At 73.2% G+C, this 57,671-nt stretch carries 42 protein-coding genes and 1 pseudogene (2 of these 43 cut by a window edge); 15 read left to right on the top strand and 28 right to left on the bottom strand.

The genetic code is table 11. The features are described 5' to 3' along the window. From ACGFMP_RS04090 to ACGFMP_RS04080, 3 genes are all read right to left on the bottom strand, one after another. Positions 1 to 3,909, bottom strand: partial view of a glycoside hydrolase family 3 C-terminal domain-containing protein gene (locus ACGFMP_RS04090; RefSeq protein WP_393670102.1) — the 5' portion only. It extends 129 nt beyond the left edge of the window; only the first 3,909 of its 4,038 coding nucleotides appear in the window; its start codon is at positions 3,907 to 3,909; the stop codon falls past the left edge of the window. A 497-nt stretch (positions 3,910 to 4,406) separates the two neighbouring features. After that, entirely contained in the window at positions 4,407 to 5,480 is a 1,074-nt protein-coding gene (locus ACGFMP_RS04085; RefSeq protein WP_393670101.1) for an alpha/beta hydrolase, read from the bottom strand. A gap of 176 nt (positions 5,481 to 5,656) precedes the next feature. Then, entirely contained in the window at positions 5,657 to 6,226 is a 570-nt protein-coding gene (locus ACGFMP_RS04080) for an EF-Tu/IF-2/RF-3 family GTPase (RefSeq protein WP_393670328.1), read from the bottom strand. A gap of 205 nt (positions 6,227 to 6,431) precedes the next feature. On the opposite strand from ACGFMP_RS04080, the gene ACGFMP_RS04075 reads away from it, so the two are divergent. Continuing rightward, positions 6,432 to 6,752, top strand: a complete 321-nt coding sequence (locus tag ACGFMP_RS04075; RefSeq protein ID WP_393670100.1) for a GYD domain-containing protein — start codon at positions 6,432 to 6,434, stop codon at positions 6,750 to 6,752. 39 nt (positions 6,753 to 6,791) lie between these two features. Here ACGFMP_RS04075 and ACGFMP_RS04070 read toward each other — a convergent pair whose 3' ends face one another. The 6 genes from ACGFMP_RS04070 to ACGFMP_RS04045 are packed head-to-tail and all read right to left on the bottom strand — an operon-like array spanning position 6,792 to position 10,993. After that, positions 6,792 to 7,445, bottom strand: a complete 654-nt coding sequence (locus tag ACGFMP_RS04070; protein ID WP_393670099.1) for a contact-dependent growth inhibition system immunity protein — start codon at positions 7,443 to 7,445, stop codon at positions 6,792 to 6,794. Between the two features lie 45 nt (positions 7,446 to 7,490). After that, complete coding sequence (locus tag ACGFMP_RS04065; protein ID WP_393670098.1) at positions 7,491 to 7,802, bottom strand: RNase A-like domain-containing protein; 312 nt, start codon at positions 7,800 to 7,802, stop codon at positions 7,491 to 7,493. 19 nt (positions 7,803 to 7,821) lie between these two features. Continuing rightward, positions 7,822 to 8,511: a hypothetical protein gene (locus ACGFMP_RS04060; protein WP_393670097.1), complete on the bottom strand. Its 690-nt coding sequence runs from the start codon at positions 8,509 to 8,511 to the stop codon at positions 7,822 to 7,824. Between the two features lie 22 nt (positions 8,512 to 8,533). Beyond that, positions 8,534 to 10,273, bottom strand: coding sequence for an RNase A-like domain-containing protein (locus ACGFMP_RS04055; protein WP_393670096.1), 1,740 nt, complete (start codon positions 10,271 to 10,273; stop codon positions 8,534 to 8,536). After that, positions 10,273 to 10,575: a WXG100 family type VII secretion target gene (locus tag ACGFMP_RS04050; RefSeq protein ID WP_393670095.1), complete on the bottom strand. Its 303-nt coding sequence runs from the start codon at positions 10,573 to 10,575 to the stop codon at positions 10,273 to 10,275. The genes ACGFMP_RS04055 and ACGFMP_RS04050 overlap by 1 nt, the downstream gene beginning before the upstream one ends. Before the next feature lie 40 nt (positions 10,576 to 10,615). Then, positions 10,616 to 10,993, bottom strand: a complete 378-nt coding sequence (locus ACGFMP_RS04045; RefSeq protein WP_393670094.1) for a WXG100 family type VII secretion target — start codon at positions 10,991 to 10,993, stop codon at positions 10,616 to 10,618. 272 nt (positions 10,994 to 11,265) lie between these two features. Between ACGFMP_RS04045 and ACGFMP_RS04040 the strand changes: the two genes are divergently transcribed. Next, positions 11,266 to 11,961: a hypothetical protein gene (locus ACGFMP_RS04040; RefSeq protein ID WP_393670093.1), complete on the top strand. Its 696-nt coding sequence runs from the start codon at positions 11,266 to 11,268 to the stop codon at positions 11,959 to 11,961. A 22-nt stretch (positions 11,962 to 11,983) separates the two neighbouring features. Here ACGFMP_RS04040 and ACGFMP_RS04035 read toward each other — a convergent pair whose 3' ends face one another. Further along, the gene (locus tag ACGFMP_RS04035; RefSeq protein ID WP_393670092.1) at positions 11,984 to 12,337 is read right to left on the bottom strand and encodes a VOC family protein; all 354 of its coding nucleotides are present in this window, start codon (positions 12,335 to 12,337) and stop codon (positions 11,984 to 11,986) included. A gap of 96 nt (positions 12,338 to 12,433) precedes the next feature. Next, positions 12,434 to 14,734 (bottom strand): discoidin domain-containing protein, encoded by a 2,301-nt coding sequence (locus tag ACGFMP_RS04030; protein WP_393670091.1) that lies wholly within the window; start codon positions 14,732 to 14,734, stop codon positions 12,434 to 12,436. Positions 14,735 to 15,420: 686 nt separating this feature from the next. Here ACGFMP_RS04030 and ACGFMP_RS04025 point away from each other — a divergent pair. Beyond that, positions 15,421 to 15,789: a CU044_2847 family protein gene (locus ACGFMP_RS04025; protein WP_393670090.1), complete on the top strand. Its 369-nt coding sequence runs from the start codon at positions 15,421 to 15,423 to the stop codon at positions 15,787 to 15,789. Positions 15,790 to 15,804: 15 nt separating this feature from the next. On the opposite strand, the gene ACGFMP_RS04020 is transcribed toward ACGFMP_RS04025, so the two are convergent. Continuing rightward, positions 15,805 to 17,361: a chloride channel protein gene (locus ACGFMP_RS04020; RefSeq protein ID WP_393670089.1), complete on the bottom strand. Its 1,557-nt coding sequence runs from the start codon at positions 17,359 to 17,361 to the stop codon at positions 15,805 to 15,807. Between the two features lie 308 nt (positions 17,362 to 17,669). Between ACGFMP_RS04020 and fxsA the strand changes: the two genes are divergently transcribed. Genes fxsA through ACGFMP_RS04005 form a run of 3 tightly spaced genes read left to right on the top strand, consistent with a single transcriptional unit; the run spans position 17,670 to position 20,979 of the window. Then, a complete protein-coding gene (fxsA, locus tag ACGFMP_RS04015) occupies positions 17,670 to 17,870 on the top strand; it encodes an FxSxx-COOH cyclophane-containing RiPP peptide (protein WP_393670088.1) in 201 nt (66 codons plus the stop codon). Then, positions 17,867 to 19,144, top strand: a complete 1,278-nt coding sequence (locus ACGFMP_RS04010; RefSeq protein WP_393670087.1) for an FxsB family cyclophane-forming radical SAM/SPASM peptide maturase — start codon at positions 17,867 to 17,869, stop codon at positions 19,142 to 19,144. The genes fxsA and ACGFMP_RS04010 overlap by 4 nt, the downstream gene beginning before the upstream one ends. Then, positions 19,141 to 20,979: an aKG-HExxH-type peptide beta-hydroxylase gene (locus ACGFMP_RS04005; protein WP_393670086.1), complete on the top strand. Its 1,839-nt coding sequence runs from the start codon at positions 19,141 to 19,143 to the stop codon at positions 20,977 to 20,979. Before ACGFMP_RS04010 ends, ACGFMP_RS04005 begins: the two co-directional genes overlap by 4 nt. Positions 20,980 to 20,999: 20 nt before the next feature. Here the strand turns inward: ACGFMP_RS04005 and fxsT are convergent, their stop codons facing one another. Genes fxsT through ACGFMP_RS03985 form a run of 4 tightly spaced genes read right to left on the bottom strand, consistent with a single transcriptional unit; the run spans position 21,000 to position 29,319 of the window. Then, positions 21,000 to 25,547 carry an FxSxx-COOH system tetratricopeptide repeat protein gene (fxsT, locus tag ACGFMP_RS04000; protein ID WP_393670085.1) on the bottom strand — a complete coding sequence of 1,516 codons (4,548 nt, stop codon included), beginning with the start codon at positions 25,545 to 25,547 and terminating at the stop codon, positions 21,000 to 21,002. Next, on the bottom strand, positions 25,544 to 26,617 hold the full coding sequence (locus ACGFMP_RS03995) for an AAA family ATPase (protein WP_393670084.1): 1,074 nt from the start codon (positions 26,615 to 26,617) through the stop codon (positions 25,544 to 25,546). Before ACGFMP_RS03995 ends, fxsT begins: the two co-directional genes overlap by 4 nt. Continuing rightward, on the bottom strand, positions 26,598 to 28,349 hold the full coding sequence (locus tag ACGFMP_RS03990) for a hypothetical protein (RefSeq protein ID WP_393670083.1): 1,752 nt from the start codon (positions 28,347 to 28,349) through the stop codon (positions 26,598 to 26,600). Before ACGFMP_RS03990 ends, ACGFMP_RS03995 begins: the two co-directional genes overlap by 20 nt. 1 nt (position 28,350) lies before the next feature. Next, positions 28,351 to 29,319 carry a trypsin-like peptidase domain-containing protein gene (locus ACGFMP_RS03985; protein WP_393670082.1) on the bottom strand — a complete coding sequence of 323 codons (969 nt, stop codon included), beginning with the start codon at positions 29,317 to 29,319 and terminating at the stop codon, positions 28,351 to 28,353. A gap of 300 nt (positions 29,320 to 29,619) precedes the next feature. On the opposite strand from ACGFMP_RS03985, the gene ACGFMP_RS03980 reads away from it, so the two are divergent. The 3 genes from ACGFMP_RS03980 to ACGFMP_RS03970 all read left to right on the top strand — a co-directional run bounded on the left by ACGFMP_RS03980 (position 29,620) and on the right by ACGFMP_RS03970 (position 32,777). Then, complete coding sequence (locus ACGFMP_RS03980) at positions 29,620 to 30,108, top strand: YbaK/EbsC family protein (RefSeq protein ID WP_393670081.1); 489 nt, start codon at positions 29,620 to 29,622, stop codon at positions 30,106 to 30,108. A 189-nt stretch (positions 30,109 to 30,297) separates the two neighbouring features. Then, positions 30,298 to 31,794 carry an MFS transporter gene (locus ACGFMP_RS03975; RefSeq protein WP_393670079.1) on the top strand — a complete coding sequence of 499 codons (1,497 nt, stop codon included), beginning with the start codon at positions 30,298 to 30,300 and terminating at the stop codon, positions 31,792 to 31,794. A gap of 80 nt (positions 31,795 to 31,874) precedes the next feature. Further along, entirely contained in the window at positions 31,875 to 32,777 is a 903-nt protein-coding gene (locus tag ACGFMP_RS03970; RefSeq protein ID WP_393670078.1) for a MarR family winged helix-turn-helix transcriptional regulator, read from the top strand. A gap of 27 nt (positions 32,778 to 32,804) precedes the next feature. Here ACGFMP_RS03970 and ACGFMP_RS03965 read toward each other — a convergent pair whose 3' ends face one another. Next, on the bottom strand, positions 32,805 to 34,175 hold the full coding sequence (locus ACGFMP_RS03965) for an FAD-binding oxidoreductase (protein ID WP_393670077.1): 1,371 nt from the start codon (positions 34,173 to 34,175) through the stop codon (positions 32,805 to 32,807). A 182-nt stretch (positions 34,176 to 34,357) separates the two neighbouring features. On the opposite strand from ACGFMP_RS03965, the gene ACGFMP_RS03960 reads away from it, so the two are divergent. Both ACGFMP_RS03960 and ACGFMP_RS03955 read left to right on the top strand, forming a co-directional pair. Continuing rightward, positions 34,358 to 35,389, top strand: a complete 1,032-nt coding sequence (locus ACGFMP_RS03960) for an ATP-binding cassette domain-containing protein (RefSeq protein ID WP_393670076.1) — start codon at positions 34,358 to 34,360, stop codon at positions 35,387 to 35,389. Continuing rightward, positions 35,386 to 36,183, top strand: coding sequence for an ABC transporter permease (locus ACGFMP_RS03955; protein WP_393670075.1), 798 nt, complete (start codon positions 35,386 to 35,388; stop codon positions 36,181 to 36,183). The genes ACGFMP_RS03960 and ACGFMP_RS03955 overlap by 4 nt, the downstream gene beginning before the upstream one ends. Here the strand turns inward: ACGFMP_RS03955 and ACGFMP_RS03950 are convergent. Together ACGFMP_RS03950 and ACGFMP_RS03945 are read right to left on the bottom strand one after the other, a co-directional pair. After that, positions 36,158 to 39,334, bottom strand: a complete 3,177-nt coding sequence (locus ACGFMP_RS03950; RefSeq protein ID WP_393670074.1) for an ATP-binding protein — start codon at positions 39,332 to 39,334, stop codon at positions 36,158 to 36,160. The genes ACGFMP_RS03955 and ACGFMP_RS03950 overlap by 26 nt on opposite strands. A 355-nt stretch (positions 39,335 to 39,689) precedes the next feature. After that, positions 39,690 to 41,522, bottom strand: coding sequence for an ABC transporter ATP-binding protein (locus tag ACGFMP_RS03945; protein WP_393670073.1), 1,833 nt, complete (start codon positions 41,520 to 41,522; stop codon positions 39,690 to 39,692). A gap of 334 nt (positions 41,523 to 41,856) precedes the next feature. On the opposite strand from ACGFMP_RS03945, the gene ACGFMP_RS03940 reads away from it, so the two are divergent. Both ACGFMP_RS03940 and ACGFMP_RS03935 read left to right on the top strand, forming a co-directional pair. After that, positions 41,857 to 42,606 (top strand): D-Ala-D-Ala carboxypeptidase family metallohydrolase, encoded by a 750-nt coding sequence (locus ACGFMP_RS03940; protein WP_393670072.1) that lies wholly within the window; start codon positions 41,857 to 41,859, stop codon positions 42,604 to 42,606. Between the two features lie 148 nt (positions 42,607 to 42,754). Next, the gene (locus ACGFMP_RS03935; protein ID WP_393670071.1) at positions 42,755 to 44,428 is read left to right on the top strand and encodes an esterase-like activity of phytase family protein; all 1,674 of its coding nucleotides are present in this window, start codon (positions 42,755 to 42,757) and stop codon (positions 44,426 to 44,428) included. Positions 44,429 to 44,581: 153 nt separating this feature from the next. Here ACGFMP_RS03935 and ACGFMP_RS03930 read toward each other — a convergent pair. Further along, positions 44,582 to 46,165 (bottom strand): annotated as a pseudogene (locus ACGFMP_RS03930) (FMN-binding glutamate synthase family protein). Between the two features lie 279 nt (positions 46,166 to 46,444). Here ACGFMP_RS03930 and ACGFMP_RS03925 point away from each other — a divergent pair. Beyond that, on the top strand, positions 46,445 to 49,507 hold the full coding sequence (locus ACGFMP_RS03925; RefSeq protein WP_393670070.1) for an FG-GAP repeat domain-containing protein: 3,063 nt from the start codon (positions 46,445 to 46,447) through the stop codon (positions 49,505 to 49,507). A 123-nt stretch (positions 49,508 to 49,630) separates the two neighbouring features. On the opposite strand, the gene ACGFMP_RS03920 is transcribed toward ACGFMP_RS03925, so the two are convergent. The 8 genes from ACGFMP_RS03920 to ACGFMP_RS03885 form a co-directional block, all read right to left on the bottom strand. Then, entirely contained in the window at positions 49,631 to 50,446 is an 816-nt protein-coding gene (locus ACGFMP_RS03920; protein WP_393670069.1) for a lysophospholipid acyltransferase family protein, read from the bottom strand. After that, complete coding sequence (locus ACGFMP_RS03915) at positions 50,443 to 51,180, bottom strand: GNAT family N-acetyltransferase (RefSeq protein WP_393670068.1); 738 nt, start codon at positions 51,178 to 51,180, stop codon at positions 50,443 to 50,445. Before ACGFMP_RS03915 ends, ACGFMP_RS03920 begins: the two co-directional genes overlap by 4 nt. A 245-nt stretch (positions 51,181 to 51,425) precedes the next feature. Next, the gene (locus ACGFMP_RS03910) at positions 51,426 to 52,271 is read right to left on the bottom strand and encodes a lysozyme (RefSeq protein ID WP_393670067.1); all 846 of its coding nucleotides are present in this window, start codon (positions 52,269 to 52,271) and stop codon (positions 51,426 to 51,428) included. Positions 52,272 to 52,663: 392 nt separating this feature from the next. Beyond that, positions 52,664 to 53,128, bottom strand: a complete 465-nt coding sequence (locus ACGFMP_RS03905; protein ID WP_393670327.1) for a DIP1984 family protein — start codon at positions 53,126 to 53,128, stop codon at positions 52,664 to 52,666. 121 nt (positions 53,129 to 53,249) lie between these two features. Continuing rightward, positions 53,250 to 54,005, bottom strand: a complete 756-nt coding sequence (locus tag ACGFMP_RS03900; protein WP_393670066.1) for a vWA domain-containing protein — start codon at positions 54,003 to 54,005, stop codon at positions 53,250 to 53,252. Between the two features lie 101 nt (positions 54,006 to 54,106). Continuing rightward, positions 54,107 to 54,472 (bottom strand): ArsR/SmtB family transcription factor, encoded by a 366-nt coding sequence (locus ACGFMP_RS03895; protein ID WP_393670065.1) that lies wholly within the window; start codon positions 54,470 to 54,472, stop codon positions 54,107 to 54,109. Positions 54,473 to 54,565: 93 nt separating this feature from the next. After that, the gene (locus tag ACGFMP_RS03890; RefSeq protein WP_393670064.1) at positions 54,566 to 55,741 is read right to left on the bottom strand and encodes an epoxide hydrolase family protein; all 1,176 of its coding nucleotides are present in this window, start codon (positions 55,739 to 55,741) and stop codon (positions 54,566 to 54,568) included. A gap of 10 nt (positions 55,742 to 55,751) precedes the next feature. Beyond that, the gene (locus ACGFMP_RS03885; RefSeq protein WP_393670063.1) at positions 55,752 to 57,005 is read right to left on the bottom strand and encodes an MFS transporter; all 1,254 of its coding nucleotides are present in this window, start codon (positions 57,003 to 57,005) and stop codon (positions 55,752 to 55,754) included. Positions 57,006 to 57,173: 168 nt separating this feature from the next. On the opposite strand from ACGFMP_RS03885, the gene ACGFMP_RS03880 reads away from it, so the two are divergent. After that, positions 57,174 to 57,671, top strand: partial view of a TetR/AcrR family transcriptional regulator gene (locus ACGFMP_RS03880; RefSeq protein ID WP_393670061.1) — the 5' portion only. It continues 114 nt past the right edge of the window; the window shows 498 of its 612 coding nt (coding positions 1–498); its start codon is at positions 57,174 to 57,176; the stop codon falls past the right edge of the window.

Raw genomic sequence — 57,671 nt, 5'->3', positions numbered from 1 at the left:
GAAGGAGAACACGGTGTTCGCGGTCGGCTGGACCGAGGTGAGGTCGCTCCACGGCAACGCCAGCTCGTAAAGGGTGGTGTGGGTCGCCCCGTCCCTGGTCACGTGGACGCTCGCGTTCGTGACCTGCCCGCTGCCCTCGGTGGGGGCGATCCAGCGGTAGAGCTGGGCTTCTGCGGGGGTGAGCGCGGCTCCGTACTCGTAGTGCCCGTTGACCGAGGCGGTGCTCGCCGCTGCCGAGGAGCCCGGTACTCCCGACGTGGCGGCGAACTGCAGGCAGTCGCCCTGCCAGATGTCGGCTCCGGTCGCGGGTTCGGAGAAGACGTCGTCGGTGAGGTCGGCGGTGATGTAGAGGTTCGCGGAATCCCAGTCGAGCCAGACCTTGCCCGACAGGTCGGAGGGACCGCCGTAGGGCTGCGAGCCGTCCAGGGACGACCAGGTCCCGTCGGCGGTGGTGGCCAGGTCCACCGAGGGGCCGTCCTTGACCTGGCCGAGGGTCCACGAGGTGCCGAGGCTCTTGTTGACCACGGGCAGGAAGGTGACGTGCCCGGAGAAGGGCTCGGAGGACAGGTCGCCGGAGATGACGCTCGTCACCGTGAACGGGTAGGCCTTGGCGAAGTCGATGCCGGTGACCGGCACGTCCACCGTCGCCGACCCCTGCGGGGCGATGGTCACGTCGACCGGCTGGGTGCCCGACTGGCTGCCGAGCTTCCATCTGACGCCGGTCACCGCGGTGGGGGTGTCGGACGGGTTGTCCACGACGACGTGGAGCGAGCCGGCCGGCGGGCTCGTCCCGGTGACCTCAGGGGTGACCTGTCCTGGGGTTGCACCGGAGGTCACGGTGAGCGGGCTGACCGCGGCTTCGCTGTAGGCGCCCGCCCCACCGGTGAACACCGCCGTGGCGGCCAGCTCAGCCTTGGTGCCGGGTTCGGCCGCGCCGGGCACGCCGACGCTCCAGGTGGCCGTCACCGTCCGGCCCGGGGCGACATGCGACAGCGACACCGGTGAGGTCGCCCGCACCGTCCAGCCGCTCGGCGCCCGCAGACTCAGCGACAGACCGCTGACCTCGTGCCCGCTGGTGTTGGCGAAGGTCGCGGTCGCGGTGATGGTGGTGTTCGGCTTGACGATGCCGGCCGCCCGCAGGCCGAAGGGGTCCTGCACGACGACGGGAGCAGTGCCGGTCACACCGTCGACGGTCACCTCGATCGTCGCTGCGCCGGGTGCGCGCATGGTGACCACGCCGGCGCGGCTGACCGTCGCGACCCGCGGGTCACTGGAGCGGTAGGTGACACGGGCGCGGGACAGGTCGGCGAACGACTGGTCGTTGTCCGCGGCTTCGATGATGTGGTCGGCCGGGGCGTGCTCCTGCTCCAGGGTGGGGTCGGTGTCCGGCGCGATCCACGGGTTGGCCGCGGTGAGGTCCAGGGTCTCGCCCGCGGTGAAGACCACCTGCGCGGGCTGGACGGTGACGGTCTGCACCCGGGGGGTGATGGCGCCGTGCACCCGCACCGTGCCGGAGCCCGCCGCGGTCGCGGAGTCGGGTCCGACGCGGAATTCGTAGGCACCGTCGTGGACGACCTGCTTGAGGGCGCTCTCGTCCCACTGGCTGAGGTCGGCGACCTTGACGGACAGCTCGACGTGCTGGGTGCGGCCCGGCGCGAGCACCGCCGTCTTGCGGAAGCCCGCGAGCTGCTCCTTCGGGAGCTCGGTCCCCGGCACGGTGAATCGCGGTGCCACGTAGAGCTGGGCGACGGTCGCGCCCGCGGTCTTGCCGGTGTTGGTGACGTCGAAGCCGACCTTCACCGTGCCGTCGGCGGAGACGGCTCCGGGGCCGACCCGCACGTGGGAGTAGCGGAAGTCCGAGTAGGACAGGCCGTATCCGAAGGGGTACGTCGGGGTGCCGGTGAAGTGCATGTAGGTGCGCCCGAGGCCGCCGGTCTGGGACGGGGTGAGCCCGTAGTCGTCCATCGCAGGGAGCTGCGAGCCGTCGGCGTACCAGGTGAAGTCGAGGTGGCCTGAGGGGTTCTGCTCGCCGAAGAGGACCTGGGCGAGCGCCGTGCCCTGACTCTCGCCGTTGTAGCCGCTGAACACGATCGCCGGGAAGTCCTTCGCGGCCTGCCGGATGTCGTACGGGCCGTCGGCCTGCATGACCAGTGCCGTACGGGGGTTGCCCGCGGCGGCGACCTGGCTGATCAGCGAGTCGTAGTTGCCGGGCAGGGCCAGCGCGGAGCGGTCGGTGCCCTCGTCGGCCACCGCGAGGTCCGAGCCGACGACGGCCAGCACCAGGTCCGCCGTCCTGGCCGCTGCCTGCGTCGCCTCCGAGCACGCGGCGGGCGTCGTCGCGGTCGTGGAGGTGCCGCAGGCGTCGAAGGTGACGGTCGCCGACGGGTTGGCCGCCTTGACCGCGGCGGTGATCCCCTGCACCGCGTCGACGGTGAGCGACGGCCTGCCGGAGTAACCGCCCAGCGTCGTGGTGTTCGCCAGGTTGCCGACGATGACGACGCTGTGCAGCGCGGCGGGATCGGCCGGCAGCAGCGGGGCCGAGGTACCGGACACCTTGTCGTTCTGCAGCAGCACCAGGTCCTGCGCCGCGACCTTCTCGGCCAGCGCCTGGTGGGCGGGCGACTCGATCTGCGCCTTGGTGATCCTGGTGTAGGCGACCTTGCCCGCCGGGTCGAACTCGCCGGTCTGCATCCTGACCGTGTACAGCTTGGTCAGCGCGCTGTCGATCACCCCTTGCGTCAACAGGCCGATGGAGATGGCCGCGTCGATGTTCTGCGTGGTCAACTCACCGCCGGCGCAGTTCAGCTGGGTGCCGGCCCGCAGGGCGAGGGCCTGGCCGCCCGCGGCGGCGGGGACCTGCTTGCCGCTCGCGGTGTTCGTCCACGTCGTGCCGTTGGTCGTCCACCCCGGCGGGGCCCAGTTGTGGCCGCCGGAGGCGTAGACGTCGCCGATCGCCCCGCAGTCGGAGGTGGTGTAGCCGCCGAACCCGTAGGTCGCCTGGAGGAGTTCGTCCACCGTGTAGGTGTCCGCAGGCGCGGGCGTGCCGTTCACGGCGTTGTAGGAGGTCATCACGCCGGAGACGTGCGCGTCCCGCACGAGGTGGGCGAACTGCTCGGTGTAGTAGTCCCTGATGTTCGCGTCGGTGGTGTTCGCGCTCTGGGTGTGCCGGCTGTTCTCGTCGTTGTTCAGGGCGTAGTGCTTGGCGGTCGCCGCGACCTTCAGGTACGGGGTCATCGGGCGGCCGGTCCTGGTCTGGCCCTGGTAGCCGTCGACGAACGCGTCGGCCATCGCGGATGCCAGGAAGGTGTCCTCGCCGAAGGACTCGTTGGTCCGCCCCCAGCGCGGATCGCGGTCCATGTTCACCGTCGGTGCCCAGAAGGTGAGGTCGCCGTAGTCCGACACGGACGGGCCGATGTTGTTCTGCCCTGTCCCCCACAGCGACTTGTCGAGGAAGCCGCGCACCTCGTCCGAGATCGCCGTGGTCTCCTGGTAGGTCAGCTCCGGGTCCCAGGACATCGTGGAGGCGAAGTTCACCGGGAAGCTCGTCGCCGTCACGTCGAGCTCGCCCTGGCTGCCGGCCGCGGTGTCGGCGCCGAGCCGGTTGATGCCGTGCTGGCCCTCGCTCCAGTAGGTGTACTGCTGGACCCCGAGCCGCGGGATGGCCGGGGCGTCGTTGGTCCGCAGCTGCGCCACCTTCTCGGCGGGCGTCATCCGCGAGACCAGGTCGGCCGCCCGCTCGGCGAAGGTGTGGTGCGTGTCCAGGTAGACCGGTACCTCCGAGGCGGCGGCGGACCGGGCCGAAGGTCCGGGGCTCGCCTGCGCCACGGCCGGCACCCCGGCCACCACGGCCGCCGCCACCGCGGCGGCGAGCACTCGTCCGGCTGAGCTTCTGATTCTTCGGGAGCGCATGGTTGTCTCCTTCACGTCACGCGCCACTGGGGCACAGGTTCATGGGAGTACGCCTTCACCGGTGACGGTGGCCTGCCCGGAGCGCACGATCACCGGGGAGCGAGCGGTTCGGGGGTCGCCCCGGGCCGATACCGGCGGGATCGGCGATCTGACATCGTTGTCTCCTCTCTCGCGCATGCGGCGCCGGCACGTGTCCTCCCGCCGGACCGGCGGGAACTCGCGCATTCACTGTTCAGCTTGGAATGAGCAGAAGTCAAGGCTTCCTGCAGCGCCTGCACAGAGGCCCACGAAGCGTCAGATAGCCCGTCCGGCAGGGCATTTCAGCTCCATGAGTACCCACAATCCGGGCACCAGCCGGCAGGCACGATATGCATGAAGGTGGCCTCCACCACCGGCCCGACCGCGCTTTTCCGCCGTGAACAGCGATCACGCCCCGATCTTTTGTCCGACTTCGACGAAAGACCCCTGCCGCGGGTCCGGGCCGTACCAGCCCTGGGTCAGCGGCGGGCGGCCCAGACCGCGAAGGCTTCTACGGCGTCGGTGACGGCGTGGAACCGCAGCGAGTGGAAGAAGTCGAAGGCGTGCTGCGTGCCGGGCAGTTCGGCGACGGCCACCGGCGCGGCGGAGGTGCGCGCGAGGTCGTCAGCGAAGCTGAGGGCCTCCCCCGAGGGCACCAGGGTGTCCAGGCGGCCGTGGATGATCAGGAAGGGCGGCGCGTCCGCGTGCAGATGGGTGCGCGGGGTGGCGGGGGCGCCGAACGCGTCCGCGCCGGCCGGCCCGTAGTAGCCGTACAGCCCGACGGCTCCCGAGACCGAGCCGTCGGTCAGCGCGACGGTCGCGGCCAGGTGCGCGCCGGCCGATCCGCCGACGAGGACCAGGCGCGCGGGATCCGCGCCGAGCTCGTCGGCGTGGTCGCGCAGCCAGGCCACCGCCTGGCGCGCGTCCGCGAGCGAGTCGGTGTAGGCGGTGCGCAACCGGTAGTTGGCGCTGGCGCAGATCCAGCCGTGGGCGGCCATGCGGTAGAGCATCGGGCGGCCGCCGATGAGCTTGCTGCCCATCACGAATGCGCCGCCGTGCAGATACAGCAGGATCGGGGCGCCGCGCCGGCGCTCGCGCGGGGCGTAGACGTCGAGGCGCTGGGTGCGCGCGGCGCCGTAGCGGCGGTTGCGGAGCACGCGCACACCGGGTCGCCAGCAGAGCAGGGGCAGCAGCAGGATCCTGAGGAGCGGCAGCCGCCTGCGGGGCGGCCGGATGCCGGGCCCTTCGGCGAGCGCCGCCTCCAGGACGCCTCGGGCGGAGCGGGCGCGTACCGCCAGGACGACCATGCCGCCGGCCGGGACGGCGGTGAGCGCGACGGCCGCCCACCACAGCGGTGTCCCGACCCGGGTCGTCAGCGTCGACAGGACTCCGGACGCCAGCAACGCCAGGCCGAGGAAGGGCTGTTCGTTGATGAGGTAGCCGAGAAAGAACCACGGGTTCGCCGGGCTCGGCCCCGACGGCATCGGCGGCCGCAGCGCCGCGAACGTGCACAGGGCGAGCAGCGCGACGGAGAAGAGGAAGCCGGACGGCACGGCGGCTCACCCCCCGCAGGACGCGCTGCGCCGGGTCCGCGCCGGGTCCGCCGCGGAGCGGGCCTGGCGGGAGGCCGGGAGGGCGGCAGGCCCCCCGCGGTCCGTCGGAATCGTCGACACGTCGTCCTCCCCCGGCCGCGGTGCCGCGGCCCGTCGCCGGCGTGTGCGCGGCCGACTCATGGGCCGGTACCCAGAAGTCGGGTCACCGTACCGGAGCCGGTCGCGCGACCGCGATACCGGAAGGCGAAACGCCTGCCCTCTTCGAGAGCCACCGGGTGGTCGAGCGTGACCGTCACCGTCGCGCCGTGCGAAGGGCGCAGGACGGCGGCGCCGTCCGGCAGCCGAACCGTGCCCGGCACAGCGGCCGCGTGGATGTGGAAGGCCGCCCGGTCGCCCGTGCGGATCCCGGCGCCGCCCTGGTCCTGCGGCAGGACCGCGATCTCGGCCGTGAAGCTCCGCCACGCGGCGACCGAGCCGGGGGTGGCGAGGACGTCGCCCCGCTCCGGACGGGCGCCCGTCCCGGGCAGCAGCAGGCCGATGTTCATGCCCGCGGACGCCTCGCGGATCCGCCCGCCGCCCGAGTCGACCGCCGTCACCGGGAGGGCGGCGGGGCCGCCTTGGCCGACGACCTCCACGACGTCGCCGGGCCGTACCCGGCCGCGTTCGATCCTGCCCGCCGCGAGCACCGCCCGGCCCCGGTCGCGGTCGAAGACGTCCTCGACGACCAGCAGGAAGGGCGGCTCCACTGCGTCCAACGGTCCCCCCTGCCGCCCGGCACCCCCCGGATATGAGGACTGCGAGCGTAGCAACGGGGCGCGAGCCGGACCCGATGATCGGCTCGGCCGCGGGCCGGCGTCTCGGCTCACCCGTCCGGCGGCCGGCGGGTGGCAGGCGGCAGGGGGCGGTACGAGGCTGGGGAGCAGTGGACCGCCGCGGGAAGGACGTCACCTGATGGCCAAGTACCTCATCCAGGCCGGCTATACCGCCGAGGGCGCCAAGGGCCTGCTGAAGGAGGGCGGCTCGGGGCGCCGCCGCGCCGTGGACGACGTGGTCGCCGGCCTGGGCGGCAGCGTCGAGTCGATGTACTTCTGCTACGGCGAGGACGACGTGGTGATCATCATCGACTTTCCCGACACCGTCACCATGGCCGCGGTGAGCATGATGGTGAAGGCCAGCGGCGCCCTGGTGACCAGGGCGACCCCGCTGCTGACCGTGGACGAGATCGACGAGGCGACCCGCAAGCAGGTCGCCTTCCGTCCGCCCAGAACCTGACCGCGCAGAAGGGCCGGCCGGAAGACCACCGCCCGCGGGTCACCGCCCCGCGGTGATCTCGTCGGCGAGCCGGGCAAGCCAGCCGCCCGGGGTGTACGGGTCCGGCGGCGCCACCTCCATGCCGAGTTCGGCGACCGCGGGCGCGAAGTCGGCGTCGTCGAGCGGCAGCGCGAGCAGCTCGCGCAGCTCGCCCGCCAGCCGGGCGACCACTCCCGGGTGGGTGCCGGCCAGGTAGTCGGCCAGGGCCTCGCCATGGTCCTCGAACTCGTCGGGCATGTCCTGCGAGAACCAGCCCCCGAGCAGCTGCCCGAGCTCCGGGAAGCGGGCGTGCCACTCCCAGTGGGTCCGCGGCGTCTCCGGCGGCGGCGCATCGCCCTGGTCGAGGCTCGCCGCCAGGTGGTCGGCGAGTTGCCGCAGCCAGGCCTGGATGCCGGACTCGGGGATCCCCACGTCGGGCACGGGGTAGAACTCGCCGAGCTGGTGGCGCAGCCGGCCCGGCGGGTTGCGGGCGTACTCCCGCAGCTGGCGCTCGGCGGTGGCGATCGCCCAGGGCCGGGTGTGCCAGGTCTGCCGCAGGTAGGCGTCGAGGGCGGCGCTGCGCTTCTCCGGGGTGTCGTCGGCGGCCTGCCCCAGATACGCGCCGATCACCTGGTCCAGTTCACCGTAGCTACGGTCGTGTTGCAGCGGCTCCATGGGCTGCGGCCTTCCTCGTGCGCGGGCGGGCGGGGGCGTGGGGGCTCACAGGTACACAGGGAAGGTGGCCTGGACGACGAAACCGTGCGGGCTGGCACCCTCTCGCCGCAGCACGACCCGCGCGGCCCGCACCTCGACCGGCTCCCGCCCCGCGTACATCATGGCGTCGATCAGCACCCGGCCCACGGGCGCCTCCCGGGAGGGCCAGGCGGCCTCCACGGTCAGCCGCTGCCGGGTGCCCTGCGCGAGCCAGCGGTGGATGCGCTGCTCGTTGCGGGTCACGACCTGCTGGGTGCACCACTGGGCCGTCTCCCGGTCGGGATAGGTGGAGGTACGGGTACGCATGTCTGCCGCCAATCGGGGTCGTCGGTGCGGGTCAGTGGGTCCGGTGCACCCAGCGGGGCGGGTGGTGGGCGCGCATGTGCTCGCCGAAGACGTCGATGATCAGCGGCAGCCACTCGAGCCACGGCAGCCCCGGGGTGCCGCCCCGCTGCTCCGTCTTGAAGAACTGCCGCAGGGCCTCCTCGGTCTGGAAGACGCCGAGCGCTTCCTGGCATTCCGCGGCCAGGTGCGGCAGCCACCACAGGCATGTCGGGTGGTAGTCGTCGACCACGGCCAGCAGGCCCTCGCGCGGGGAGAGGGTGTCGTCTTCCCACGCCAGGCCGTCCTGGCCGTAGTGCACGAGGAGCATGTCCGTCAGCAGCGGGAAGCGGAAGGCGAGTTCGTCGCTCGTGGGGAGGGCGCCGTCCAGCCGGCCGGCGACTCCGACGCTCCACGCGGCGACGTGCTCCGCGATCTCCCGCAGCACCTCCGGCTGCCCGGGGATCTCCTTCAGGTCGATGTCCTGACCCGACTCGGCCAGGTCCGCCGCCGCGCGCAGCTGCGCCGCGACCTCGTACAGCGAGCGCCCGCCCCGGCCCGAGACATCCCACAGCGCCCGGATCGCCGGCTCCAGCAGGGCGTTGCGCGCGGCGGCGTCCTGGGGCACCGCCGTGAACCGCAGGGGCCGCAGCAGGATCCTGGCGCCCTGGAAGCGGAAGTGATCGTACTGCTCCTGGTCGGTCATGGGGTCCTCTGCGGGATGGGGGTCAGCTCGGGTAGGAGGTGAGGACGACGAAGGGCGGCGTCAGCCCCTGGGCGTACTTGAGCACGACCGTGACGCCGTGCGATTCGGTGACCGCCGGGTTCCTGGGGGAGGCGTTGTAGGCGGCCTCGGTGACGCTGCGCCCGGTGACCGGCCCTGTCGATCCGAAATCGACGGGGAATGCCCGGCTCTTGGGCACCGCACCCCCGTTGATCCAGTCCTGGATGTCCCCCGCTCTGATGTCGAGGCACTGCTGAGTGTAGGCCTGGGCGGAGTCCAGGTCGCGGTAGGTGGACGCGGCATCGGGCTTCTGGTCGCGCATCCGCTGCACGAGTTGCGCGTCGGTCTTGTCGACGTGCCTGTCGATGGGGTGGGCGCCGCGGAGGCCCTCCTGGTTGACCAGGTCGACGGGGTATTTGTGCACGTCGGCGGAGTCCGTCTGCAACGTCCACAGGTGCTTGTCCTTGAAGTCGTTGAGCGACCGCCCGCCGAAGGCCTCCGCCCTGGCCTCCTCCGCGTTGAAGGTCGGGGCGCTCTCCTTGGCCTCCTGGAGGACCTCCCCGAGATCGCCGAGGGTGGCGGCGAGGCCGGTGCACGTCTCGTTGTACGCGTCGACCGCCGCGTTGATGCCGGCGTAGTCCATGTGGCTGCGGAAGGACATCACCATCTGGGCGGTCAGGTCGACCGCGCCGAAAGGGGTGAGGTCGGCGAGCGCCCGGAAGGGGTTGTGGACGGCGTTCTTCGCCATGTCCTTGGCCATCTCCTTGGCGGCGTGCTCGGCCGCGGGCTCGCTCACCGCCGTCACCTTGTCGGCGGCGTCCACCAGGTCGAGCAGGGCGCTCTGCACCGCGGTGGCGGTGTCGCCGAGCACGGCGACGATGGGGCGGCGGGCGGCACCGAGTGCGGGGCGCGTGCCGAAGTCCTGGCCCGGGTAGCCGCCCTTGGCACCCTGCGGCCCGCCCCAGGCGCTCGTGCCCCAGATGGTCTGGCAGAAGGTCCACATGGCCTTCTGCCAGGCGCCGTTCCGCTGGTTGGTGATGGTGCCGACGATGTCGTCGAGGCTGTCGGCGGAGGTGCTTCCCGCGCCGCTGATCGTGCCCCAGGCGGCGGCGATGGTCCGCAGTTCGTCCTTGTCGGCCCCCGGGGTGATCTCGTACATCCTGCCGAGTCTGAGGACCTGGTCGAGCAGGCCCTGCGTGTGGTCGGCGACGAAGTCGGGGATGTGGCCGAGGGCGCGGACGATGGCGTGGTCGGAGTCGGCGTCGGTGCCGCGCCAGGTCAGGTCGGGGACCTCGCCGTAGTACGTCGGCACCCGCATGACCCAGGGCGGCTCCTGGTGCGGCGGCGGGCCGTACTGCTTGCGGTTGGTGTACCAGTCGGCGGCGGCGTAGTTGTTGGCGGTGGCGGTGAAGCCGACGGAGGCGCCGCCGATGCTGACGACGGCAGCACCCCAGACGTCGAAGAACAGCCTGGCGGTCGCCAGGTAGGCGGCGGCGAGCTTGCCGGGCCCGGTGCCCTTGCCCGCCAGCTGCTCGTGTCCTGACAGCGCGTCCATCAGCGTCCTGGCGGCCTTGTCGAACGTGAACTGCTCGTCACGCACCTGGTAGGACGCGTGGTACAGGTTCGACGGTTTGACGTCGAAGCCGCCGGAGGCGTTGGGTGGTGGGGTCGCCAGGCCCTTGATCTCGTCGGAGCGCTGCTTGTCGGTGGGCCGGCCGTCGCCCATGTCGTCGGGTGCGCCCATCAGGCGGCGCCCCACCCGCGCAGCACGGCCTTGTGCGCCGCGTCGTAGTTGACGTGGCCGGTGACGACCACGTCGTGCAGCCAGGCCTGCGCGCCCTGCATGTCCCGCACCGCACGGTCCCACCGGTCGAGGCTGTCCACACACATCTCGCGGGCCTCGCCCTCCCAGCCGCGCACGACGGGCGTGACGCGCGCGTACAGCTCGTCAAGGCGGCCGGTGAGGTCCTTGAGGATGGCCTCCAGCTCGCCGGACAGGTGCTTCATGGTGCCGAAGTCGACGCTGATGCCGTCGTCTTGTGTCACGTTTCCCCCCAGGTCGACGTGGTTCCGCGGCGTCGGGCCGCTACAGGTCGGAAAGCCGGCTGTGCGGCGGCGCGGGCGGCCCGGTGGCGGGCAGCGCGGGGCCGCCGTCGTCCGGGACCTCCAGGGCGCGGAAGGACTCCAGCGTGTCCAGGTCCTGCGCGCTGAAGCCGTCGCGGCTCATCCGCACCGCCTCCTCGACGAAGGCCAGCATCTGCCGCACGGTCTCCGCGTCGCCGTTGGCGCTCCGCTGCAACTCGCGGTAGACGCTCGCGGCCGGGCTGCGCCAGCCCTTCTCCGCCGCGTCCACCAGTGCGTTCAGCTTGCCGATCTGCGTCTTCAGATGCTCCTGCATGCCGTCCAGGTCGCCCGCGAGACGCGTCAGGTCGGCAGTGGTGGCATGCAAGCGCGGCTGTGTCATCGTGCCCCCCTCAGACCACGGGGAGCCCCCCGGCTCCCACACACAACTGCCTGTCAGACGTATCTGCCGTGCGGAGAGTTCCCGACGCGGCCCTGTCCCGGCGCCACGGCGGGGTGGGCGGAACTGTTGCGGTGTCACCGGCGTGTGACAGCCGTGTCAGGGAGGGGCGACGGCACGAACCGGCAGGTCGTGGGAGATCGTGATGGTGATCGTCAACGCGGCGCACCGGGCACCTGGTGGTCCGTATCTGTCAGCCAGGATGGGAAAACCTGATGAACCGTCGTCTGCGCACCGCCCTCGCCGTCACCGCCGCGTTCGGCGCGGGTCTGCTGATGACAGCGTGCGGGGACGGCGACTCGTCGTCGGCCTCCGCCACTGCGTCGCCCAGCGCGACCGCCGCGTCGGCCTCCCCCACGACGCCCGTCCAGGCGACCCCGACGGCGTCCGGCAGCGCGACCGGCGGCGCCAAGGCCCCGAAGTCCGCCGCGGGCGACACGGCGGGAAGCAAGACCTCGGACAAGTCCGGTGCCGGCAAGGGCGACACGACCCAGGACAAGAGCGGCTACGGGCAGGTCTGCGGCACCGACGACATCACCTGGAGTGTCAGCTCGCAGTCCCAGGCCGGCGGCTACTACCTGATCAAGGCCAAGGCCAACCCCGGCATCACCTGCGTGCTGCCCGCCGCGCTGCCGGTCGTGGCCTTCGGCTCGGACGGTACCGAGGCCAAGCCCGCCGAGCAGTCCGTGGGCCAGGAGATCACGCTGCACGGCTCGGTCACCGCCTACGCGGGGGTGAACCCCAAGACCACGAACGGGGACGGCGGCAAGGAGCTGGACTTCCTCATCGTCTCGGTCTCCGACGACGACCCCGACCCGGTGTCCCTGCACACCGGCTCGTTCGTCGCCGACAAGCCGATCGTGACCGACTGGCACACCTCCGCCGCCGACGCCGTGCCCTTCTCCGACTGAGGCGGTACGGGCGCGGCCGCTGTCAGCCTGACTGCCACAGCTCGACCCGGTTGCCCTCGGGGTCGGTGACCCAGCCGAAGCGGCCGACGCCCTCCATGTCCTGGGTCTCGCCGGCCACGTCCGCGCCCTTGGCCCGCAGTTGCGCGAGCATCGCGTCCAGGTCGCGGACCCGGAAGTTGAGCATCGTCCGCTGGTCGGGGGAGCCGAAGTAGTCGGTGCCGGACTCGAAGGTCGCGAAGACCGTCGCCCCGGCGTCCTGCCGCCACAGCCCGTTCTCGTCGGCGTCCAGTCCCAGGCAGTCCCGGTACCAGGCCCCCAGGGCCGCCGGGTCGGCGGCGCGCAGGAAGTACCCGCCGATTCCAAGCACACGTTCCATGGCTGCATCCTGCCAGGACCGCCGCCGCCCGCGGGGGTCATCGGAGCGGTCGGGTGCGGGCCCGGGACCGCAGGGGTTCCGGGCCCGCTTCCGATCCTACGAACCCCAGGTGTAGGTCTTGGGACCGACCAGGGTCTCCCACTTGGTGCCGTCGGCGGAGCCCAGGACGGACAGGGTCTGCGTCCGCGTGGGCCAGTCGGACGGCAGGGTGATGCCGACGGAGGTGACCGCGTTCGCCGCTCCGAGGTCGGCGGTCAGGGTCGTCGGCCAGGCGCCGGGCGTGCCCTGCCAGTAGGTGCCGGTGTTGCCGTCCACCGCGTTCGTCGCGGGCAGGCCCGCGGCCGTGCTGCCGGCGGTGACCGGGGCGCCGAGCGCGAGGTTGCGGTTCGCGGTGTCGTAGACGGCGAACTCGGCCGTCTGCGCGCCCGTCTGCATGCTGTTGCCGGTGAAGCTGAGCCTGACGTAGCGCTCCTTCACGCCCGCGGGCAGCGTGACGGCGACGTTCTGGCCGCCCTTCGGGCCGGCGGTGTCCTCGCTGAAGGCGACGTTCGCCGGGGCCTGCTCGCCGATGAACACGGTCGCCGCGCCCTCGCCGAGCACCGCCACGTCGAGGGTGCACGCTTCGAGCAGCGTGGCGTCGCGCACCGCGTCCTGCTGGCAGATCGCCTTCGCCTTGTCGTGCAGTTCCTTCGGCAGCTGGTTCTCCCAGAACGGCGCGGTCGGGTCGGCGACCTCGGGCTTGTCGCCGCAGACCGCGACCAGGGACTGGCTGTCCGGGACGCGCCAGCTGTCGCCGTAGACGTGGTAGAGCGTGTTCAGGTCGACCGGGATGCTGATGACCGTGCCGGTGCTGGTCCTGAGCTTGTTGTTCGTGCCCGGCGCGTTGGCCAGCAGCCCGACCACCGGCTGCGGGTAGGTGCCGAGGCCGACGTTGACGTCCACGTACCCGGGGTTGACGGTCGCGACCATGCTGTCGCCCTGGGGGTCGGTCACGACGTACTGGCTGCCGGTGCGCACGATCCTGTCGCCCGAGGGGAGGCTGATCGCCCCGCCGGAGGCGAGCGAGGTGGCGGTCCCGTTGACCACCAGGCCGCGCTCGGAGCACACCGCGACGGTGTCGTCGCCCATCTGCGTGGCGACCGCGCTGTTGACGGACGCGCCCGGCCAGCCGAGGTCGGCGCCGGAGACCTGGTTGGACTGCACGGTCATGGCCGAGGACCGGGCGAGGGTGAAGGTGCCCTCCGCCTGGAAGTCGTAGTAGGTGCCGCCGAAGGTCTCCAGGTGCGTGTCGCCCGTGCCGTGGGCGGCGGCGCACGAGGGCGGGGAGGTCAGGATGTTGCTCTGGACGCTTCTGATGGAGGGCGAGGCACCGGCGGCGTAGGCCGGGGTGCTGACGAGGTTCAGGTTGTTGGTCTCACCGGTGAAGCCCTCGGTCAGGCAGGTGGGCGCGTCCGTCGTGCCGTTGTGGGTGACGGTCTGCACGGTGATCGTGGAGCCGGGGTTGAAGTGCGCCTGCGAGCCGCCGCCGTTGCCGCCGATCATGAACTCGACCGCGTTCCAGCCGGCGGAGAGCGACAGGGTGCTGTCGGTGGTGGACGCGCTGACGCTGCCGCCGCCGGTCGTCATGACCACGGTGTCCGTCGTGCTGTTCACGTTGCCCGACAGGCTCAGGCTGGCGAGGTTCGTGATCGGCTGCGAGGCGACCGCGACGGCGGGGCCGTTGCGGTAGCAGTGGCTGAGGTAGGTCGACCAGCCCGCCGGGCAGGTGGTGAAGTAGTTGAGGATCCAGAACTGGATGAAGGCCGCGCTGCTGCCGGAGCCGGGGTTGGAGAAGATGAACTGCTCCCATCCCTGGCAGCCCGCGTGCCCGGCGCAGACCGGGCTGGTGAAGGGCGCGCTGTTCAGCTGTAAGGAGTACGAGTTCGCGACGCCGCCGCCGGTCTCGCTCGTCACGCCGGAGACGGTGGTGAACGAGCCGGTCGCGCCGGTCATGAGACCGGACACGCCCGCCGAGTAGTCGATGCCGTTGCCGACCACGTAGGGCGTGGCCCCCGCGGTCTTGCCCGCGCCCCGGCTCGCGACGGCAGGCAGGTGCGGGCCTGCCGCCGCGCCCCCGTCCTTGGGCGCGTAGGGCCGGTCGGGCGCGGCGGCGCAACCGGTGCTCTGCCAGGCCAGTGACGGGTAGGAGGCGGTGTAGCAGCCCTTGGCCGGGGTGGCGAGCTGCGTCATGGCGCTGTGCCACTGCTGGGTGGTCATCGCCGAGGGGGACGAGGAGCCTGCCGCCGTGCCGGGGGGAACGAGCATGGTCGTCACCAGGGCGGCGACGACGGCGGCCACGACGCCGAGGATCCGGCGGATCCTTCCGTGCCTTCGGGCGGAGAGATCGTCAGAGGACATGTCTGCACTTCACCTTCTCGCGAGACGGGCCCACGGGCACCGCGGCATGCGCGGCGACGAGGTGCGCGGCAGAGCACTGCCGTACGACGGGTGTCCGTTCCCCCGGGTGCACGCGGTCCGGCGCGGAGCGTCGGCTCGCCGGGCTGCGCCCCGGCCTGGAACCGGTGCCGTGGGGTGGTTCGACGCATCGTAGGCAGGCGGCAACGTTACGTCGATGTTTCGTCCGCCGGGGGCCGTGGCCGAGAACAGGGCACCGCTCGCGGGTATGCGTGCGGCCTACCGGTATCACCGCTTCCCCTCGGGCTCCGCGAGCTGCACACCTGTTCGGCGGCCGTGCGGGGGCCGGCGGAAGGGGCGGTGGCCGGATCCCTCTGGGCGGCGCAGAGAACCCCAGCACAATCGACCAGCCCCCGCCTGACCCTTCTGCGTACCTGACGTCGTGTCATGTACGCGCTAGGGGTCCCGGGTTCATCGGAGTCCGGATCGACGAGGCCCTGAAACGGACGGCGCGCCGACGGGGGGACCGAGCGCGGACCGGGGGCGGACAGGTGACGCGGGCGGGGCGCGAGCGGCCGCCGCTCGCGCCCTCGCGGCGCCGCCGCGGCGGCGTCTACGCTCGGTCCCCCGGGGCGGTCCCCGGAGGGCACGCACGAGGGCCGGTCCAGGCCGGCGGGCAGGGGGAGACCATGGCCGAGATGGTGGCGTTCACGATCGGCGACGGCGCGGCGCAGGTGTTCGTCGACGTCGCCGACGACGAGGACGGGGTGCAGCGGGTGTCCAGGGGCGGCGACGCGATCAGGACCGCGAGCGCGACGTTCGAGGCGGGCTTCGGGCACGTGCGGGACGCGGCGGCGCACGCGCTCGCCCAGCTCACCGCGCTCCCGCAGCGGCCGTCCACGGTGGAACTCGAGTTCGGCGTCAGGATCAGCGCGGCGGCCGGGGCGGTGTTCGCCAAGACCGGGGCGGACGGGCACCTGAAGGTGCGGATGGTCTGGGAAGGCCACCCGCAGGCCGCGGCGGAGGAAGCAGGCGACACCGAGGACTCCGGCGACTGACCTCGCAGCTCCCGGTCATCTGGCGTCCTCGACCTCGGAAGGGGCCTCGGGAGCCACCTCGGAAACGAGCCCCGGGGCGTCCCCTGGGGCGTCCTCAGGCTGGTGTGCCGCCGCGGCGGCGGAGCCGCGCTGCGAGGGTGGCTGCGCCCCCTCGGCGGTCTCGCCCGGCGGCTGCCGCACGGCCTCGGCGTGTCCGGGTACGGCCGGCGCGGGCGGGGTGCCCGGCGCGGGGGCGCTCTCCAGCACCGGCTCGTCGCCACGCCGATCCACCTGGCTCCGGTAGAGCGTCGTACGCCCCACCACGACGCTCGCGCACAGCACGCCGACGATGCCGGGCGCCAGCAGCGAAGCGTCGCCGACCGTCTCCACCGCCATCACCAGCACGGCGAGCGGCGCCCGCGCCACCGGGCCGAGGCAGGCCGCCATCCCGACCACGACGTACGCCATCGGGCTGTGCGCCACCGCGCCCAGCGGCTCGAACAGCCGCCAGACGACGGCACCGACTCCCGCCCCCACGACCAGGCAGGGCCCGAAGATCCCGCCGGATCCGCCCGAGCCCACGGAAAGCGCGGTCGCTGCGATCTTCGCCAGCGGCACGGCCAGCAGCAGCCACGGGGACAGGTCGAGCAGGATCTGGCGGTGCGTCAGTGCCTGCATCAGCCCGTAGCCGGTGCCGAGCACCCCGGGGACCAGCAGGCCGAGCGAGCCCACGAGCAGCGCCCCCACCGTGGGGAAGAGCAGCCGGCGCGCGGTGGTGCGGGCGGCGGGTTCGACGCGCTCGTGCACCCAGTAGAAGCAGAAGGCGTAGAGGCGTCCCGCGGCGCCTGCGAGCAGGCCCACCAGGGCCAGTGGCAGGAATCCCCGAAGTCCCCCGAAAGAGTCGGCCGCGTGCGGCCCGAAGAAGGTCCCGAAGCCCAGGCAGGCGCCGAAGACCACGTATCCGGCGGCCGACGCGACCAGCGCCTTGGGCAGTACGGCCGGGTCGGAGTCGCGCCGGTAGAGCAGTTCCGCGCCCAGCAGGGCGCCGCCGAGCGGTGCCCTGAACACCGCCCCCACGCCCGCGGCCAGGCCGATCACCACGGCGGTACGCGCCTGCCCCGGGCTGAGCCCCGCCCGGCGGGCGATGATCGAGCCGAAGGACGCGGAGATCTGGGCGGCCGGGCCCTCGGTACCGCCGGAGCCGCCGGAGCCGATGGTCAGCCCCGAGGCGACCAGCTTCACGAAGGGCACCCGGGCCCGCATGCCGAGCGGCCGGTGGTGGGCCGCCTCGATGGCGGCGTCCGTGCCGTGCCCGCCGGCCTCCGGCGCGAAGCGCACCACCAGGGCCGACGCCAGCAGCGCCCCGCCCCCGGCGACCAGCGGCACCGCCCAGGGACGGGCGGAGTCGTGCGAGAGTTCAAGCGCGCCCTTGGTGGTGGTGTTGTAGGGCTGGTAGCCGCCGATGTCGACGAGCAGCCACTGGGTGCCCCAGTGCACCAGCTCGTAGAGCGCGAGGGCGCCGAGGCCCGCGACCGCGCCGATCAGCAGCGCGAGGACGATCCAGCGCGGCAGCGTGTCGCCCGAGCCGCCCACAGGACCGCCGGGCAGCCATCCGGGGCCGCCGGACCCTGAGGTCCTGGTTCCGGCCCGCGAAGATCGCCCGGATGGGGGTAAGGCCTGCCGCGCGGACACCGCCGACAACCCGACTCGGCGGGTGACGGCTTGGTCCGGCCCGTTCTGAGCGCTGCCCAACATCGGTCCATCCGGTTCCCGGGATGGCCACCGACGGCCCGGACGACAAGGGCGAGGCCCGGCACCGCTGGTGACGCCCTATCAGTCTTCGGAGAGCTCGCCTATCCTAGAGGAGGTTCCGCTACTCCTGATGACTGAAGGGGGAGCTGATGAGCGGGGAACAGGGGGAGTCCGCGTCGTCGCTACCCGATCTGACGGACATTCCCTTGGACGAGATCCTGCACAGCCCTGACAGCGCTCTCGCCCACGCGCTGAGACGGGTGCTCCAGCAGGCGGCGGGCGGCGAGTCGCCGATCTCGGCGTACCAGTCGGGGGCCCAGTTCTTCCCCCCGGAGGGCGACGGTCGATGACGGCCGCGGGGTCGGCTCCTTATTGGCCGGACGAGGCCCTGGATGTTCCGGCCCTGCGCGCGGCGGGCCTGCGGGCGCTGCCGTTCCAGGAGTTCGTGCTCAAGGTGCAGAGCAGCTGCAACCTGGCCTGCGACTACTGCTACGTGTACCGCGCGGGTGACGAGAGCTGGCGTACGCAGCCGCGCAGCATGACGGCGCGGACCGCGGACCTGGCCTGCCGCCGTATCGCCGACCACGTCAGGGCGCACGGCCTGCGCACGGTCCGGGTCATCCTGCACGGCGGTGAACCGCTGCTGGTGGGCCCCGCCTTCATCGACCGCCTGGTACGCGGGCTGCGCGCGCTGCTGCCGGAGGGCACCCGTTCCGACGTCACCATCCAGACGAACGGCACCCTGGTCGACGACGCCGTTCTCGACCTGTGCCACACCCACGGCATCCGGCTCGGCATCAGCCTGGACGGCGACCGGGCCGTGCACGACGCGCACCGGCGCACCCCCGGCGGAGCGGGCAGCCACGACACGGTGGCCCGGGTGCTCGGGCGGCTGGGCGACGAGCGGCACCGCCCCCTGTGGGCCGGGCTGCTCACCACCGTCGACGTCACCACGGACCCCGCGGCCGTCTACCGCCACCTGCTCTCCTTCCGGCCGCCCGCGATCGACCTGCTGCTGCCGCTCGCCAACTGGGGCCGACCGCCGTTCGGCCGTACGGGCGACCCCGAGCAGGTGCCGTACGCCGACTGGCTGCGCGTCGTCTTCGACCTCTGGTATCACGCCCCGGCGCAGCCGGTCCGCATGCCCTTCTTCGAGGGCATCGTCGATCTGCTGCTCGGGGGCACCAGCGGCGTCGAGAGCGTGGGCGGCGGCCAGGCGCGGGCGGTGGTGATCGAGACCGACGGCACGCTGACGCAGTCCGACCTGCTCAAGTCGGCCTATCCGGGAGCGCCGTGGACCGGCGGCGACCTGCGCCACGACGCCCTGGACAGCCTGCTCGACCACCCCGGCTTCGTCGCGAGGCAGCTGGGCCCCGGCAGCCTGTGCGAGGAGTGCAGGGCCTGCCCCGTCGTAAGGGTGTGCGGCGGCGGGCTCTACGTACACCGCTACCGGCCCGGCTCCGGCTTCCACCACCCGTCGGTCTACTCCCCCGACATGAAGGCACTCATCACGCACATCTCCCGTACCGTCAGCGGCGACTTCTCCCGGTTCACCCGGCTCTCCAGGCCCGACAGGACAGGGCCCGCGGACGGCCGGGACGGCGTACGCGCGGCCGACGCATGAGCGGGCGGGGCCGGGGCTTCGCGCCGCTGGAATTGCCCGCTCGGGCGCTGGACGCGCTCGGGTCGGGCGGCGGCGGTCCGCGCACGCTCGCGCTGCTGCGATCGGCGCGCCGCAGCCGCAACCTGCTGCTGCTGCGGGGCCTGCGCGACCGGGCCGGGGCGGCGCGCCCCGAAGGTGCCTCGGTGAAGGTGGCGGCGCAGCTGGCGGACGGTCTCGACCTGCTGCGGACCGTCCAGGCGCACGCCCCCGCGGTCTTCGACGAGGTCATGGACGACCCGATGACCGGCGCCTGGCTGGGCTGCTGGGCCCGGGGCGGCCCGCTGGCGGCGCCCGCGGCCGAGGCGGCGTCGCTGGCCGCCGCCGCCGCGCACCGGGCGGGGCTGTCCTTCAGGATCGCCGTCCCTGTCAGGTCCGGAGCGGTGATGCTGCCGGGCCTCGGGCTGGCGCTGCCGCCCGGCGCACGGGACACCGCCGAGGTGGTGGGCGACGGGCGCCGCTGCCGGGTCGAGAGTCCAGGCGGCGCGGTGACCGTCGTGCCAGGCGGCGGCGAGGACGTCGACCGCGACGGCTGGTACGGGCTGCGCCGGCTGCGCCTCGTCGCGGACGGCCGCAGATGGACCTTCCACCTGGACTCGCTGAACCCGTTCCGGGTCGGCCACGAACCGGTGGCGCCCCGCCCGCTGGACGCCGCGGAGGCCGCCGGCTGGGAGGCGGAACTCGGCGCCGCCTGGCGGCTGCTGGTCGACCGGCACCCGGCGCGGGCCGCCGAGGTCGGGCAGGTGGTGACGTCCGTGGTGCCGCTGCGCGGCGAGGACCCGGCGGTCGACGGCAAGGGCGGCTGGCTCAGCGCCACCCTCGGCGACGCGGTCGGTCTTGTCGCGCTCGCCCCGCACCCCGGCACCCGGTCGCTGGCGGTGGGGCTGGCGCACGAGGTCCAGCACTCCAAGCTGTGCGCGCTGCTCGACCTGGTCGACCTGCTCGAATCCCCGCCCGGCGCGCGCTGCTACTCGCCCTGGCGCGAGGAGCCGCGCCCTCCCTCGGCACTCCTCCAGGGGGCCTACGCCTTCATGTCGGTGGCCGCCTTCTGGCGCGACGAGGCCGCCCGCACCCGGCCCCCGTCGCCCGCTCCTCCGCAAGCCCCGGCCCAGGACGCGCCCGGGCCACCGGCCACGGCCGCAGCGGCGGGTGATCGGGACGCACCGGGCGGGGTGTCGGCCGAGGCGCGGTTCGGGCACTGGTATCGGCAGACCCGGGCGGCCGTGGCGGAGCTCGACGCGTCCGACTGGCCGACCGCGGAGGGACGGCGGTTCCTGGCGGCGATGCGGCGCACGCTCGACTCCTGGGACGGCACCGCCGCCTGCCCGCGGGAGCTGAGCCGGACGATGGCCGGCGCGGCCGAGCACCGGGTGCGCTGGCGGCTGCGCCATCTGCCGCAGCCGCGCCCCGCGGTGGAGATCCTCGCAGCGGCGCGGACGGCGGGCCGGCCGGCCCCGGTGGCGGCGGCCGCGCTGCTGCGGGCGCCCGGTTCGCTGCCCCCGGACCGCTGGGAACTTCCCGCTGTACCGCCGCCGCCGGAGACGGCGAGGACCGCGGCGGAGCTCGAAAGGCTGCTGAGCGTCTCGGACGCGGGCGGCCCCGAGCAGTGGGCGACGCTGGCCGCCGCGGCGCTTGTGCTGGCCGACCACCGCGCCCCGGCGCTGGCGGCGATGCCCGAGCTGGTCCGTGCGGTGCACACCGCGCTCGGGCAGCCGGAGCCGGGGACCGGTGCGCGCTGGTCGCCGCTCGACCTCGCGCAGTGGCTGCGTCCGGTCATGGCGGCCTACCCCACCGCGTGAGCGCGGCCCCCGCGGCCCGGTCAGATCGGCGGCGGCTCCAGGTCGCACTCGGCCCGCAGCCCTGCCTGCGCGTTCTTCGTCTCTGGGTGCTGGTCGCCGAGCGTCGTGCGGTAGCGGCGGCGCACCTTCGCCATCAGGTCCTCCGCCGCCTCCTGGTCGCCGCCCTCCTCCAGGTCGAGCGCGAGATTGCGCAGGGCCGCGAGGGTGTGCGGGTGGCTGTTGCCGTAGCGGCCTTCAAGGATCTCCGCCGCCCGCGCCCCGACGACCGCCGCCTCGGCGTGGTCGCCTGACGCGGACAGGCTCGTGGCGAGGTTGGTCCGTGCGACCTGGAGCCAGACGTGGTCGTCCCACAGCCGCGCGGCCAGGCCCGCGACCGCCTCCTCGTCGAGCTGCCTGGCTGCGAGGAACTCCCCCGAGGCCCGGAGCGCGGCGCCCTGGTTGACGGCCGCCATGAAGGTGAAGGGGTGGTCGCGGCCCAGAACCGAGCGGTAGCGGCCCAGCGCCTCCGCGCCTGCCTCGAGGGCGCCTTCGGGGTCGCCGGTGAGCCGCAGGTCGTTGACGATGTTGGCGCCCGCGGCAAGCGAGTCCATGTGGTTCGGGCCGAGGGCCGCCCGGTAGTTCTCCAGCGCCTCCCTCGCCAGTTCCAGCGCCCGGATCCGGTCGCCTGCCTTGCGGTGGCTCACCGAGAGGTTCTTGATCGCCCGCAGGGTGTGCAGATGGGTGTCGCCGTAGTAGTGCCGGTATTGCGCGACCGTCCGCTCCTGGCGTTCCACCGACTCGGCGAAGCGGCCCAGCTCCCGCAGGTCGCGGCCCACGTTGTTGACGGCCAGCAGCGACTGCATCGACGACGGCCCGAGGGTGCGCAGGTAGATCTCGGAGGTCCTGCTGTCGAGTTCGTAGGCCTCGGCGAAGCGGCCGGCCATCCGCAGGCTGACCGAGTAGTTGTGGCTCGAGGTGAGGCTCGCGGGGTCGTCCCTGCCGTACAGCCGGACGCTGTGCTCGAAGACGGTCCTGTCCAGGTCGAGCGACGCGCCGAAGTCGCCGGTCGCCCGAAGGTCCGCGGCGACCAGGCCTGCCAGGGCCAGCGACTCCTCGTGGTCCTCGCCGACGGTGCTCCTGAGCCGCTCCAGGGTGACCCGGTTGAGCTCGCGGGCCTCCTCGTAGGAGTCCAGTGCCCACAGGGCTGCCGCGAGTCTTCGGCGGGCGCTCAGGGTCTGGAGGTGGTTCTCGCCCAGGCGTACGGTCCAGGTGCGGATGATCTCCCGGCACAGTTCGACGCTGCTCTGGAAGTCGCTCTTGGCGAACAGGTACCTGGCGACGTTGAGCACCGTCCAGCGGGCCTCCTGGTCGTCGCTCTCCAGCATCCCCGAGGGCCGGATGTGCGGCAGCAGGTCCTGGTACTTCTCCCAGTTGCCGCCGGCCAGCGGATCGCCGGGGTCGTGGGCGGTGAGCGCCTGGTGCACCCGGAAGGACATCTCGGTGGCTTCCTCGGCGGTCAGCTCGTCCTGGAGCACGCTGCGCAGCACGCGGTGGAGCTGTACGGTCCCCACGTCCGTGGTCAGCAGCGAATACCGGCCGATCTCGCTGACGGCCCGGCTCCGGGCGATCCGGTCCCGCAGCAGCGACGCCAGCGGCTCGGGGAAGCCCAGCAGCCGTGCGTCGTGCAGGAAGGACAGCTGCACCGGGTCCGGGCCGAAGAAGGCCAGCAGCCGCAGGAGTTCAAGGGCGCCGGGATTGCGCTCCTTGAGGTCGTTCATGGAGATCCGCCACACCGCGGACACCGACTGCGTGCCGGCCGCGGTGGAGGCGTTCTCCCGGCGCACCTGGGCGCCCTGGGTGTCCAGCAGGTCGAGGTACTCGTCCGCCGTCAGGCCGCTCTTGACCTTCATGGCCGCCGCCTGCTCCAGGGCGAGCGGCAGGTCGCCGAGGGCGAAGGCCAGCCGCTCGGCCTCGGCCTCGGAGATCCCGGGGGCGCGGCGGCAGAGGAATTCCACGCTCTCGCTGCGCGGGAAGACGTCGACGCGCAGGGACGGGACGGAGTCCGCCCAGCCGGAGTTGCGCGAGGTGACGATCACGTGGCCGATGCCGTCGGGCACCCCCGCCATGTAGGGGAGATAGCGCTCCACCTCGTCGGGGGCTCCCGCGTTGTCGAACACCAGCAGCCAGCGCTTCACCGGCTGCCCGGACTCCAGGGCGGCGATCACCCGGTCGACCACGGTCTGCGCGTCGGCGTCCTTGATGCCCAGCCGGGGGGCGAGCGAGGTGAGCGAGCCGCGGATGATCGCGGGCTGCTCGGACTGCACCCAGCCGACCATGTCGTAGTCGCCGGCATAGCGGCGCACGTATTCCAGGGCCAGCTGCGTCTTGCCCACGCCTCCGAGCCCGTAGATGGCCTGCGGCAGCAGCGCGGCGCGGACGCCCTCCTCCAGCGCGGAGCGCAGCCGGTCCAGCTCGTCCTCGCGTCCGGTGAAGTACGCGCCGGGTCTCGGCACCCGCACAGGTTCCGGTACGGCGGCCGACCGCCGGGCCGGATCCCCGGGCCCGCCGGGGGAGTCACCGGAACCGCCGGGGTGGCCGGGCTCCGGGATGCCGGCGTCCGGGCCGTCGGACCCGCCGGGGCTGTCCGGGCCCGCACCGGGCCCTGCCTGGTCCGTGTCGGGGCCGGCGGTCTCCGGCGAGAGCTGGCGGGGGGCGGCGCCGTCCATGGCGGTTGTCCTCTCCGGGGCGGTGTCCGTGCTGCCCGCGGCCGGCCGGGCGGCGGCTGACGGGTCCGCGTCCGCGGTGGCCGGGTCCGAGACGCCGGCCGTCGGACGGTCCTGCGCCTCGGGTGCGGGCCCCGCGGGCCAGGCCTGCCGGTCCCCGGTGTCCGCCAGCCGTCCCAGGCTCCTGGCGCGGTCGGCCATCGGGCCGTACGCGGCGCCGAGGGCGGCGAGTGCGGGGTGCATGGCGCCGACCAGCCGGCGTTCAGGGGACGACAGGCCCCCGCTGTGGATCTCGTCGGGCGCGCGCAGCAGCCGGCCGGCCAGGTCGTCGCGCACGCCGAGCACCTTCGCGGCGACGGCGGAGGCGACCGGCAGCGCACGGAAGATCTCGGTGCGGCCGAGGCCGCCCAGCAGATGGGCGCGTACCCCGTCGACGAACTCGAAGAGGGGACCGCGATCGCCCTTGCGGTCGCCCGAGGCGGGACCCGGCGCGGGGCCGACCTGCTCCAGCAGGCCGCCGAGCATGATCTCGGCGAGCGGCAGGAGTCCGGCGTCGGGCACCAGGCTGGTGCGTTCCGCCTGCATGACCCGCAGGGTCAGCGGCACCATGGCGAGCCGGGTGGCCAGCCGCTGTGCGGCGGGCGAGGCCCCGGTGACGAACCGTCGCACCAGCTCGGCGGGGGTGCCGGGCACAGCCGGCTCGGGGCGCCCGGCCGGCCAGGGCATCCGCAGCCCGTCGTGGTCGACGAGCAGCACCGAGGCGGGGGTCCAGCCGGCCGTCGCGCCGGCGACCATACGGGCCCAGCCGGTCAGCCACTCGGGGTCGATCTCCAGGACGGGTACGGGTACGGGGCCGCCGCGGGCACCCTCGCCGGTGTACGGGGGGCCGCCGCGCATGTCGAGCCGCGCGTTGGGCAGTCCGCCCGCCCCGGCGCGCAGCCGCACGTCCACCGGGACGGCCCCGGTGTCGTTCCACAGCCGGCTGGGGAGCGGGTTGAGCACGGCGACCGGCTGGTGCCGGGCCCAGTCGAGCAGCATCCGGGGGAGGGCGCCGCCGGCCCAGGCGTCCGAGGCGCAGTCGCTCAGCACGAGGACCAGCCGCCGGTGCTCGGGGTGCAGCAATTCCGCCGGTGCGTGCACGGTGGTGCCCTGCTCCGAGTACAGGACGGCTTCCTTCGACCCCCAGGTGTCCAGCCGCCAGACCCGCACGTCGCGGAAGGCGCCCTGCCGGTCGAGCAGTTCCGCGAGGGAGCGGCCCACCGCTCGCCACAGCAGCATGGAGGGGCTGTGCTCGACCACCAGGGCGATCTCCAGCCAGCGGCCCGGCACCCGGTCCATGACGAGGTCCCAGCGGCCCAGTTCCAGCGAGCGGACGGCCGTGGCCTCCTCGTCGAGGGCGCGCTCGTGGGGGTGGTACCAGCGGCGGCCGAAGGGCCGCAGCGCCCGGCCGAGCGCGAGGGTGTCCCGCAGCCCCGGGTGGTCCTGGGGCGGCTCCGCCGTGCCGGGCCGCCCTGCGGCCTGCCCTCTCCGCGCGGTCCTGCCGGGCGGTTTCCGCAGCCGCACGCCCGGCTCGTCCGAGGTGGCCGTCCCGGCTTCCGCAGTCCCGGCTTCCGCAGTCCCGGCCGCCACGGGCGGCGGCACGGCTTGCGGTTCCGGCCCCGTGGCGGGGGGCGGGTCTTCCGGGGCCGGCTGCGGGGCGACCGTGGGCGGCGGCGGAGGATCAGCGCCGGGCGGCGCCTCCCGCCGCTCCTGCGCGGAGGTCGGGCCGTCGTCCTGGCCCATCCTCTCGCGGAGCAGTAACGCCTCCGCCCATTCCCGTGCTGTCGGGTCGTCCGGCTGCTTGCGGCGGCGCGCCCCGCGCGTCATGCCGAGGGTTCCTGGTTCGCGGAGTCCCACAGCGCGCCGCAGAGCCGGTCCCAGGACTCCCGGTCCGGCATGGCCTCCCGGTTGGAGAGCATGTGCACGGTGTTGAGCAGCCGGTCGGCCGCGGGCGCCCGGCCGTCCTTGCCGCGGGCCAGGAACGACCCGATCAGTTGCGCGGTCTCCTCGTCGCGGCGGCCGAAGTGGGCCTCCACCATGGCCGCCAGCCGCTCGGGCCCCGGGTCGGGCATCTGCACTTCGAGGCAGCGGCGCCGGAAGGCGGGCGGGAACTCCCGCTCCCCGTTGCTGGTGATCACCACGACCGGGAACTCCCGGCAGCGCACGTGCCCCTTGCTGATGGTGACCGGGTCGCCGTGGTCGGCCGTCAGCACCGGGACCTCGGCCTGCCGGCCGGCCACCCGCTGGAGCTCGCGGATCCGGAACTCGCCCTCCTCGAAGACGTGCAGGAGGTCGTTGGGCAGGTCGATGTCGCTCTTGTCGAGCTCGTCGATGAGCAGGACCCGGGGGCGCCGCCAGGGCAGCAGCGCGGTGCCCAGCGGGCCGAGGGTGACGTACGCCCCCACGTCGGGGAGCGGGCCGACGGCGGCGTCGGGGCCGCGGGGCGCGTCCTGCACCCTGCCGATGGCGTCGTAGTCGTAGAGGCCGTCGCGCAGCGTGCTGCGGCTGACCACGGGCCACCACAGCACGGGGCCGAGCCGGAGTTCCGCCGCGATCTGGTGCGCGAGGCTGGACTTCCCCGTCCCAGGGGAGCCGGTCACCAGCAGCGGGCGCCGCAGGTGGATGGCCGCGTTGACGATCTCGACGACCGAGGGGTCCAGTGTCCTGCCGCGTGCGGTGCCCAGCCGGCGCAGGCCGTCGGGGGCCGCGCCGTCCACCGGCGGCTCCAGCGGCTCGGCGCCGCCGCCGCCGAAGATCCGCCAGGGCGGCGCGGGCGGCAGCTCCGGCTCGGGATCGGCCGCGCCCGGCGGCGCCTCGCGGTCGCGGAAGACCCACCACCGGGGGGCGTCCGGCGCCTCGGCCGGACCGGACCGCCGGTCAACCGACTGACTGTCCATCAGGCTCCAACCCCCAGCTTTTCGGCTGCCTGAGTATTGCCTTGGTCCGTCTCAAGCCCTCTGGGCTGTCCCACACGAGGGAGACATGCCGATCCAGGGCCAGGATGTCGGCCGGTTGGCCGTTGCAGTCCCTGGCCCGCGTTTCCCGTCTCAGGGCCCATACCCGCTCCGGAAGATCTTTGAGCGCGCCGTGCAGATAAGTTTCCATTCTCTGCCGCACCTCGGCCTCGGTGGCGTTACGGCGCACCGCGAGCACCACGGGTATCCCCGTCTCCACCAGGACGGGGAAGTAGTCCACCAGGGCGTTCCAGGTGTGGCGCGGCGGTTCGACCAGGACGTAGACCACCGGTGTCTCGGCCGTCCTGCTGAGGTCGTGCAGCAGTTCCGCGGGCTCGGGACGCTCGTCGGGGCCGACCCAGACGACCGCGCCCTCGTGGTCCTCCACGGAGTGGTTGCGCAGCCAATTCCAGCGCTTGTGCAGCGCCGCGTGCCACTCGGGGAGGCGCTGGCGCTCCACGCTGCGCACCACGACGTTGCGGTGGCTGCCCAGGGTCCGCCCGATCCTCCCGTACGGCCGGACCTCGGCCTGGTCCACCGGCAGCCAGATCAGGTGCCAGGGCAGCAGGAACTCCACCCGCATGCCCGCGGCGAGCGCGGCCAGCGACTCCGACGCCTGGTCGTGCAGCTCGTTGATGCGCTGGTCGAGCTCGTCCTGACCGCGCGCCCGCAGGGCGGCCTGGAGCCGGGTGGGTTCGCCTCCCGCGCGGCACAGCCACGCGTCGATGTCGTAGACGTCGGGGGCGGGGGCGCGCGAACCGATCTCGATGAGCAGGCAGCTCTCCTCCGCGACCCGCCCCACCTCCGTCGCCGCCCTCGATCGGGCTTCACGCATCAGACCCACCTGCCAAGTCTGGCGCATCGTCAGCTTGCCGTTCCACCATTGGAGTTTTTCCCGCAGATGGGAATCCTCCGCCGCCGCCACGGACTCGACGAAGGCCGTCAGCGGATGGACCTGTCCGGGTACGTCAGGGGCGTCCTCGAGGACCGCGACCAGGGCGGTCAGGTCGGTCTCCGGCCGGCGGTAGCGGGCGCGCCGGCGGGCCAGCCGCTCGCCGAAGCCCTCGTCGTGCTCGGCGGCGAACCCTTGCAGGTCCTCGATGTTGGACCGGGTGAGATTGCGCATCAGCTCGAAGAGCCGGTCCCGCTCCCCCGGGTCGAGCAGGGGTACGGGGTAGTTCTCCCGCAGGAAGCGGTCGGCCGCCCGCCACGGCAGGGACCCCCGGTGGCCGTCGCCGATCGCGTCGAACAGCTGGTAGAGCCCTCCCGGGTGGTCGGCGGCCGTCTGGACCATGCCGAGCACGTCGTCGAACGTGCGGTCGCTCCGCGGCGCGGTGGCCAGGATGTCGGTGCCCCGCCTGGCCAGCGATCTGACCACGGCCTGCCGCCCGGCGAGTGACCGCATGTGGTCGAACTTGGCCAGCAGTTCGGCCAGCCGCCGCTCCAGCCGGTCGTTGGGGCCCTCGCCGTAGTCGTGGTCCCCTGGACCGTATACGTCCTCGCCGCCGCCGTGGTCGTAGCCGTTGCGCCCGTGGCCGTCCTGGCCGTGCACGTCGTCGCGGTGGCCGCCGTATCCGTATCCGTCCGGCTCGGTGTCGTACCCGCCGCCGTATCCGTATCCGTCCGGCTCGGTGTCGTACCCGCCGCCGTACCCGGTCTGCTCGCGCCCTTCCATGTCAGCTCCCGTCGGGGCGCAACGAGAGCCAGAGGGCGTCGAATTCGGCCATGGGCCGCGAGCCCCGCTCGTACCAGCGGGCCGCGGCGGCCAGCCGGTCGATGCCGTCGTCGTACTGCAGGCACTGCGAGACCAGGGCCCGTACGTCCTGGAGCAGCACGTCGGAGCGCTCGGTCAGCAGCGCGATGTCGTCGCCTGTGTCCCGTATGACGCTGTCGCGGCGCTGCCGGTCCCGGATGCTGGGCAGCCGCACCAGGGCCTCGACGAGGCGCTGTTCCGCCCGCGCGGGCCATTCGGGGAACGGGTCGGGGGCACGGCCGCCGACCTCGGGGGTCACCGCGGCGGTGAGCAGCGGGCAGTACCGCAGGATGGCCTCGACCGGGATCATCCACGCGGTGTCCGCGCCGTCGCCGTGTGCGGCGGCGACCAGGATGCCGCGCACCGAGCCGTCGGCCGTGTCCACCACGCCGGCTCCGCTGTAACCCCGGCGGACGCGCTCGCCGTGCGGGGTCAGCAGGTCCATCTGCACCCAGTCAGGGCTCAGGCCGCCGGATCCGACCAGCACCATGCGGGCCCAGCCGCCCTGTCCGGCGGGGCCGGCCTCGCCGTAGGCCCTGACCTGCCGGCCCGCGGCAGGCCCGCACCTGCGGAGCGTGGCGGGCCCGGTGTCGGCGGGGGGCGCGGAGTCGAGTTCGAGCACGGCGACGTCGGCCCGTTCACCGCTGCGCGGGGCCCAGCCGCCGGGGACGACCCGGGCGGTGCCGGTGCCGCCGGTGAGCGAAGCGGGGAACTCCACGGTGACCGGCGCCCCTTCCGTGACGAGTCCCGCGTCCTCACCGAGGGCGCTGTCGATGACGTGCGCGCAGGTCAGCACCCTGCGCCCGGTCAGCAGCACCCCGGCGCCCACTGGCCCCCGCGGTCCGAAGACCCGGACCCGCCAGGGGTCTTCGAGACGTTCCAGCACCCCCACCCACACTCCCGCATCGGCACGGCCCGACGCCGCCGGCGGCACGAGCGACGCGACTCACTTCACCTTGTCGAAACACACGGTACCTACGGTGTACCCCGCTGTGTGCGGACTGCACGGAAGGACGGCCATTACCGGACGTCACCCTGTAAAGAGTCGCGTCCGGCCGGGGTCCCGGTTCCACGGCGGGCTCCTGCGGCCGTCGTCGGGGCCCCTGCCCTGGCGGGGGCGGGGCCTGGACGGGTCGTAGGGTCGGCCCATCCGGCATCGCACCGGTCGTACCAGTCGCAAGCGGAGAACCACATGGCCGAGGACGGCACTTACCGGAAGCTGCTCTCCCTGCTCGACGAGCACGGGGCCGCCTACCGGGTGATCGAGCACGCCCCCGAGGGCGCGACGGAGGCGGTGAGCAGGCTCAGGGGCCACGAGCCGGCCCAGGCGGCCAAGTGCATCGTGGTGATGGTCAAGGTGGGCAAGAAGGAGAAGCACTTCGCCCTGGTCGTCGTGCCCGGTGACCGGCGGGTCGACCTCCAGGCGGTCAAGGCGCTCTACGCGGGCACCTACGCCTCCTTCGCCTCCCCTGACATCGCCGAGGAGCTGGCCGGCTCGCAGAGCGGGACCATCCTCCCCTTCTCCTTCGACGAGCGGCTGGAACTCTTCGTCGATCCCGGCCTGCTGGCCCACCCGGAGTTCTTCTTCAACGCGGCCCGGCTCGACCGGTCGATCGCCCTGTCGACCGAGGACTACGTGTCCGTCGCCGAGCCGAAGGTGACCCCGCTGTCACTGGACTGACGGGCCCGGCAGGATCCGGGACGGCCGCCACCATGAACTCCTTGTATCGATCGATGGTCACCCCTGTTCATCGTTGGCCTGATTATTAGTTGGGCCTGTTGATGGTTAGGGGTGTTTTCGATATCGTCGGCCGCCTGAGGACGCGGCCGACGCGGTCGGCCGCTCTCCGAGTCAAGGGGGGACACCGACATGTCGCAGGACGAGGCAGCCACGACCGACGCACCGCAGAAAACGGCCCAGGACCACGTCGGGGATGTGGTCGAGGACCCGGGCAGGGACCGCGGGTTCGGCGTCGCCGCCTGGGTCATCGCCTTCGCGCGCTTCATGGTGGTACTCGACGGCACGATCATGATCGTCGCGCTCCCGAGCATCCAGGAGTCGCTGAAGATCTCGCTCTCCCATCTCAACTGGGTCGTCAACGCCTACTCGCTGACCTTCGGCGGGCTGCTGCTCGTCGCCGGGCGGATCGGCGACATCCACGGGCGCAAGAAGGTCTTCAGCGCCGGCCTTGTGCTGTTCGGCGCGGCCTCGCTCGCCGGCGGCCTGGCGCCCGACGGCGGCACCCTGATCGCCTTCCGCGCCGTCCAGGGCGTCGGCGCCGCCCTCGCCACACCCGGCGCGCTGTCGCTGCTGGTCGCCACCTTCCCCGAGGGCAAGCCCCGCACGAGGGCCCTCGGCCTCTACGGCGGGATGACCGGCCTCGCCTCGGTCGTGGGGCTGGTCCTCGGCGGCGTGCTGACCACCTACGCCGGCTGGCGCTGGGTGCTGCTGGTGAACGTCCCCGTGGTCATCGGCGTCCTTCTCGGCCTCAGGGCCCTCGACGAGGGCGAGCCGGCCGAGCGGACCACGATCGACATCCCCGGGGCGATCACCGCCACCCTCGGCGCCGGCTCGCTGGTCTACGCGGTGGAGCGGGTCGGCGAGCACGGGTGGGGCGACGGAGTGGTCATCGGCTGCCTGGTCGCCTCGGCCGTCCTGCTGGCCCATTTCGCCATCGTCCAGTGCACGGGCGGCAATCCGATGATCCCGCGCGAGGTGCTGAGCGACCGCGGCAGGGTCGGCGCGAACCTCGTCACGCTGCTGATGTCGACCGGCAGCTTCGCCACGTACTTCTTCCTGACCCTCTACCTGCAGCAGGTGCTGGGCTACTCGGCGCTGCGGACCGGGCTGATGTACCTGCCGCTCGCCGTGGGCTTCGGCATCGCGGCCGGCGGGGTGGGCCCGCAGCTGCTCGCCCGCACCAGCGAGAAGGCCGCGCTGTCGCTGGCCCTGGCACTCGCCGCCGCGGGCACCGGCTGGTTCTGCTTCCTGACGGCCGACTCCGGTGTCTACGCGCTGGTGATGCCCGCCTCGCTGGTCACCGGCGTGGGCCTGGGCGCCACCACCGTCGTCGCCACCGGGATCGGCGTACGCGGCATCGACAGCTCGGAAGCCGGCATCGGCTCGGCCCTGCTGACCGCCGGCAGCCAGATCGGCGGCGCGCTCGGCCTGGCGGGCCTGGCGACCGTCGCGGCCACCACGACCCGGCATGCCGCCGCGGGCACGAGCACGGCGGACGCGCTGGTCCACGGCTACACGGCGGGCTTCAGGGTCGCCGTCGGGCTCTACCTGCTGGGCATCGTGGTCTGCCTGCTCACCGTCAGGCCGTACTCCGGCACCGGGAAGCCGGGGGCCGGCCAGGCCTGACCGCGCAGGAAAACCGGTGCGCGGGCCCCGCCATATGATGGTCGGCCGGGGCCCGGATCGGCCAGGAGGAGGCGCGGAGCATGGCGGACCCGTACGGGAACGGGAGCGGGCCCGCCGAGCTGACCGGCGTCGCGCTCGCCCCGGAACTGACGCGCTACCTCCCCTACCTGATGCGCCGGGCCTTCTCCTACGTCGCCTCCAGGGCCGACCGCGGCACGCAGGCCCGCGACCACGCGGTGCTGGCCGCCCTCGCCGACGGGCACGGCACCTCCCAGCGGGACCTCGCCGAGCGGCTGGAGATCAACCCGACGATCATGGTCAAGGTCCTCGACCGGCTCCAGGCCGAGGGCTACGTCACCAGGACCCGCAACCCGGCGAACCGCCGCTCCTATGTGCTGTCGCTGACCGGCGCGGGCGGGGCGGCGCTGACCCGGATGGAGTCGTCGGTGCTGGAGCGGGACCGGCTGCTGACCGCCAACCTGACGTCCGCGGAGCGCGACCGGCTCAACGAACTGCTCCGGGTCGTACTCGGCGAGCCCGAGCCGACACCCGGCACCGCGAGCACGGAACACCTCATCACCCAGGCCTTCTACCTGCTGAGGCGGCGCGGTGACGCCCTGGTCTGCGACGTGGGGCTGCGGGTGCGCGACTTCGGCGCGCTGTCCGCGGTCGGGAAGCTCGGGCCGTGCCCGCAGCAGCAGTTCGCGCGGTATCTGGCGCTCACCGAGCCGACCGCGGCGCTGATCGTGGACGAGCTGGTCGGGAAGGGCCTGGTGACCCGGGGTCAGGATCCCGACGACCGCAGGAGATACGCCTTGGAACTCACCGGCCTCGGCCGGGAGCGGCTGGTGTACCTCACCGACGCGGTGGACAGGTTGCAGGCCGAGATCGTGGCGGCCTTCGGCGGCCCGGCGGCCGAGGCGGAACTCCACACCCTGATCCACAAGATGCTGGCGGACCCGGGCGCCGCCCCCGGCCGCTGAGGCCTGGCGGACCGCTTCCGCCGCGGCTCACAACGCCTCGGCCGCGGCCCGGTCCGGGAGCGGTGTCGCGGTGAAGACGCCGTCCGGGTCGAAGCGGGCCTTGGCCGCGAGCAGCCGCCCGGCGTTCTCCCCGTAGGCCTGCGCGGCCTGCGCCCGGTCGTCGGGCGCGAGCAGGTTGGGGTAGCCGCCGGGAAGCGCGTAGGGGGCGACCGCGTCGGAGACGGAGCCGGCCCAGTCGCGGTGGCGCTGCGGGTCGGGGTCGTCGGGGTCCCAGCCCGCGACGATCTCCAGGATGTGGTGATGGCGCCTGGGCCCCCCGAACGCGGTGTCGCCCTGCGGCACCCGGGTCGCCGCACCGTGGAAGTGGTTGGTCGGCAGCACGGTGTACGGCGAGGTCAGCTCGGTCGTGGTCTCGATCAGCGCCGAGACGACCTCGGGGGTGAAGGCGGGCACACTCCTGGTGCGTATCTCGTAGTGGCGGCCGTCGGCCACCTGGTCGTCGCTGAGGCTGAGCAGCGCGGGGTAGCTCCTGGCGGCCACCTGCGAGTCCAGCGGCCTGCCCAGGTGCTGCATGTCGCCCAGGACCTTCTCGCCCGCTTCCGGGTCACCGCTCCAGGCCGGCGCGACGATCAGGACGCGGTCCCCGTCGGGGCCGGTGGCGATCACGGTCTGCACGGTGAGCTCGTCGGGGGCGGTGGCGAGGAAGTCGCGCAGTCCTGCGAGCACACGGGCGGCCTGGGACCAGGGGAAGACGACGGGACCGCCGAGGACCGGGTGGACCGGATGCAGCCGCAGGCGCAGCGAGGTGACCACGCCGAAGTTGCCGCCGCCGCCGCGCAGCGCCCAGAAGAGTTCCGGCTCCCGGTCGGCGTCGGTGACGACCAGCCGCCCGTCGGGGAGCACCACCTCGGCGGCGAGGACGTTGTCCAGGCCGAGGCCTGCGATGCCGTTGAGCGGGCCGTATCCGCCGGCGAGGGCGAATCCGGCCAGCCCCACGGTGCCGAAGTTGCCGGTCACCGGGGCGAGTTCGCGGGTCCTGGCGGCAGCGGCGGCCTGTGCGGAGGTGGCACCGCCGCCCGCGGTCGCCACGCGGTCCACCGGGTCCACGTACACCTGGTCCATCGCGGTCATGTCGATGACCAGGCCGCCGTCGCGCAGCGCCCGGCCGGCCCAGTCGTGGCCGCCGCCCCGCACCGACAGCGGCGCGCCGTACTCGCGCGCGACCAGCACCGCGGTGCGGACCTCCTCCGGCGTCACGGGGTGCACCACCACGGCGGGCCGGTGCCGCACCGCGCCGTTCCAGATCCGGAGGGTCCGCTCGTAGAGCGCGCCCGACTCCGCGACGCGTCGGGGGTCGATGTGCGCGCTCAGAGCCGAGTGCAGGGATTGTCCGTCCACGTTTCCTCCTGACGGAGGAGGCTTCTTTTCCGGATGAAAGCGGTCCAATACGCCGCTTTTCCACGCTAACACCGCGGCACGGCCCGGTCATCCGCGGCGGGCGCGGGCGCCGTGGGTCGCCGCGGACAGCTTGAAGCCGCGGTGAAACCCCGCTGAAAGCGGCCGGCCGCACGCTCTGCGGCATGACGACAACGACAGCTGAAACCGCGATCGCGGCCACCGGGCTGCGCAAGGCGTACGGCGACAAGACCGTCCTGGACGGCATCGACCTGCACGTGCCGGCCGGCACGGTCTTCTCGCTGCTCGGCCCGAACGGGGCGGGCAAGACCACCGCCGTGCAGATCCTCACCACCCTGATCGGCGCCGACGCGGGCGAGCTGCGCGTCGGCGGCCACGACCTGGCCACCGACCCGCATGCCGTACGGGCGCTGATCGGGGTCACCGGGCAGTTCTCCGCGGTGGACAACCTGATCACCGGCGAGGAGAACATGCTCCTCATGGCCGACCTGCACCACCTCGGCCGCGCCGAGGGGCGCCGCGTCACCGCGGAGCTGCTGGAGCGCTTCGACCTGGTCGAGGCGGCACGGAAGCCGGCCTCCACCTACTCGGGCGGCATGCGGCGGCGGCTCGACATCGCCATGACCCTGGTGGGCGCGCCGCGCGTCATCTTCCTCGACGAACCGACCACCGGCCTCGACCCGCGCAGCCGGCACAACATGTGGGGGATCATCCGTGAACTGGTGGCCGACGGCGTCACGGTCTTCCTCACCACCCAGTACCTGGACGAGGCCGACGAGCTGGCCGACCGGATCGCGGTGCTCAACGGCGGCAGGATCGTCGCCCAGGGCACGGCGGAGGAACTCAAGCGGCTCGTGCCCGGCGGGCACGTCCGGCTGCGGTTCACCGACCCCGCGGCCTACGAGTCCGCCGCCGGCGCGCTGCGCGACGCCGTCCGCGACGACGGCACCCTGACCCTGCGGATCCCGAGCAACGGCAGCCAGCGCGAACTGCGCGCCATCCTCGACTGGCTCGACACGGTCGAGGTCGAGGCAGACGAACTCACCGTGCACACCCCGGACCTCGACGACGTCTTCTTCGCCCTCACCGGCAGCAGCCCCGCGCAGACCGCCACCGCGGAACCCGCCGCGGCAGCCGCCCCCGCCCCCCGCACCGCGTCCGCAGGCACCGCCGCAGGCAAGGAGAACACCCGATGAGCACATCCCTGTCCCTCACCGTCCGCGACTCGTCCACGATGCTGCGGCGCAACCTGCTGCACGCCCGCCGCTACCCCTCCCTCACCCTCCAGCTCCTGCTCACCCCGCTCGTCCTGCTGCTGGTCTTCGTCTACGTCTTCGGCGACGTGATGAGCGCAGGGCTGCTGGGCGGCCACGCCGACCGCGGCACCTACATCGCCTACGTGGTGCCCGGCATCCTGATGATGACCATCGGCGGCACCTCCCTCGGGACGGCCGTGTCGGTCTGCACCGACATGACCGAGGGCATCATCGCCCGCTTCCGCACCATGGCGATCTCGCGCGGCTCGGTGCTCTTCGGGCACGTGGCGGGCGGCGTGCTCCAGGTGATGATCAGCGTCGTCCTCGTCATCGGCGTCGGGCTGGCCATCGGCTTCCGTACGAACGCCACGCCGCTGGAGTGGCTGGCGGCGGTCGGCCTGTGCGCGCTGGTCGGCCTGGCGCTGACCTGGCTCGCGGTCGGGATCGGGCTGTCCTCCCCGACCCCCGAGGGCGCGAGCAACACCGGGCTGCCGCTGATGGTGCTGCCCTTCCTCGGCAGCGCCTTCGTGCCGGTGGACTCGATGCCCGGCTGGTTCCGCTGGTTCGCCGAATACCAGCCCTTCACCCCGTTCATCGAGACCCTGCGCGGGCTGCTGCTGGGCACCGAGATCGGCAAGAACGGCTGGCTCACGCTCGGTTGGGGCGTCGCCCTCACCGCACTCGGCTGGATGTGGGCGACCTCGCTGTTCAACCGCGACCCGTCCGGCCGATGAGGCCGAGAGCCGCGGCCTGCAAGTCCTCCCGCCGCAGGGCGGCGTAGTCCGACACCGCGTCGGAGTACGCCGCCCCGTCGGCTTCCTCGGCCGCCGCCCGCACCCGCGAGGCCGACATGCACGCCTGGAACTCCCTCGGCACGTCGAGGCGTTCGGACAGCGCGATCAGCCGTACCGCCGTGGTGTCGCCCTCGGCCAGGCCCACCATCCCGAGCGCGAGCACCGCCGTGCCGCAGGCCTGGATCTCGGCGGGCGGCAGCGCGGGCGCGGGGCCCTGGCCCGCGGGGGCCAGCAGATCCGCCAGCCGCTCCCGCAGCTCCACCACCAGGGCCGCCACCAGCGGCAGCCGTCCGTACCCGGCGTGCGCGATCACCGCCATCGACTGGAGTTGCAGCACCCAGGGCCTGACGAAGGGCTGGTCCGACGGATCGTCGCCGGGCGCCCCGCTCACCGGGCGCAGCCGCTCCACCGCCTCCCGCCACAGGCGCAGCCCGATCTCCGTCAGGCCGCGGGCCAGCGCGATCTCCGCCCGCGCCCCGACGTCGGTGGTGAAGATGTCGGCCTCGTCCGCGGGCTCGTCGCGGGCCGCCTGCTCCAGCCAGTGCTCGGCCTCGTCGACCTCACCGCGCTGCAGGCAGGCCAGGGCAAGGGCCTTGCGTATGCCCATCGTCTCCGATCGGTCGCCGAGCGCTTCGAGTGCGGCCATCGTCGCCAGCAGGTGGCGGTAGGCGTCCTCCCCGCGCTCGGTGCGCAGGCACAGCTCGCCGATCCGCGCGTGGCTGATCATCCGCATCGAGGGGTGGCGGAGCGGTTCGAGGCAGGCCAGCGCCCTGCGCGCCGACTCGAGCGCGCGGTCGAGGTCGTGCTCGTACTCCCACACGTAGCTGCGGACGCACTCGGCGACGCCCGCGAGCAGCGGCTCGCGGCTCTCGCACAGCTCCCGCAGCACCGTGTAGTGCGGCGGCCGCATCTCCGGGATGGCGCACAGCACCACAGAAAGGGCGCGCACCAGGTTGTCGGCGGGCGCGGGCGGCAGCCGCCGCAGCGTCACGAAGGCGCGGAAGGCGCGCGGGCCCATACCGAGGAAGATGCTCGCCGCGCACACCACGGCGACGGTCCTGGTCACCTCGACGTACTCGGGGGCGGGCCGGTAGTGCGACAGGGCGGGGCCGGTGTCGGCGGCGAGCGAGGCCAGCCGGGCCGGGCTGGAGGCGCTGGACCAGATCGCCGCGAGGACCGCGGCGACCGCGGCGACCGTCGGGTTGTCGCCGCGGGCCAGCGCGTACCGCAGGGCGACGACGAGGTTGTCCTGCTCGGCGCGGATGCGGTCCCAGGACATGAGCGAGTCGCGGCCGAAGAGCACATCGTGGTTGGCGCACCCGAAGTCCCGTGCCCAGTCCAGGAATCGGCCCGCGACCTCCTCGTCCTCACCGGCCGCGGCGCGCTTGGCCGCGCTGAACTCCCGCACGCTCTCCAGCATCCGGAAGCGGAGCCCCACGGTGGTGTCGGCGGCGGCGAGCAGCGACTGGTCCACGAGCTGTTCCAGCAGCAGCAGGCCGTCGGACTCCTCCCCCACCCCCAGCACCTGGTCGGCCGAGTCCGCGGTGAATCCACCGGGGAAGACCGACAGCGCGCGCAGCGCCGCCTGCCCCTCGGGCTCCAGGAGATTCCAGCTCCACTCCACCACCGCGTGCAGCGTGCGGTGGCGCGCGGGTGCGTCGCGGACGCCGCCGCGCAGCAGCGCGAAGCGGTCCTGTAGCCGGTGGGCGATCTCGGACACCGACAGCACCCGGACCCGGGCCGCCGCCAGCTCGACCGCCAGGGGGAGCCCGTCGAGGTGCCGGCAGAGGTCCGCCACCGCGCCCGGCGGCAGCTCCACCCCCGGCCGGGCGGCCCGCGCCCGCTGCACGAACAGCTCCACCGACCTGGCCTCGCTCAGCGCGGGCAGCGGGTAGACGGTCTCAGAGGTCAGCCCGAGCGGCGCCCTGCTGGTCGCCAGCACCCGCAGGTCCTTCGAGAGCGACACCAGCTCCCGCACCAGCCGGGCCACCCCGCCGATGACCTGCTCGCAGTTGTCGAGCACCAGCAGCGCGGGCCCCTGGCCCAGAGCCGCGGCGATACCGGCGGCGGGCCCCGACACCGCGCCGGCCGCGCCCCTGCGTCCCTCCCCGACGCCGACGGCCGAGGCCACCTCGCCCGCGACGTCGTCGTCGGCGACGACTCCGGCGAGCGGCACGAAGTGCACCACCCGCTGGACGGCGTCGCGGCTGATGGCGTGCGCGAGCCGCGTCTTGCCCAGGCCGCCGGGCCCGACGACGGAGACGACCCGGGAGCCGGCCAGCAGCCCGGTCACCGCCTCGATGTCGGTGTCGCGTCCCACCAGTGGGTTCGGGTCGTGCGACACCCCCTGCCGCACCACGGGTGCGGTGCCGCGCAGCAGCTCCCTGTGGACCGCCCTGAGCCCGCCGCCAGGGTCCGTGCCCAGCTCGTCGCGCAGTTCCCTGCGGTAGGTGTCGTAGCGCGTGAGCGCGGCGGCGGGGCCCGCCGTCTCCGCCTCGCAGCGCAGCAGCTCCGCCAGCACCTCCTCGTCCCTGGGGTGCTCGGCGGCGATCCCGGCCAGCGGTCCCGCCGCCTCCGCCCTGCGCCCGATCCTGGCCAGTGCGAGCGCGCGGACCCGGGCCAGCGACCGGTGCGCCGCGATCCGCTCCACCCGCAGCGCCACGACCGGGTCGTGCAGGTCTTCGTCCGCCGCCGCGCCCACGGCACCGTCCCACAGCGCCAGCCCCGCCTCGGCCTCGGCCAGCGCGCCCGCGTGGTCCTCGGCCCTGACCCGCTCGGCGGCCGCCGCCGCCCGCAGCAGCAGCGCCGAGCTGTCCACCTGCTCCTCGTCCAGCGCGAGCCGGTATCCGGCCGGGGTGGTGACGACCACGTCGGCGCCCAGCTGCGACCTGATGCGCGCGACCAGCACCTGCACGGCCTTGCCCGGCCGGTCCGGCTGCTCGTCGGGCCACAGCCCCTCGACGAGCCGCCCGGTGCTGCACCCCGCCCGCAGGTCCTCGGCGAGCAGCGCGAGCAGCCCGCGCAGCCGGGGGGCGGTGATCTCACGCCCCTGGTGGGCCACTCGGGACAGCAGCGTCAGCTCGGTGCTCATCCGTGCAGAGTAGTGCGGCCACCGCGCTCGTCAGCGGCCCGCCAGGGGCCGGTTTTCCGGCCGGCCCGCGCGGGCGTCTCCCGGCGGGCCCGGCGCCTTGCGGCGGTCCGGGCCGCGGGGCAGGGATTTCGGCCTGCGGTGCCCCGACCTGCCTGCGGGCCACGACCGTGAGACGGTGGTGTGCGGGGGCAAGGTTCCCGGTGCCGTCACCGGCTCGGGAGGCCGTGCCCCGTCAGGAGGCAGCGCTCATGAAAGCACTCGAGACGATCGGCTTCTCGCTGCTGGTGATCGCCATCTGCGTCGGCACCTTCATCGCCTTCATCGGCGGCCTGTCCTACCGGCACAAGCGCTGAGGTCAGCGGGGCGGGATCGGCCCGGCCGGGCTCGCGATCCCGTCGCTGTCGTCGAGGAAACCGCCCGACTGGTGCTGCCAGAGTTTCGCGTAGGCGCCGTCCGACGCGAGCAGCTCCCGGTGGGTGCCCTGTTCGACGATCCGTCCGCGGTCGAGGACGACGAGCCGGTCCATGGTCGCGACCGTGCTCAGCCGGTGCGCGACGACCAGCGCGGTCCGCCCCTCCATGAGCCGCCACAGCGCCTCCTGGACGAGCATCTCGCTCTCCGAGTCCAGGGCGCTGGTCGCCTCGTCGAGCAGCAGGATCGGCGCGTCGCGCAGGACGGCCCTGGCCAGGGCCACCCGCTGGCGCTGGCCGCCGGACAGTTTCACCCCGCGCTCGCCGACCATCGTGTCGAAGCCGTCGGGCAGCGCGTCGGCGAACTCCGTGACGTGGGCGACCTCGGCCGCGCGGCGGATCTCGGCGGGAGTGGCGTCAGGACGTGCGAAGGCGATGTTCTCCCGCAGGGTGCGGTGGAACATGGCCGGGTCCTGCGGCACGTAGGCGATACGGCTGCGCAGGTCGGCTTGGCGAAGCCTGCTGATGTCCTGCCCGCCGACCATGATCCGGCCCCCGTCGACGTCCGTCATCCGCAGCAGCAGCCGGGTGAGGGTGGTCTTGCCGCCGCCCGAGCGGCCGACGAAACCGACCTTCGCCCCGCTGGGCACGGCCAGTTCGAGGCCCTCGAAGAGCGGGTCGGCGCCCGCGTGCGCGAAGGTCACCCGCTCGAAGCGGACGTCCGCGCTCCCGCACAGCAGCGGTTCCGGCACCGCGGGGTCGAGCACGGTCGGCTGCGTCAGCAGCAGTTCGGTGAACTGCGCCGCCTCCGTCATCGAGCTCTCCAGCCGGCGGTAGATCTGGTTGAACTCGAACATCACCCGCGTCGCGTTGGAGTAGTAGGTGAAGGCGACCACGATCTCCTCCACGCTGTGCCTGCCGCCGCCGAGCGCGACCGCCAGCAGCAGGCCGAGCCCGTTGGTCAGCACCGACAGGGGTGCGACCAGCGTGTCGATGCGCAGGTTGCCGTAGTCCCAGGACCGCAGGGTCAGCCGGCGCGACTCCGCGACCCGGGACCGGTGTTCTGCGGCCTCGCCCGCCTCGGCGGCGAAGGCCCTGACGGTGTCGATGTTCATCAGGCTGTCGGCGACGTGGCCCGAGACCCGGGCGATGGCCTCCTCGCGGACGCCGACGAGTGCCTGGCGACGGCGGATGAGCGGCGCCACGCAGGCGGCCGTCAGCGCGATCATCGCCAGCAGCCCGACGACGAGCAGCGGTTCGTAGTGCCACAGCACCACGGAGCCGAAGGCCAGCGGTACGAAGCTGCCGACGACCGAGAAGGTCAGTGTGTCGATCAGCTCCTCGAAGCGGGAGGCGAAGCTCAGGATCCGCTTGGTCAGCGACCCGGCGAAGTTGTCGTGGAAGAAGGCGGCGTCCTTGGCGAACAGCTCGTCCATCCCGACCACGTACAGGTGCTCGATGCCGAGCGCGTCGACGCGGTTCAGGCAGTGCAGGCCGACGCGCCAGAGCGCCTCGGCGACCAGCAGCACGCCGGCGAAGCCCAGCACGTAGGGCAGCGTCGAACCGACGGTCAGGCCCGGATCGTCGGCGATCCGGCCGACGAGCTTCGCGACGACCAGCGGTGCGATGTAGGCGAGGCCGATGTTGCCCACAGCGGGCAGCAGCATCGCGGGCGCGGTCAGCCACCGCAGCCGGGTCAACTCCCGCCCGTAGTAGCGCAGTGCGAGGTGGACCGATCCCCTGCCCGCCGAACTCCCTCGTGATCCAGGCGATCCCATCCCCATCCTCACTCTGCGTGGCGGCCAGGACTCGCAGTGTCCCGTGCCGCCGCCCGCGGCGTCCAAGCGTTTTCGCCCGGTCCGGACGCATCCGGTCATCGCGGAACACCACCCCGGGGCGTGCGGGACGGGCCGCGCGCCCCCCTGACGCCTCGTCGGGAGCCCAGCTTTCCGGGGCCGATCGGGGGACCGGGGAGGGCATGGGGGCCGAGGGGCGGTGAACGGCGGATGTCGGTGCTTCCCGCCTCTTGAGCACCACCAGCACCCGCCGCCATGCTGGGTCACACCACATCCGCGGCCGACAAGGGCCCGGCCGGTCACCGAAAGGGCAACGATGAACTCGTCCTCCTTCCCGCTGGACCGCCGCACCCTCCTGCGCGGCGGCCTCGCCGCAGGTGCCGGAATCGCACTGGGGCCGCTGCTGCTCTCCGGCCGGGCGTACGCGTACTCGTGGTCGCGCACCCTCCAGCAGGGCATGACCGGCGCCGACGTCACCGAACTGCAGATCAGGGTCGCGGGCTGGGCGACGGGCAGCCCGGGGCACACCCGGGTGGCCCTCGACGGGGAGTTCGGTCCCGGCACGGCCACCGCGGTCCGGCTCTTCCAGTCCGCCTACGGGCTGTCGTCCGACGGCGTCGCCGGGCCCGCCACGCAGTCGCAGCTCAACGCGCTCCAGCAGTCGGACGGCTCCACCGTCCACTTCGACTTCAGCGAGTTCACCGACCGTGTGAGCGGCACCTTCAACGGCGGCAAGGTCAGCGCGGCCGCGGCCAAGGAGAACGCCCGCCGGGCGATGTACAAGCTCGAAGCGCTCCGCAAGAAGCTCGGCAACGTCCCGATCACCGTCAACTCCGGCTTCCGCAGCATCGCGCACAACGCCGACGTCGGCGGGGCCAGCGACAGCATGCACCTCTACGGCACGGCCGCCGACCTCGACGTCCCGGGCGTCGCCAACAAGACCGTCTACCAGAAGGCGGAGACCTGCGGCTTCTCCGGTCTGGAGACCTACGTGGAGGACCACCAGCACGTCGACAGCAGGGCGGACCTGGGCCGCGCGTGGTGGTGGGAGAACGGCACCGTCTGACCACCGGGTGGCCACCCATCCACCCCAGCAACCCCACGATGACCAGTGAGAACGTGGAAAGCCTGAAGCCATGCAGGCGTCGGCTCTTTGAACCGAGGGTTCACCGCAGGTCGACCCGCAGTTCACCGCCGCCCGTCAGGTTCGGGGTATGACTTCAGGACTTTCCTCTCGCAAGCGCATCCGGATCGCCGTCGCGATCGGTGCCACTGTCGCGGTGGTGGGCGCGGGCACGGCCGCGGCCCAGGCAGGCGGCTGGCTGTCGGCGCCTTCGCACGACTTCCGGGCGGCCGGCGACACCTTCTCCGGCCACGGCAAGGTGACCGGCAACGTGCTGCGGAACGACTCCGGCGCGACCGCCGTCGTGCGCCACACCGACCCGTCGGACGGCACGGTGACGATCGACGCGGACGGCGGCTTCGCGTACACGCCGAAGGCCGGCTTCAAGGGCACGGACACCTTCACGTACACCACCACCGACGCGGTCCAGCTGTTCGAGGACACCCAGGCGAACGGCGCCCCGCTGCGGCCGCTCGGCCAGGTCGCGGGCCCCGGCGGCACCACCACCCAGCTCTCCGGCGAGGGCTTCGGCTCTTCACTCGCCCCCGTGCCGGGCAAGCCGGGCCGCTTCTACGGCCTCACCGACCGCGGCCCGAACGCCGACGCCCCCGACGGCAACAAGTCCGAGATGGTCACCGACTTCACGCCGGAGATCGGCGAGTTCAAGCTCGTCGACGGCAAGGCGGAACTGGTCGAGCAGGTCACCTTGAAGGGGCCCAGGAGCCACGGCGGCGTGAACTACAGCGGCCGCCCGCCCCACGACACGAGCGAGGTCATCGACGACGTCGACGCGACGAACGCCAACGGCGGCACGCCCACGCCCGTGGCCAGGGACGCGAACGGCTACGACTCCGAAGGCCTGGTGGCGCTGCCCGACGGCACCTTCTGGGTCTCGGACGAATACGGCCCGTACATCACCCACTTCGACGCCGACGGCTACGAGCTCGGCCGGCTGACCCCCTACCGCAACAGCCCCGACAACGCCTCGCACAAGATCGTCGGCTACCTGCCGCCCGAGCTCGCCTACCGCGTGAAGAACAAGGGCATGGAGGGCCTGACGGTCACCCCCGACGGCTCCACCCTGGTGGGCATCATGCAGTCCGCACTCCAGCAGCCGGACCTCGGCGGCACCAAGGCCGCCGGTGTCTCGCCCACCCGCATCATCACGGTGGACCTGCGCACCTACCAGTCCAAGCAGTACCTCTACCTGCTGGACAACCCGGCGGCCACCGGCGACGCCAACAGCGAGATCACCGCGCTGTCCGACACGAAGTTCCTCGTCGACGAGCGTGACGGCGCCTTCGAGCCCTTCGCCCACAAGACCCTCGACGAGGTCGACATCAACGGCGCCACCGACGTCAGCGGCCTGACGATCGGCGGCAAGTCGCCCGAGGCCTTCGTCGGGAACACCGGCACCAACGCGGCGCTCGCCGCCCTCACCGGCGCCGGCGTCCACGTGGCGCAGAAGCAGCCGTCGGTCGACGTCGGCACGCTGGTCAGCCAGCTCGACCCCACGGGCGCCTTCTTCGCGCACGACAAGGTCGAGGGCGTCGCCACCACCGACGCGGGCAGGACGCTCTACCTGTCCAACGACGACGACTTCGGCATCGACACCATCGCCGTCGACCCCGACGGCAAGTGGACCGTCCACCAGAAGGTGCTGCCGCCCACGGGCAAGAGCGACAACGGCGAGATCCTGAAGGTCGACACCACCAAGCTGCCGGCGGTCCTCAAGACCGTCACGGTCACCGTCCACGTGCGCTGAGCGGGAACGGCGCACGGCACCGGCCGCCGGGGCCGGTGTGACGGCCGCGCCACCCGCCCGCCGGATCCCGGCCTCCCTCGGGGAGGGGGCCGGGATCCGGCGCGTCCGGGCCGGACCGGGGGCGCGGGACCTGGGCGGATCGGATGCCGGACGTCAGACGTCGAAGCGGTCCGGGTCCGCGGCCGCCCAGTCGGCCGCCCAGGACTCGGGGGGATCGGCGAGCAGTTGCCCAGGGGACAGCCACTCGTAGAGCTCGTCGTAGGAGCGCACGGTGTGCGGGTCGACGCGCCGCCGCAGCATGTGCGGGCGCAGCCCTGCGGGGTCGGTGACGCCCATGGCCGCCATGATCTGCTGGGCGGAGGCGACCGTGGCCTGCTGGAGGCGCCTGACCCTCTGGGTCTTGTCGCCCACGTCCAGGGCGCGCGCCCGGCGCGGGTCCTGGGTGGTGACACCGGTCGGGCAGGTGTTGGTGTGGCAGCGCTGGGCCTGGATTCATCCGACGGCGAACATCATGGCGCGGGCGGCGTTGCCGTAGTCGGCGCCCTGGATCATCCGCTTCACCAGGTCGCTGCCGGTCGCGATCTTGCCGCTCGCGCCGATCCGCACCCGGTCCCGCAGCCCGGCGCCCACCAGCGCGTTGTGCACGGTGATCAGGCCCTCGGTGAGCGGGGTGCCCATGTTGTCGGCGAATTCCAGCGGCGCCGCGCCCGTGCCGCCCTCGGCGCCGTCCACGATGATGAAGTCGGGCGCCGTGCCCTCCTCGGCCATCGCCTTGCACACGGCGAGGAACTGGGTGCGCGACCCCGGGCAGAGCTTGAAGCCGGCCGGTTTGCCGCCCGACAGCTCACGCATCCTGGCGATGAAGCGCACGAGTTCGCGCGGCGTGGCGAACACCCGGTGGTAGGGCGGCGAGACGACCGTCTCGCCCGCGGGGACATCGCGCACCCGGGCGATCTCCGCATTGACCTTGGCGCCCGGCAGCACCCCGCCGATGCCGGGCTTGGCGCCCTGCGAGAGCTTGAGCGACACGCACTTGACGTTCGGGTGCGCCGCCTTGTCCGCGAACTCCGCGGCGTCGAAGTCCCCGTCGCGGGTGCGGCAGCCGAAGTAGCCGGTGCCGACCTCCCAGACCAGGTCGCCGCCCGGCCGCAGGTGGTATTCGGAGATGCCGCCCTCACCGGTGTCGTGCGCGAAACCACCCGCCGCGGCGCCGCCGTTGAGAGCGAGGACCGCGTTCGATGACAGCGAGCCGAAGCTCATCGCCGAGACGTTCAGCAGCGCCATGTCGTAGGGCCGCGAGCAGTCGGGGCCGCCGATCCGCACCCGGGGCGGCTGCTCCGGCACCGGCCGCGGTGCCATCGAGGGCACGAGGAACTCGTGCCCGGCCACGTACACGTCGCTCTCGGTGCCGTACGGCTCCTCCGCGTCGGTGCCCTTGGCCCGCTCGTAGACGATGCTGCGCACGTCCCGGTCGAAGGGCCGTCCGTCGAAGCTCCGCTCGACGAAGTACTGCTGCACCTCGGGGAGGATCTTCTCCAGCAGGTAGCGGGCGTGGCCGACGACCGGGTAGTTGCGCAGCACCGTGTGCCGCCGCTGCACCAGGTCCCACACCCCGAGCAGGCCGAGCGCCGCCGCCGGCGCGGCCCCGATCCACCACCACGGCGAGACCGCAAACGCGGCGGCCACCGCCGCGGCAGCCACGAGCACCGACCCGGCGACCCACCCGAACCTCGTCACCACCGGCGTCTTTCCCGACCGGGCGCTTCCATGCGGGCGGCTGCCCGCCGGGGCTTGGGGCCGGGGGGCGGGCGGCGCCGTCCACCGATCGGTGGACGGGAGGTTCAACCGGCCGGACAACCGGTGAACACCCGCAGGTCACATTGACCGGTGACACGCTGAAAAACAGTGTGAACCGAGTTCACAGCATGCTACGGTGGTGCCAATCAATGGGGCGTTGCCGGCCGGGGGAAGCACGCTGCTCCGCCGGGCAGCGCAGTCGAGGGGGAGGGGACCGCCTTGAAACGTCAAGCACTGGTGCGCACCGCCGTATCCGTCACCACCGTCACCGCCGCACTCACGCTCGGACTCGGGGCGGCCGGAGGCCTCGCGGGGCAGGCGTATGCCGCCGGTGCCGCCGAGGTGCGGATCCCGGCGACCGACTACGCGGCCGATCCGTCGGTGTCGCTGGTGGCGACCACCTTCGACGGGGAGCTGTTCCAGGTGGAGGGCACCGCGGGCTACCTGTGGACGGACAATGCCAACGGCGCCACCAAGGCCGTGCCGGCCCTGGACGGCGTCCCCCGGTCGTCGATCTCCACCATGTACGACGCGTACAACCGGGTCGCGTACTCCGGCACCGGCTCCGACGGCTCCACCACGATCACCCTGGTGACCGTCACCACCGGCGCCCAGACGACCCTCACGGTGCCGAGCGAGGACGAGAATCCGGTGGCCCAGGGCGGCTTCGCGGTCGCGACCAGGACCGCGGAGGACGGCTCGCGCGAGTACCGGATCGTCAGGACCGTCGACGGCAAGCTGTCCGACTACCCGGTGCTCCTGCCGGACGGGGCCACCGCCGAGGCTGCCCCCGTCGTGCTGTCGGGCAGCAACACCCACTTCGTCCTGCGCTGGCAGCAGGACGGGCAGGCGGCCTACGGCATCGTCGACGAGATCACCGGGACGGTCCGGGCGCTGCCGGTGACCGGGGAGGCGAGCAGTTTCGTCCTGTCCGACTCGTGGGTGAGCTGGTTCTCCCGGCAGGACACCGCCGGGGTGCGGGTGATGGCCGCGGGCAATCCGTCGGCCACCCCGAGCCTGGTGCCGATCACCCCGCAGTCCGCCACCTCGGACGTCCACGCCTTCATGGTCGGCTCCAATGTGGTCTGGTACGACGAGCAGGGCGGCCCGCTGCACCTGGAACCGCTGGCCGGGGCGGACACCGCGCGGGTGGTACTCCCCGAGGTCGAGCAGGCGCTCCCGGGCCGCGACGGGGGGATCATCGTGCTCGGCCGCAATGCGGCCGGCGTCCGCGGGATCCACCAGCTCATCGTGGACGGCTCAGGGCTGGCCGGCGCCTACCTGCGGCACACCGTCGACAAGATCACCTTCCAGGGAGCCGTCACCGGGCTGACCCTGGACCGCGGCAACGTCCGCGTGCAGAACACCGTCCACGGCATGACCTCCCGGCAGAGCGAGGGCGTCGGGTTGGGCCGCACCCCGCAGTCGAGCAATCTCGTCGCGGTGGAGAACGTGACGGCGGCCGAGATGCCGGAGGTCCCGGGCCGCTTCGTCGACGGCGGGGACGAGGGCTCGGCCCGGCTGGTCGTCGACCCGGTGACGCAGCACGACACCCTGGTGACCTTCGACGACAACCGGCGCATCGCCCTGCCGACCAAGGGCGGCCGGATCCTCGGCGCCTCCCCGCAGTACGTGCTGTACGAGGCCGGCGACGACCAGCACCGGCAGTATGTGGTCGACATCGTGCAGAACAAGATCGTCCGCGATCTGGCCGCGCAGGCCTCGGCCCTGGACTACTCCACCCTGTGGACGCCGTCGCCCACCCAGCCGGGCACCCTGGTCGACACCGATCTGCGGACCGGCTCCACCGCCGGCACCCTGGCCCTCGGCTCCGACTGCACACCGGACGACCTGCGGGACAACGGCCAGCTGCTCTACTGGAGCTGCGCGGACCAGGACAAGGCAGGCGTCATCGATGTCGCCACCGGGGAGAAGTACGCGGCGCCGGTCGGCGACGTGCTGCTCGGTGACGGCTTCATGGCCGCCTACGACCCCGCGTCCCACGCGCTGCACCTCAGCTCGCTCGAGGACGGGGTCGTCGACAGCCTCGGCGACATCACCGGCCTGAAGACCACGACGGCCGCCGACACCCGCGGTATGACCTGGACCGTCGACCCGCGGTCCAACAAGGTCGCCTATGTCGACACCGCCGACACCGTTCACGTCGTCGCGGCATACGTCACCGCCTCGCTCGCGTCCCAGCTGGCCTATCCCGACCGGTCCGTCCCCGCTTCCTTCGCCGCGCCGGGCACCGGCGGTACGGGCGCCTGGAATCCGCGGTGGTGGCTGTCCAAGCCGGTGTCCTCCTGGCAGCTGACCATCACCAACCCGGTGGACCTCACCGAGGCCCGCTTCTTCAGCGGCGGCACTGCGACCCGTTCGATCGGTGTCGCCTGGGACGGCACGACGGCCGGCGGCGACCCGCTGTCCGGCGGGACCTACACCTGGCAGCTCACGGCCCAGGCCGCGGACGGCACCGGGCAGTCGGCCGTCACCAGCGGGACGGTCACCATGACCGGCAGAGCGGCCGTCGCCGGGGCCCTGTTCGGCCGGGACACCGCGGGGGTGATGTGGCAGTACCGGAGCACGGGCAACGCGACCACCCCCTACGCCAACCGGGTCCAGGTCGGCGGCGGCTGGCAGGGATACACCGCGCTGACCTCCCTGTCCGGCCAGGGCTCCGACGGCAACGGCGACCTCGTCGCCCGCGACGCGACCGGCACGCTCTGGTACTACAGCGGCACCGGCAACCCCAGCGCACCGCTGGCCACCAGGGTGAAGGTCGGCACCGGCTGGAACATCTACGACGTGCTCACCGGCGCGGGCGACCTCACCGGTGACGGCCGCGCGGACCTCGTGGCCCGCGACACCAGCGGCGTCCTGTGGCTCTACCGCGCCACCGGCGCCACGACCTTCGCGTCCCGCACGCAGATAGGCGGCGGCTGGAACACCTACGACACCCTGGTCCGGGCGAACGACGTGACCGGCGACGGCCGGTCCGACCTGGTCGCCAGGGACGCGAGCGGCGTGCTGTGGCTCTACCGCGGCACCGGCAACGCGGCCGCGCCCTACGCGACCCGCACCAGGATCGTCGCGGGCTGGAATCTCTACGACATCCTGGCCGGGGCGAACGACGTGACCGGCGACGGCCGCGCCGACCTCGTCGCCCGCGACACCAGCGGCGTCCTGTGGCTCTACCGCGGCACCGGCAACGCGGCCGCGCCGTACGCCGACCGCACCAGGATCGTCGCCGGCTGGAACCTCTACAACACCCTCCTCTGACGCACTGCCGCACTGACGCCTGACGGCCTGGTGCCTGGTGCCTGACGCCGGGATCCGGGCGCCGGGCGCCGAGCCGTCAGGCGCCGGGCAGCACGAATGCCCGACCCGCCGCGCGCTCGCCGGTCAGCCGCCGACCGGGGAGCGCGCGGCGCCCGACACCGCGGCATGGGCCAGGGCCGCGAGCGAGCGGCGGTCGTGGCCCGACGGCTGGAGGGCGGGATGCGCCGTGACCCGCACGGTGAGGCCGCGGGCAGCGGCGACCCGGCGCAGGGACGCCGCGAAGCTGCCCTCGCCGACGAAGGCGGGCAGCGTGCTGGGGCCGCCGCGGCAAGAGTAGCTGACGGTGACCGGACGGACCGGGGCGCCCGCGTCCAGCGCCGCCTGGAAGGTGGCCCGGCGGAAGGGTCCACCCGGCGCCGAGCACCAGGTCGTCCCCTCGGGGAAGACGATCACGGTCTCCCCCGAGCGCAGCAGCACGCCCAACTCCCTGACGGTGACCGGCAGGTCGCGGGGGCGGCCGCGGTCGATGAAGCGGGTTCCGGCCCGCCGCGCGAGCGTCCCCACCACGGGCCACTGCCCCACCTCGCGCTTGGCGAGCACCGTCGCGGGCTGGACCGCGAGCAGCGCGAGCACGTCGAGCCAGGAGATGTGGTTGGCCACCACGAGCGTGCCGGTCCCGGCTCCCGGCACCGGCACCGCGAGGCCGTCCGCCTCGCACAGCAGCGTCACGCCGAGGTCGGCCAGCAGCAGGCGTGCCCGCCGCCTTACCTCCTCCGCCGCCCCGAGCCGCCGGCCGGCGGCCGCCGTACCTGCGAGCGTCGCGGCCAGGGCCGCGTACCGGCGCAGCGTCAGCGCCCGGCCCGGCCCGGTCTGCGGCGAGTTCCCGGTGACGCAGGCCTCGGTGCAGGAGGAGACCGCCGACCAGGGGCTGCCGCTCATCTCTCGTCACCGAGGTAGTAGCGCCGGTAGCGCTCGTTCATCCGCTCCAGGTCGAGCAGTACGAAGAAGTCCGCGTCGCCGAAGTCCCGGTCGTGCGCGGGCGCCCCGCACATCCAGGCGCCGACCCGCAGGTAGCCGCGGAGCAGTGGCGGCAGCAGCGCCGCGCTCGGCTCGGCGGCCCGCAGCCGCGGCGGCGTCCAGGGGTCGTGGGGGTGGACGCGGAAGGCGGGCGGGCAGGCGTACTTGGTGGCCGCGAGCAGCGACGCGTCGACGGCGGCCCGGCCGCCGTCGTCCAGCGGCACCGAGGCGCAGCCGGCGAGGTAGCGGTGGCCGGAGAGCAGCACGTAGCGGGCCAGCCCGGACCACATCAGGTTGATGACGGTGCCGTCCCGGTGGTCGGGGTGCACGCAGGCCCTGCCCGTCTCGACCAGGGAGTCCCGCAGGCCGTCCAGCGCGGACAGGTCGAACTCGCCGTCGGAGTAGAGCCGGTCGGAGCGCCCGGGCGGCAGCAGGCGGTAGGTGCCCACGACCTCGCCGCTGGTCTGCTCGGTCACGATCAGGTGGTCGACGACCGCGTCGAAGGCGTCGACGTCGTGGCCGGGGATCCGGGTGTGCAGGACGGCGCCCCGCTCCTCGGCGAAGACCTGGTACCGCAGGCGCTGGGCGGCGCGGATCTCTTCCTGCGTCGAGGCGATGGAGGTGACGTACGAGCGAACGGAAAGTGGTGTGCTCATGACAGATTACAACTTCCCTTTGCCGGAGCCGACATGGCTGGAGACCCGCTTGCGGAACTCGGCCCATTGATGCCCGAGTCCGATGCCCACCCGTCGTCCGGACGATGTCCGTGCGATGAATGCCGGAGGGGAGTCGTCCGCAGGAGCCCGCACGCCGTGCCTGCCCCGGCACCGGCGCGGTCCCGCGGCGGCGGACGGCGGACGCCGCACGCCGCCGGGGCACCGCCCGCCGGCCGGGGTCGCGGTCAGCCGTTGGCCAGCGCCTGGACCCTGCTGAAGTCGCCGTTGAAGGCGTCCTGGTCGCCGGGGAAGATCCCGCTGTCGGCGAACTGCCAGATCGTCTGGTAAGGCCACTTGTAGGGCATGGGGCCGGGGCTGCCGTTGTAGTTGGCGAGCACCAGCGGGTTGGTGGAGGAGAAGTCGCCGGTGTTGCCGGTGCACTGGCTCCACCAGCTCGTCGCGGTGTAGATGGTCACCCAGCGGGTGGTCCTGGCGTGGTACTCGTTGCTGAAGGACAGGATCCAGTTGACCATCGAGGACGCCGACAGGCCGTAGCAGGTCGCGCCGTAGGGATTCCACTCGATGTCGAGCATGCCGGGCAGGGTCTTGCCGTCCTTGGACCAGCCGCCGCCGTGCGCGAGGAAGTAGTCGGCCTGCGCGGCGCCCGAGGAGGTGTCGGGGGTCGCGAAGTGGTAGGCCCCGCGGATGAGTCCTGCGTTGTACGAGCCGTTGTACTGCTGGGCGAAGTACGGGTTCACGTAGGAGGTGGACTCGGTGGCCTTGACGTACGCGAAGCGGCCGCCGTTCGCGGCGACGGACGCCCAGTTGACGTTGCCCTGGTAGCCGCTGACGTCGAGGCCCTGGGCGCCCGCGACCGCGGGGGTGACGGCCAGGCGGCCGGCGGCCGGGGGCTCGTGCCGGGCGATCTGGGAGCCGGCCCAGTCGAGTTCGGGGTGGGTGACGTGGTTCCCGGGGGCCGCGGGGGCGGCCGCCGCCGGGAGTGCGGTCGCGCCGAGCGCGGCGCAGGCCAGCACCGCGGCGGCTGCCAGAACGCGCTTCTTCTTGGCGGGTGCATGCCAACTCAACATCATTTCCTCCGGGCGGGAAGCATGGTGCGGGTGGGGTGTCGGACGTGCACGCCCAGAGTGGAGGAAACTTTCAGCTCGCACAAGGCATGTGAAAGAAAGTAACAATCGGCGCCGCGGCACGCCCGATCCGCCCGACGCGGCGGCCGGGACGCACGGGCGGACCGCACGATGTGGATGCCCCGTTCCCGCCCTCGCCGCCGCGGATCTGCACGCGGTTGTGTGCTGTGCGGTGTGCACGGTCACTTGTGCGCGGTGCTGAGCTGCGATGTCGTCGGGGAGTCGAACCCCAGCGCTGCTCTTCGCGCACCAAGAGAGGGCCGGATATACCGCCGGCTCACGGTGTGTGCACGCCTCCGCTGCGGCTACCTGCTCCACATCGTCCGGGTCGCCCGTGGTCAGTCCAGGAGGTCGGCCTCCCAGTTGGTGCGCTGGATCCGCATGTCCAGCTCGCGGATCTCCCGGGCCAGCACATCGGCCTGGGCGCGCAGTTCGGCGACCGGAAGGGCGGACAGCATGGTCAGCTCGGACCTGAGCTGGCGTGCGCGCTGGTCGCGGCCTGCCGCGGCCTCGGCCGCCGAGGTGACCACCGCGTGCCGCATCCGCAGGACGTCGCGCCGCGCCAGGGCGTCGGTGACGGTGCCGTCCTGTCCCATCACGACCGCCGCGTTGGTCCGGTTGATCCGGCGGATCAGCGACTCCAGCCGGTCGAGCACCTCGGCGGTCTCCGCCAGCAGTGCGGCCGCGTCCTCGGCGGGCGCCTCGCCCTCCTGGTAGCGCGCGCTGCCCACCACCCGCGAACGCAGCTGCTCCACGCGCCGGACCGCGTCCGACCGCTCCGCCAGCGCCTCGGCAAGCTTCAACCGTCCCACCCCCTCCACTCGGGTACGCGGTGAAGTATGCGGGCCGCCCCCGAGCCCGCGCACCCGGGTTTGCCGGCGACCCCCCGCGCCGCCCCCCGTGCCGCCCCCGCGCCGCCTGCCCTCAGGTGGTCCTGACGACGCCCGCGTCGCGGGCGGCGGACAGCCACCCGGGGAACTCCGCGAGCAGCGCGTCGTAGAGGTCGGCGTCGGAGATGGTCGTCGGCGACTTCCCCGCGGCGAAGAAGCCGGCGTTGTCCACGACGCGCCGGCCGGGCACCGGAAGGTCGTCGAGCCGGCGCAGGAAGCGGAATTCGTCGTCGCCGAACCCGACGAACTGCCAGAAGATCGGCAGCTTCGCGGCGGTGCACAGCACATGCTCCGCGGCGGCCTTCGAGGTCGGCGAACCGTCCGTCTGGAAGACCACGAAGGCCGGGTCCGCCGCCCCTGACGCCTCGTAGTGGTCGATGACCGCCTGCATGGCCAGGTGGTAGTTCGTGCGCCCCAGGTGCCCCATCGACTCGTGCAGCGGGTTGATCCGGTCCCGGTACGCGTCCAGGCCGATCTCGGCGACCCCGTCGACCTCGGTCGAGAAGAAGACGACCGGCACCACTGCGTCGTCGTCCAGGTTGGCCGCGAGCGCGAGGGTCTGCTCCGCCAGGTGCTGCACGGACCCGTCGCGGTAGAAGGGGCGCATGCTGCCGGAGCGGTCCAGTACCAGGTACACGGCCGCGCGCTGCCCGGTCACCTGGTGCTTGGCCAGCGAGACGGCGGCGGTCTTGTAGAGGCTGACGAGGCCGGGAGCGCTGCGGGCGACCTTTTCCAGGCTGATCGCGGGGGCAGCGGGCGCCTTGGGAGGTTTGCGGTCATCGATGGCCATGCGGCGTGATTATTCTCCGCGGGGCCGTACGCCGTCAGTGCTTCGGCCCATCGCGTCGATCCGGCCGCCCGCGCGCTCCGGCGGGAGCGTCCCCGCGTGCGTCAGGCGCGCAGGTCGAGCAGCGCCGACAGCAGCGCCACGACCGACGGTTCCACCCGGTAGTACATCCAGGTCCCGCGCCGCTGCGAGGTCAGCAGGCCGGCCTCGCGGAGCTTCTTCAGGTGGTGGGAGACCGTCGGCTGGGAGACGCCCACGTCCTGGATGTCGCACACGCAGGCCTCGCCGCCCGGGTGCGAGGCGATCCTGGAGAACAGCCGCAGCCGTACCGGGTCGGCCAGCGCCTTGAACATCGCGGCCATCCTCGCCGCCTCGGGCGCCGACAGCTCCCCCGCGGTGATCGACGGGGGGCGCGGCGCGGCCGGCGGGTCCTGGAGCACCGGCGGGTCGGCCGTCGGGGAAAGAGGCATCCGCCGATGGTGGCACCCGCGCCTTACCGGCACCGGTCGGGACACGGACCGGCGTACGAACACCGCCGGAGGCCTCCCGCGGTGGCCAGGGCGTCAGGCGGTCGCCGCGGACCGGTAGGGACGGAAGAAGGCGCGGAGTTCGGCCGCGTAGAGCTCCGGCTCCTCGAAGGGCGCGAAGTGGCCGCCGCGCGGGGGCTCGGTGGCGTAGACGACGTTCGCCGTACGTTCCAGCCAGGCGCGCGGCGGGCGGACGATGTCACCGGGGAAGAGGGAGAAGCCGGACGGCACCTCGACACGGCGGGCCAGCTGCGCGGGCGGGATCGCTGCGTTCGCACGGTACATGCGCATCGACGAGCCGATCGTGCCGGTCAGCCAGTAGAGGGTGATGTTCGTGAGGATCTCGTCCCTGGTGAAGCTCCGCTCGACGTCGCCGCCGCAGTCGCTCCAGGCCCTGAGCTTCTCGACGATCCACGCGGCGAGCCCGGCAGGGGAGTCGTTGAGCCCGACGGCGGCCGTCTGCGGCTTGGTGCGGTGCACGGCGCCGTACGCACCCTCGGTCGCGCCCCAGGCGGCGGCGCCCTCGATCCAGGCGCGCTCCTCGGGCGCCAGGTCCGCAGGGTCGCCGGCGTGGAAGGGCACGCCCGCGTCGGTGCGGTGGACGGCCACCACCCGGTCGGGGTGGTCGAGCGCCAGGTAGCGGCTGACGTGGCTGCCGATGTCGCCGCCCGCCGCGCCGAACCGCGGGTAGCCCAGCACGCTCATCAGCCGGGCCCACAGGCCGGCGACGGCGATGGAGTCCAGGGGCGGCCCGGTGGGGCGGTCGGAGTGACCGTAGCCCGGCATGTCGGGCACCACCACGTCGAACGCGTCGGCGGGATCGGCACCGTGCGCCCCGGGGTCGGTGAGCAGCGGGATGACCTTCGTATAGCGCCAGAAGGAGTCCGGCCAGCCGTGGCTGAGGACCAGGGGCAGGGCGGGCCCGGCCGTCGCGGCGGCCCGCACGTGCGCGAAGTGGATGCCGAGGCCGCCGAGCGCCACGCGGAAGCGCGGGATCTCGGCGAGCGCGGCCTCCTGCGCGGGCCAGTCGAACCCGTCGGCCCAGTAGCCGGCGAGTTCCCTGAGGTAGCCGAGGTCGGTTCCGAGCGACCACCCGGCGTCCTCGGGAGCGTCCGGCCAGCGCGTGGCCCGCAGCCGAGCGCGCAGATCCTGGACCGCCACGGGCGCGGCCCTCGGGGTGAACGGCTCCGGGCTGGTCGGCAGATCCGGCATGCCGGCCACCCTACAAGCGGGGCGGCGGGGCCTGGCGGCCGGCAGGGACGGGCCGGCCGGGGGACGGCGGGCGGCCGGCACCGGTGGTGGCGAAGGGCGAATACCTCGGCACCCACCGCAGCAGCGCGCCGGCCGCCGCGACGCCCACGGCCCCCATGACCGAGATGCCGGCGGCGAGGCTGCCGAGCGACGCGGCGGCCGACACCACCAGCGGGCCGCCGGCGCTGCCGGAGTCCGCGCACAGCCGCCACACGCCGAGGAACTGCGAGCGGGTGTCCGGTGGCGCGACGTCCGCGCCGAGCGTCATCAGGATGCCGCTGCCGATCCCGTTGCCGAAGCCGACGAGCATCGCGACCACGGTCAGCTCCGTGAGGGTGCGGGTCAGCGGCAGGACGGCCTGGGCGCCGCCCAGCACCAGCATGGACGGCACCGCGATCCACAGGCGCCCCGCGCGGTCCATGACCTGGCCCGAGGGATAGAAGGTCAGGGTGTCGACGAGCCCGGCGATGCCGAAGACGACGCTGGTGGACGACGGGCTCAGGCCCAGGTGTTCGGCCCACAGCGGCAGTACGGTCTGCCGGGTCGCGCGTACCGACCCGACCAGCAGGACGGCGAGGCCGAGGGTGCGGAAGACCTTCCGGTGGTCGCGCAGCACCGCCCGCACCGGCACCGGCTTGCCGCCGCGGGGGGCGGCGGGCTCGGCGACGTCCGGCACGGCGAGCAGGACCAGCACGGTCACGGCGGTGCACAGCAGCGCCAGCCAGTAGATGTCGCGCACCGGGCGGGCGGTCAGCACGGCGGCGCCGAGGAAGGGCCCGGCGAAGGCGCCCACCCGGGACATCCCGCCGAGCGTCGACAGCGCCCTGGCCCGCAGGTGCGTGGGCACCGCCTCGGTGAGGTAGGACTGCCGGGCCAGGATGAAGACGGCGTTGGACGCCCCGGTGAGGGTGACGGCGAGCGCGAGCTGCCAGAAGCTGCGGGCCAGCGCACACGCGGTGAGCGTCACCGCGGTGACGCCGGAGGCGACGAGCATCGCCTTGCGGTCGCCGAGCCGCGCCGCCAGCGCACCGGCCGGCACGTCGCCGAGGATCTGCCCGACCCCCAGCAGCGCGAGCACCAGCCCGGCGGCGCCGACGCCCGCCCCGAGCGCCCGGCCGCTCAGCGCCAGGACGGGGGCGAGCGCGCCCATGCCCGTCTCGAAGACCAGGACGGGCAGGAACACCGCGGGTATGAGGCTGCGCAGGGACACCAGATGCGGGTTCACGTGACGATGTCCACCTTCGCGCCGACGGCCTCATGGCCGGGTCCGGCGCGCCCGCCTCGGACCGGCCGCGGTCCGTGCCTCATTCAACATCAGCCCCGCGCGGGCCTCCGGGCCGCCCTGCCGCTGTGTCCGGCCTCGGTCGGACGAACATTCGTTTTACGATGGACCATGCCCAAGGTCAGTGAAGAGCACCGCGAGGCCCGTCGGCGCCAGATCCTCGACGCGGCATGGGTCTGCTTCGCGCGCAACGGCTTCCACCGGACCTCGATGCCCGACGTGTTCGCCGAGGCCGGGCTGTCGGCGGGAGCGGTCTACCGCTACTTCCCGAGCAAGGAAGCGCTGATCACCGCGATCGCGGAGGTGTCGACGCGCCAGCTGATCGACATCCTCGACGCGCACCTCGCCTCGACCGACCTCGCGCCGCCCGAGGACCTGCTCCCGGCGATCATGGAGGACCTGACGACGCTGGCCGCGGGCACCACCCCCGCGCCCATGGCGGTCCAGGTGTGGTCCGAGATGGCCCGCGACCACAAGCTCGCCGGCGCCGTCGCCGACATGCTGGGGGACATCCACGAGCGGATGACCGAGCTGTGCAGGCGCTACCAGGCGACGGGCGCCTACGACCCGGATCTCGACCCCGGTGACACCGCCCGCGTGCTGATCGCG

This window comes from Streptomyces sp. NPDC049040 (genome assembly GCF_043197715.1).
In the GTDB taxonomy this organism is placed as follows: Bacteria; Actinomycetota; Actinomycetes; order Streptomycetales; family Streptomycetaceae; genus Actinacidiphila.
This window is presented reverse-complemented; position numbering and strand designations above follow the sequence as displayed.

Bases quoted from the DNA above. Each gene is read 5' to 3' on its own strand.
- ACGFMP_RS04075 (WP_393670100.1), top strand. From the start codon at position 6,432: ATGGCCAAGTACCTCATCCAGGCCGGCTATACCGCCGAGGGCGCCAAG.
- ACGFMP_RS04070 (WP_393670099.1), bottom strand. From the start codon at position 7,445: ATGGAGCCGCTGCAACACGACCGTAGCTACGGTGAACTGGACCAGGTG.
- ACGFMP_RS04060 (WP_393670097.1), bottom strand. From the start codon at position 8,511: ATGACCGACCAGGAGCAGTACGATCACTTCCGCTTCCAGGGCGCCAGG.
- ACGFMP_RS04055 (WP_393670096.1), bottom strand. From the start codon at position 10,273: ATGGGCGCACCCGACGACATGGGCGACGGCCGGCCCACCGACAAGCAG.
- ACGFMP_RS04045 (WP_393670094.1), bottom strand. From the start codon at position 10,993: ATGACACAGCCGCGCTTGCATGCCACCACTGCCGACCTGACGCGTCTC.
- ACGFMP_RS04040 (WP_393670093.1), top strand. From the start codon at position 11,266: ATGAACCGTCGTCTGCGCACCGCCCTCGCCGTCACCGCCGCGTTCGGC.
- ACGFMP_RS04035 (WP_393670092.1), bottom strand. From the start codon at position 12,337: ATGGAACGTGTGCTTGGAATCGGCGGGTACTTCCTGCGCGCCGCCGAC.
- ACGFMP_RS04030 (WP_393670091.1), bottom strand. From the start codon at position 14,734: ATGTCCTCTGACGATCTCTCCGCCCGAAGGCACGGAAGGATCCGCCGG.
- ACGFMP_RS04025 (WP_393670090.1), top strand. From the start codon at position 15,421: ATGGCCGAGATGGTGGCGTTCACGATCGGCGACGGCGCGGCGCAGGTG.
- fxsA (WP_393670088.1), top strand. From the start codon at position 17,670: ATGAGCGGGGAACAGGGGGAGTCCGCGTCGTCGCTACCCGATCTGACG.
- ACGFMP_RS04010 (WP_393670087.1), top strand. From the start codon at position 17,867: ATGACGGCCGCGGGGTCGGCTCCTTATTGGCCGGACGAGGCCCTGGAT.
- ACGFMP_RS04005 (WP_393670086.1), top strand. From the start codon at position 19,141: ATGAGCGGGCGGGGCCGGGGCTTCGCGCCGCTGGAATTGCCCGCTCGG.
- fxsT (WP_393670085.1), bottom strand. From the start codon at position 25,547: ATGACGCGCGGGGCGCGCCGCCGCAAGCAGCCGGACGACCCGACAGCA.
- ACGFMP_RS03995 (WP_393670084.1), bottom strand. From the start codon at position 26,617: ATGGACAGTCAGTCGGTTGACCGGCGGTCCGGTCCGGCCGAGGCGCCG.
- ACGFMP_RS03990 (WP_393670083.1), bottom strand. From the start codon at position 28,349: ATGGAAGGGCGCGAGCAGACCGGGTACGGCGGCGGGTACGACACCGAG.
- ACGFMP_RS03980 (WP_393670081.1), top strand. From the start codon at position 29,620: ATGGCCGAGGACGGCACTTACCGGAAGCTGCTCTCCCTGCTCGACGAG.
- ACGFMP_RS03975 (WP_393670079.1), top strand. From the start codon at position 30,298: ATGTCGCAGGACGAGGCAGCCACGACCGACGCACCGCAGAAAACGGCC.
- ACGFMP_RS03970 (WP_393670078.1), top strand. From the start codon at position 31,875: ATGGCGGACCCGTACGGGAACGGGAGCGGGCCCGCCGAGCTGACCGGC.
- ACGFMP_RS03960 (WP_393670076.1), top strand. From the start codon at position 34,358: ATGACGACAACGACAGCTGAAACCGCGATCGCGGCCACCGGGCTGCGC.
- ACGFMP_RS03955 (WP_393670075.1), top strand. From the start codon at position 35,386: ATGAGCACATCCCTGTCCCTCACCGTCCGCGACTCGTCCACGATGCTG.
- ACGFMP_RS03950 (WP_393670074.1), bottom strand. From the start codon at position 39,334: ATGAGCACCGAGCTGACGCTGCTGTCCCGAGTGGCCCACCAGGGGCGT.
- ACGFMP_RS03945 (WP_393670073.1), bottom strand. From the start codon at position 41,522: ATGGGATCGCCTGGATCACGAGGGAGTTCGGCGGGCAGGGGATCGGTC.
- ACGFMP_RS03940 (WP_393670072.1), top strand. From the start codon at position 41,857: ATGAACTCGTCCTCCTTCCCGCTGGACCGCCGCACCCTCCTGCGCGGC.
- ACGFMP_RS03935 (WP_393670071.1), top strand. From the start codon at position 42,755: ATGACTTCAGGACTTTCCTCTCGCAAGCGCATCCGGATCGCCGTCGCG.
- ACGFMP_RS03920 (WP_393670069.1), bottom strand. From the start codon at position 50,446: ATGAGCGGCAGCCCCTGGTCGGCGGTCTCCTCCTGCACCGAGGCCTGC.
- ACGFMP_RS03915 (WP_393670068.1), bottom strand. From the start codon at position 51,180: ATGAGCACACCACTTTCCGTTCGCTCGTACGTCACCTCCATCGCCTCG.
- ACGFMP_RS03910 (WP_393670067.1), bottom strand. From the start codon at position 52,271: ATGATGTTGAGTTGGCATGCACCCGCCAAGAAGAAGCGCGTTCTGGCA.
- ACGFMP_RS03900 (WP_393670066.1), bottom strand. From the start codon at position 54,005: ATGGCCATCGATGACCGCAAACCTCCCAAGGCGCCCGCTGCCCCCGCG.
- ACGFMP_RS03895 (WP_393670065.1), bottom strand. From the start codon at position 54,472: ATGCCTCTTTCCCCGACGGCCGACCCGCCGGTGCTCCAGGACCCGCCG.
- ACGFMP_RS03890 (WP_393670064.1), bottom strand. From the start codon at position 55,741: ATGCCGGATCTGCCGACCAGCCCGGAGCCGTTCACCCCGAGGGCCGCG.